This is a genomic window from Actinoplanes subglobosus, from assembly GCF_042650585.1.
In the GTDB taxonomy this organism is placed as follows: domain Bacteria; phylum Actinomycetota; class Actinomycetes; order Mycobacteriales; family Micromonosporaceae; genus Actinoplanes; species Actinoplanes subglobosus.
In genome coordinates, this window is record NZ_JBHSBL010000017.1 from 795,955 (window position 1) to 841,358 (window position 45,404).

The window sequence follows — 45,404 nt, forward strand, 5'->3', positions numbered from 1 at the left end:
ATCACCACGGCGCCGAGGGCCGCGGACAGGTCGGCGGCGGGCAGGGTGATCCGGGTCATCAGGTTCTCCTCCAGGTCGATCAGGGTGTGCAGACGGAGGAGCTCACGCTTGGCATCGGCGAGACCGGACTCCAGCCTGGCCAGGTGGTCGTCCAGCTTCACCCGTACCGCTGAAGGGTTTTGATCTAGGTCTCGCACCGCCGCCGCGATCTCGGCGACCGGCATGCCCACCCGCCGCAGTCCGGCGATGAGCCGGGCCGCCTTGATCTGCTCCGGCGTGTAGCGGCGGTAGCCGGTGGCCGGGTCGACGGCGGCCGGAACCAGCACGCCCGCGCTGTCGTAGAACCGCAACGCGCTGATGCTCAACCCGCTGGCCCGGGCCGCCTCGCCGATGCCTCGCATGTAGCTCTCCACGTCGGTAGACCCTGGTGTCTCGACCTCGTCGAGGGTCAAGCCGGCACCGCCGGCAAGACCGCAAGACGTCAAGCCTGCACTATCAGCATGACTCCGAGAACGGCCATGACCAGCGCTATCGATCCGTCGAGCACCCGCCACGCGGACGGCCGGGCGAGCAGCGGAGCGAGTCGCCGCGCGCCGAGGCCGAGCGAGACGAACCAGGTGAGGCTGGCGGCCGCCGCGCCCAGGCCGAACGCCCAGCGGCTGGCGTGCTGCTGGGCGACCGAGCCGAGCAGCAGCACGGTGTCCAGGTAGACGTGCGGGTTGAGGTAGGTCAGGGCGAGGCAGGTGAGCAGGGTGGCCCGCAGCGTCGCCGGTGCTTGCGCCGCCGGGTCGAGGGCGGCCTGGGGGCGCAGCGCGCGGCGGGCGGCGAGGAACGCGTAGCCGATCAGGAACGCGGCGCCGGCCCACCGGATCGCGGTGATCAGCGTGGGTTGCGCGGTCAGGACCGCGCCCAGCCCGGCGATGCCGGCCGAGATCAGCGCCAGGTCGGAGAAAGCGCAGGTCAACACCACCGGGAGTACGTGTTCCCGGCGCAGCCCTTGGCGGAGGACGAACGCGTTCTGGGCCCCGATGGCGATGATCAGTACAGCGGAAGCGACAAATCCGGCGATAGCGGAGGAGAGCATGCCCCGACGCTACGGCCGGCTTCGATGTGGCTCCAGCTAATCATTCTGACGATGGATTAGTTTTCCTAACGTGGACCAGGTGCAGTTGGCGACCTTCCAGGCCGTCGTCGAACAGGGCAGCTTCGAGGCCGCGGCCCGTGCGTTGCACGTCACACCGTCGGCGGTCAGTCAGCGCATCAAGGCGCTCGAACAGTCCGTCGGCCAGGTGCTCGTCCGGAGGGCGAAACCGTGCACGGCCACCACGGCCGGCCAGGGCCTGCTCCGCTTCGCCAATCAGGTGGCGCTGCTGGAACGGGAGTTCCTGGGTGCCGACAGCGTCCGCCTCTCGGTGGTGGTCAACGCCGACTCCCTGGACAGCTGGTTCCTGCCGGTGCTCACGAGCGTGCCCGGAGTGCTCTTCGAGATCCACACCGACGACCAGGAACACACCACCGAGCTGCTGCGGTCGGGGACCGTGATGGCGGCGGTCACCTCCGAGCACGTGCCGGTGCAGGGCTGCCGGGTGGAGGAACTGGGCGTCATGCGCTACCTCGGGGTGGCCGCACCCGGTCTCGACGAGTCCGCGCCCACGCTTCTCTACAACCGGAAGGACCGGCTCCAGCACCGGTTCCTAGGCCTGACGCAGGACCCGCCGATCCACTACCTGCCGGCCACCGCGGCGTTCAACCGGGCCCTGCTCCTGGGTCTCGGCTGGGGCATGCTCGTCGAGCACGAGGCCCGCCCGCACCTGGAGGCCGGCCGTCTCGTTGAGATCCGCCCCGGTCACCACCTGGACGTCCCGCTCTACTGGCAGTGCTGGCGGCTCTCGTCACCGGCCCTGGACGCGCTGACGGCCGCCGTTCGCACGGCGGCCGCCCAGGTCCTGCGATAGGAGCAGATCAGTCGTTGGCGTGCAGCGCGCTGTTCAGCTCGATGCCGGTGCCCTTGCGCGACCGGGCCTCCAGGGCGCCGGAGACCGAGTTGCGCCAGAACAGGAGATTGTTCACACCGGACAGCTCGATGGCCTTGACCACACGGCCGTCGGGCAGCGTGATCTTCGAAGCCGCGGTGATGTAGGTGCCGGCCTCGATCACGCAGTCGTCACCGAGCGAGATGCCGACACCCGCGTTCGCGCCCAGCAGGCTGCGCTCGCCGATCCGCACCTTCTCCTTACCGCCGCCGGACAGCGTGCCCATGATCGACGAGCCGCCGCCGATGTCGGAGCCGTCACCGACCACCACACCCTGCACGATCCGGCCCTCGACCATCGAGGTGCCGAGCGTGCCGGCGTTGAAGTTGACGAATCCCTCGTGCATCACGGTGGTGCCGGAGGCCAGGTGGGCGCCGAGGCGGACACGGTCGGCGTCGGCGATCCGCACGCCCGACGGCACCACGTAATCGATCATGCGGGGGAACTTGTCCACCCCGTAGACGGCCAGCTGCCGACCCGCCGCACGCTCCAGGAACCGCAGCTCGTCGACCCGCTCCGCCGGACACGGGCCGGCCGAGGTCCACGCCACGTTGGCCAGCTTGCCGAAGATGCCGTCCAGGTTGAGCTCGTTGGGCCGGACCAGCCGGTGCGACAGCAGGTGCAGCCGCAGGTAGGCGTCCGACGCGTCGGCGATCGGGTCGGCCAGCGACTTGACCAGCACCCGCACCTCGACGGTGCTCAGGCCGGGAAGCAGTTTCGGGCCGGTCTGCCCGGCCGGGAGCACCGGCGTGTCGGCGGGCTCCTCGCCCAGGCCCAGATATCCCGCCGGGAACCAGGTGTCGAGAACCTGCCCCTCGGCGGTCACGGTGGCGAGGCCGATGCCCCAGGCGGGCGAAGTCGAGATCGCGGTTTCCACGACCCGAACCCTACCGGACCCTGAACGAGTGATCATCGGGCTCGTCGCGCCCCGGTATGGTGCGCACATGGCCAACCCGCTTACCCCGGACGTGCTGGTCGACCCGGTGGTGCTGACCCGCGCCCTGGTCGACGTCGAGTCCGTCTCCCGCGACGAGAAGGCGATCGCCGACTGCGTCGAGGAGGTCCTCCAGGAGGCCGGCCACCTGAGCGTGCGCCGCCTCGGCAACACGGTGATGGCCCGGACCAAGCTGGGCCGCGACCAGCGGGTGATCCTCGCCGGTCACCTCGACACCGTCCCGGTCAACGGGAACCTGCCGTCCACCGTCGTCGACGACCTGATCTACGGCTGCGGCACCTCGGACATGAAGGGCGGCGTCGCGCTCGCCCTGCACCTGGCCGTCACACTGCCCGACCCGCAGTACGACGTGACCTACCTGTTCTACGAGTCCGAGGAGATCGAGTCCGAGTTCAACGGACTCAACCTGGTCGCGAAGGAACACCCCAAGTGGCTGCGGGCCGACTTCGCGGTACTGCTCGAACCCACGTTCGGCGCGGTCGAGGCCGGTTGCCAGGGCACCATGCAGGCACGGGTGCGGACCCGGGGGCGGCGGGCGCACTCGGCCCGGTCGTGGCGCGGGGTCAACGCCATCCACGCCGCCGGTGAGGTGTTGCGGCGGCTCGAGGCGTACCACCCCCGCACCGTCACGATCGACGGTTGCACGTACCGGGAAGGCCTGAGTGCCGTCGGGATCGCCGGCGGCGTCGCCGGGAACGTGGTGCCCGACGAGTGCGTCGTCGACGTCAACCTGCGGTTCGCTCCGGACCGTTCGGAGAAGCAGGCGGCCGAGCACCTGCGGGAGGTCTTCCAGGGTTTCGACGTCGAGGTCACCGACTCGGCGCCGGGCGCGCTGCCCGGCCTCGACGCGGCACCGGCCCGGGAGTTCCTCGCGGCCGTCGGCATCGAGCCGGCCGGCAAGCTGGGCTGGACCGACGTGGCCCGGTTCGCGGCGCTGGGCATCCCGGCACTCAATTACGGACCCGGCGACCCGTCTCTCGCGCACGCGCCGGACGAGCACGTCGAGATCGGCAAGATCCGCGACGGGGCTGCCACCCTCTATCGCTGGCTGGCGCCCTGACTAGTACTGCACGGTGACCCGGCCGACCGCACGCTGCGGTGGCGGGATCTCCATCGTCGCCTCGGGATCCACGGCGGGATCCGCGTCACGTGCCGCGAAAGCGGCCCGTCGTTCCTCCAGCACCAGGCGGATCCGGCGCTGCATCCTGAGGCGCTCGTGTCGATTCGTCACGGTGGTCGCTCCTTCGCGGGAGCCCGGTGATGCCAGGTCGGTAACTGTACAGACGCGTCAGGGCTACTGTCGGTTGTCCCAATCTGGCAAAAAGGTCTGCGGGTCGCAATCCTCTTGCCAAAACGGAGCCGGTTATTCACCGGGTCCTGACCGTCCGCACTACCTTTGTGGCATGACGGAGAGCACCAACGGGCGACAGTCGGGGCCGGAGCGTCATCGAGGAGCCGTCACGTTGCGCCGTGACGCCATCCCGCCGAGCACGGCCGATCAGAAACTGCTCGATTCCCGTAACCGCGAGGAGTGGAAGACCAAGGACGCCTGGCGGGCGCTGCGGATCCTCTCCGAGTTCGTCGAGGGCTTCGACACGCTCGCCGACCTGCCGCGGGCGGTCAGCGTCTTCGGCTCGGCCCGCAGCGCCCCCGACAGCTTCGAGTGCGAGCTCGCCGAGAACCTGGGTGCCGCGCTCGCCGAGGCCGGGTACGCGGTGATCACCGGCGGCGGCCCCGGTGTGATGGAGGCGGCCAACAAGGGCGCCACCGACGCCGGCGGCATGTCCGTCGGTCTCGGCATCGAGCTCCCCTTCGAGCAGGGCCTCAACGACTGGGTCGACATCGGCATCGACTTCCGCTACTTCTTCGTCCGCAAGACCATGTTCGTGAAGTATGCGCAGGCGTTCGTCGTCCTCCCCGGCGGGTTCGGCACCCTCGACGAGCTGTTCGAGGCGATCACCCTGGTCCAGACGAAGAAGGTCACCCGCTTCCCGGTAATCCTGATGGGCACCGAATATTGGGGCGGCCTTCTCGACTGGATGAAGCGCCGGATGCTCGACGAAGGCAAGATCAGCGCCATGGATCTCGAACTCATCCAGGTCACCGACGACGTCGCCGAGGCCGTCCGCATCATCACCGACGCCGACCCGTCCGGGCAGCACTGACGTGGCCGCGATCTGCGTCTTCTGCGCCAGCTCCACCACCCTCGAACAGCGCTGGCTCGACCTCGCCGCCGAGACCGGCCGCACCCTCGCCGAGCGGGGCCACACCCTGGTCTCCGGCGGCGGCCGCGTCGGCATGATGGGAGCCGTCACCGAGAGCGCCCGCGCGGCCGGCGGCCACACCCTCGGCATCATCCCGCAGTGCCTCGTCGATCTCGAGGTCGCCGACGAGGACTCCGCCGAGCTGGTGGTCACCGACGACATGGCGGCCCGCAAGACCGTCATGATCGACCGGTCCGACGCGTTCATCACCCTGCCCGGCGGCCTCGGCACCCTCGACGAGCTCTTCGAGGTCTGGACGACGGCCACCCTCGACGTCCACCGCAAGCCGATCGTCCTGCTCGACCCCGACGGCTTCTACGACGGCCTGACCCGCTGGCTCGGCACCCTCACCGATCAGAAATTCGTCCGCCCCGCCGCGATGGACATGCTGCTCACGGCGCGTACGGTCGCCGAAGCCATCGACCTCACCGAGGCGACCCTCGCCGCCGGCCCGCGACGCGGCCCGTCCGGCGCCGCCTCCGATACAGCGAGCCCCGCAGCCTGACGTTCCCGGTCCGTCGCCCTTCCCGGTACGCCGCACTCCTCCCGCCTCGACGAAAGAGGCACATCGAGTCCCGTCCCGGGCCGGGCGCCGGAACCGCCGTCCACGCGCGGTTCGGTCGCTGCCCGGTGTCCGGTGTCCGGTGTCCGGTGCCCGGTGCCCGGTGCCCGGTGTCCGGTGTCCGGTCACGGTCGGCGCGGTGCCGGTTCGTGAGCCGTCGCTCAGGCTGGTTGTGGTTGTCGGGTCACCTGCCTGGGCTACGGCTCGTGGGCCTCGGCGACGGCCTCGGATCGGCTGTTCGGCGTCATTCCGGGCCGTCGGCCTTCCTGGCCCGGAATAACGTCATACCGGCGTGCTCTCATAGATGCCGTGAGCACGCCGGTTTCTCTTCCCCCGGTGCGCCGGCCCACCTATCGCCTGGTCCGTCGCCCCCGCCCGGTGGTGCCCGAGCTGCCGACCGACCCGGTCCAGCGCCGGGTCACCGGTCACACCGCCGGCCCACTGCTGGTCATCGGCGGCCCCGGCACCGGCAAGACGTCGGTGCTGGTGGAGTCGGTCGCCGCCCGGATCGCGGAGGGCACCGACCCGGAGCGCATCCTGATCCTCACGTTCGGCCGCCGCAGTGCCGCCGCGCTCCGCGACCGCATCGAGGCACGGATCGCCGACGACCCCGGCCGGATCGTGCACGAGCCCCTGGTGCGGACGTTCCACGCCTACGCGTTCGGCCTGCTCCGCCGGGCCGCTGCCGAGCGCGGCGAGCCGTCCCCCCGGCTGCTCACCGGCCCCGAGCAGGACCTGATCATCCGTGAGCTGCTGGCCGTCGTCGCCGACCCCGAGGCCGCCGACGAGATCGGCTGGCCCGAGTCGCTGCGCCCCGCCCTGCCCACCCGGGCGTTCGCCCAGCAGCTGCGCGACCTGATGCAGCGTGCCGCCGAGCGCGGCGTCGGCCCGATCGAGCTGGCCCGCCTCGGCGAGCGCCTGGGCCGCGACGACTGGCCGGCCGCCGCCCGTTTCCTCCGGGAGTATGTGGCGGTCTTGGCCCTCCGCGACGTCACCACCAGGGGCTCCACCGCCTACGACCCGGCCGAGCTGGTCCGCGCCGCCTCCGGCCTGCTGGCCGACGAGCCCGACCTGCTGGAGGCGGAGCGCCGCCGCCTGGCCCACGTCTACGTCGACGAGCTGGCCGAGACCGACCCGGCCCAGGTCGACCTCCTCGCCCAGGTGGCGGGCGGCGGCAAGCCCCTGGTCGCTTTCGCCGACCCGGATTCCTCGATCTACGGTTTCCGCGGCGCCGACCCGGCCGTGGTCACCGCGTTCCCACCCCGTTTCCGCTCGGTCTCCGGCACCCCCGCCGAGACCGTCGTCCTGCACACCAACTACCGAGCAGCGCCACCCTTGCTGACGGCGACGAGCCGGGTGTCCCGCCGCATGCGGGGACCGATGGGCCACCGGCTCATGTTCCCCCCACCCGCGCCTGCTGCCGGTTCCGTGCCTGCTGCCGGTTCCGTGCCTGCTGCCGGTTCCGCGCCTGCTGCCGGTTCCGCGCCTGCCGTTGGTTCCGTACCTGCCGTTGGTTCCGTACCTGCCGTCGGTTCTGTGCTTTCCGCTGGTTCCGTGCCTTTCACCGGCTCGGCGCCGGAGACCGCCTCGGCGGTTTCGCCGTCCGCTTCGTCTGCTTTCACCGCACAGTCCGCCTCCACAGAAAGCGGCAAATCAGAAATTTCTGACCTGGGTGATCCTCGCGTGCCTAGCGCTTCCACGGTGCCTAGCGCTTCCCCGGTGGCTGGTGGTTCGGCTGCTTCTGGCGGGGCAGAGGGCGTTGCGGCCACCTCTAACGGTGCGGCGGATAGTTCGGATACCGGAGGTGGCTCCGGCGCGGCGGATGGTTCTGATATCGGAGGTGGCTCCGGCGCGGCGGATGGTTCTGATACCGGAGGTGGCTCCGGCGCGGCGGATGCTTCGGGTACCGCAGATGGCTCGGGAGCGGTGCGTGGCTCCGGGGACGAGGTGGGCTTCGGGCCGGCGGCGGGGGCCGTGGTCCGGACGTTCCGGTCGACGGCCGCCGAGACCGCCTATATCGCACACGCCCTCCGGGAGGCCCATCTGCTCCATGGTGTGCCGTGGTCGCGGATGGCGGTGCTGATGCGTTCGACGACGTTGCAGCAGCCGTCGGTGCAGCGGGCGCTGGCCGCGGCCGGGGTGCCGACGATCATCCACGCCGAGGATCTGCCGTTGCACCTGCAGCCGGCTGTCGCGCCGTTCCTGCTGTTGCTGCGCTGCGCCGTCGACCCGGAAGCGCTGAACGAGGAGGCAGCCGTCGCCCTGCTGCATTCGCCGCTCGGCGGGGCTGATCCGCTGACCGAGCGGCGGCTGCGGCAGGGGCTGCGGGCGCTGGCGATCAGCGCCGGCGACCGGCGGGCCTCCGGCGAGCTGCTCGTCGACGCGGTTCGAGATCCGGCCGGGCTCGACCTGGTGGAGCGACGCTGGGCCCGTCCGGCACAGACGGTCGCCCGGCTGCTCACGGTCGCGCGGGAGGCGGCGGCCGAGCCGGGTGCCTCAGCCGAGCAGGTCCTCTGGACGGTCTGGCGGGAGAGCGGCCTCCACGACCGGTGGTATGCGATGAGTACCGGCAACAACCCGATGCCGGATCAGCGCGATTCGGCCCGGGCCCGGGAGTGGCGGTCCGAGGCCGCCGACCGCGACCTGGACGCGATGGTGGTCCTCTTCGACGCGGCGGCCCGGTTCGTGGACCGGCTGCCCGGCGCCGGTGTCTCCGTCTTCCTGGACCATGTGCTGGGTCAGGAGCTTCCGGCCGACTCGATCGCGCCGAGCGCCGACCGCGGCGAAGCGGTCCGGCTGCTGACCGCCCACGCGGCGAAGGGCCTGGAGTGGGACGTGGTGATCATCGCCGGCGTGCAGGAGGGCCTCTGGCCGGACTTGCGGCTCCGCGGCAGCCTGCTCGGTTCGGAGCGCCTGGTGGACGTGCTGGCCGGCCGCCCGGCCACCGGCCCGGAGGCGATCCTCGGTGAGACGTCGGCCCTGCTCGACGAGGAGCGGCGGCTCTTCTACGTGGCCACCACCCGGGCCCGCCACCGTCTGGTGGTCACCGCGGTGGCGTCGGCGAGCGTCGGCGGTTCGGTCGGTGAGGAGCAACCCAGCCGGTTCCTCACCGAACTGGCCACCCCGAGCCGGGGCCCCGGCGGCGAACGCCCACCGGGCCCCCAGCAGCCGGACCCCTGGGACACCGGCCCACCCGGCACACCGTCGTCCGGCCCCGCGGGCGGGGCGGCGCCTCCTGACGACGACCCCACCGGTCCGCACCCGTCGGCCCCGCCCGGCGACGACGACGCGGACCACGAGCCAGCGGTTGCCGAGGGCGGGGACGCCCAGGCGGGCGAGCCGGGGGAGAGCTGGGGGGACGAGCGAAGGGTCGCCCAGGCGGGCGAGCCGGGGGAGAGCTGGGGGGACGAGCGACGGGACGCCCAGGCGGGCGAGCCGGGGGAGAGCTGGGGGGACGAGCGACGGGACGCCCAGGCGGGCGAGCCAGGGGAGAGCTGGGGGGACAAGCGACGGGACGCCCAGGCGGGCGAGCCAGGGGAAAGCTGGGGGGACGAGCGCGAGGAGAGCCTGGGGGAGGAGCGCGGGGACGGCCAGGCGGAAGAGGAGGAGGGCGACCAGGGGGACGGCGAGGAGGAGCTTCCGGTTGGGCGGCCGCCCCGGGCCCTCACCCTGGCCTCGCTGGTGGCCGAGTTGCGTACCGTCGTGGTGGGAAGTGGCGAGACGCCCAGCCGGAGGCGCGCCGCGGCGGCCGAGCTCGCACGTCTCGCGGCCGCCGGGGTGCCGGGTGCCCATCCGGACGAGTGGTGGGGTTTGCGGCCGCTGTCGGACGATCGGCCGCTGGTCGACGAGGGCGAAGCGGTCAAGGTCACGCCGTCGTCGATGGAGAGTGCGCTCCGGTGCAGTCTGCGCTGGCTGCTGGAGCGGCACGGTGGCGCGGCTCCGGCCGGGCCGGCGCAGGGCATCGGTAACCTGGTGCACGCGGCGGCGATGCTGGCCGAGGATGCGAACGCCGACCGGGAGAAGCTGGTCGAGTATGTGTCGGCCCGGTTCGATTCGATCGAGCTGGCCGCGCAGTGGCTGGCCGGCCCGGAGCAGGATCGGGCGCAGGCGATGGTCGACAAGCTGCTGCGCTGGCTGGCGGTGAACCCGCGACGGCTGCTGGCGATCGAGCACGAGTTCACGGTGCGGCTGGAGGACGAGCGGAACCCGATTCAGCTGACCGGCCGGGTGGACCGGCTGGAGGTCGACGAGGCGGGCCGGCTCGTGGTGATCGACCTGAAGACGGGCAAGACGACGGCCGTGTCGGCGTCCGATGTGGCGGAGAATGCGCAGCTCGGCGGCTATCAGGCGGCGATCGACGCGGGTGCGTTCGCGGATTTCGGGACCGACAGCGGCGGGGCGGCGCTGGTCCAGCTGGGCCCGGGCAAGGACGCCCGGGAGCAGATGCAGGTGCCGCTGGCCGAGGCCGCCGACCCGGGCTGGGCCGACGGCATGGTGCGCCGGACCGCGGCGGCGATGGCGGCGTCCACTTTCTCCGCGGTGGCGAACAGCCGGTGCCGGGTGTGCCCGGTCCGGACGAGCTGCCCGATCTCCGGCAAGGGCCGGCAGGTCGTCGAACCGAACGGACCGGATCAGGACTGATGACGCAGCCGACGTTGTTCGCCGAGGGGCCCCAGCGGCGCCCGCAGGCCCGGTCGGGCCCCCGGTTCACGCCGCGCGAGCTGGCCCGGATGCTGCGGCTGCCGGATCCGACGTCCGAGCAGGAGGCGATCATCGCGGCGCCGGTGGAGCCGCTGCTGGTGGTGGCGGGTGCCGGGTCGGGCAAGACGGAGACGATGGCGTCACGGGTGGTGTGGCTGGTCGCGAACGGCTACGCGCACCCGGGCGAGATCCTGGGTCTCACGTTCACCCGGAAGGCGGCGGGGGAGCTGGCGCACCGGGTCCGCACCCGGCTGGGCCAGCTGGGCCGCCGCCTGGGCCGGGACGAGGCGCTGGCCGGCGAGCCGACGATCTCGACCTATCACGCGTACGCCGCCCGGGTGGTGACCGAGCACGGCCTCCGAGCGGGTTACGAGCCGTCGGCCCGTCTGCTGACCGAGGCCGCCCGCTGGCAGATCGTGGATTCGCTGGTCCGCACCTACACGGGTGAGATGACCGGTCTGAACCGGGCACCGGGCACGGTCACCGACGACGTGCTGGCGCTGGCGGCGGAGATGTCCGAGCACCTGGTCGGCCCGGACGATCTGGCCGCGTGGACGGGCCGGTTCTTCGCCGAGATGCAGGAGTACCCGGGCCGCGTCTACAAGGACGTCTCCGAGGTGCTGCGCCGCCAGCAGAACAGGCTCACCCTGCTGCCCCTGGTCCGCCTCTACGAGCAGCGCAAACTCGACCTGGAGGCGATGGACTTCGGTGACCAGATGGCCCGTGCCGCGCTGGTGGCCCGGGACCATCCGGAGGTCGGCGCGATCGAGCGGGGCCGGTTCCGGATCGTGCTGCTCGACGAGTACCAGGACACCAGTCACGCCCAGGTGACGATGCTGAACAACCTGTTCGGCGGCGGGCACCCGGTGACCGCGGTCGGTGACCCGTGCCAGTCGATCTACGGCTGGCGGGGTGCCTCGGCGGGGACGCTGGAGCGCTTCCCGGAGGAGTTCATCGACTCGGCGGGCCATCCGTCCCGGGTGCGCACGCTGACCCGGAGCTGGCGGAACCGCCCGGAGATCCTGCGGGTGGCCAACACCGTCTCGGCACCGCTGCGGGCCCAGGTGCACCGGTTGCAGGCGGCGGATCGGACGGCGGAGGCGGTCGGCGGCCGGACGGTGACGTGCGCGCTGCTGCCGACGTATGCCGACGAGGCGAACTGGATCGCCGATTCGATGCTCACCGCGTGGCGGCTGGTCGCCGGGATGCCGTCGGCGCCGCCGGGGGAGATCCCGCTGGAACTCCGCCCGACGAGCGCGGTGCTGGTGCGGGTGCGCAGTCAGATCCCGGTGATCGAGGAGGCGCTGCGGGCCCGGGGCCTGCCGGTCGAGGTGGTCGGGCTGGGCGGGTTGCTGGACACTCCCGAGGTCCGGGACGTGGTGTGCACGCTGCGGGTGCTGGCCGACCCCACCGACGGCGCGTCACTGTTGCGGCTGCTCACCGGGGCCCGCTGGCGGATCGGCCCGCGTGACCTGGTGGCCCTGCACCGGCGGTCCCGGGTGATCGCCAACGCCCGGGTGGCGTCGTCGGGGCGGGCGGCGTCGGACCCGGAGCAGATCACCACGGATCGGCTGGACGACGCGACCCTGGTCGAGGCGATGGCCGACCTGGGTTCGCCCCGGAACTACTCGGCGGAGGGGCATCGGCGGCTCCAGGAGTTCGGCCGTGAGCTGGCCGCCCTGCGCCGCCGGCTGGACCAGCCGCTGCCCGACCTGCTCGCCGACATCGAGCGCACGATCGGCCTGGACGTCGAGGTGGCGGTGCGTGGCTGGGCGGCCGGGGACGCCGGTCTGGCCCGCGGTCACCTGGACGCGCTGGGGGAGGCGGCGACCCGGTACGGCACCGAGAACGAGTCGGGCACGCTCGCCGGTTTCCTGGCGTTCCTGGCCGCGGCCGAGGAGGAGGAGCGCGGGCTGGAACCGGGTCAGGTCGACGTGGTGGAGGGCGCGGTGCAGATCCTGACCGCGCACGCCGCGAAGGGCCTGGAGTGGGATGTGGTGTCGGCGGCCGGCCTGTGCCGGGGTGTCTGGCCGGGGCTGGCCCGCGCGTCGGACCACTACATGGGCGGGATCGGCGTGTTGCCGTTCCCGCTGCGGGGCGACGCGTCGGGCCTGCCGCTGCTGGACCTGACCGACGCCATGGACCAGAAGGACGTGGCCGGCGCGGTGACCGCTTTCGGTCGTTCGTGGCGGGAGCACGACGAGCGGGAGGAGCGCCGCCTCGCCTATGTCGCGGTGACCCGCCCGCGGCGGCTGCTGCTCTGTTCCGGCTACTGGTGGGGCGACGGCGTGAAGCGCCCGCGTGGCCCGTCGGTCTTCCTCGACGAGATCCGGGAGACGTGCGCGGCCGGCGCCGGGGTGGTCGACGTCTGGACGCCGGAGCCGGCGCCCGGCGACAGCAATCCGAGCGATCAGGTGGTGGCGACGGCCGAGTGGCCGGCCGACCCGCTGGGCCTGCGCCGTCCGGCGATGGCGGCCGCGGCCGACCTGATCCGCCGCATGATCGAGAATCCGGATGCGTCCGCGGCCGAGGCGTTCGCCGATCTGGCCGCCGCGGATCCGGGGGTCGCGGCGCGGGCCGGCCTGGCGGCCGATCTGGTCGGCCTGGCCGGTCCGGGCGAGGTCCCGGACGGTGCCGGTTGGTCCGAACCCATTGCGGGGGTACGGGTGACCGACCCGTCCCCTGACTCCCCGCCGGCACCGGTCCCACTCCCACGTCAGCCGGGCCCGCAAACGGCTCCGGGCGAGACCGATCTCGGCCAGCAGCCGCCCGCCGCGATCACTTCCGGGCAGCTCGCGCCGTCCTCAGCCCCCGCTTCGTCGGCTGGGGGCGAAGAGTCGGCCGTGGCGCCGGACCGGGACGTGTTGCTGGCCGCGGCTGAGTCGGCGGATCGGGCGGCGGCGGAGGATCCGGATATCGCCCGCTGGCGGCGGGAGGCGAGACTGCTGCTGGCCGAGCGGGAGGAACGCGCCCGCAAGGACGGCCCGATCGAGGTGGCCGTCCCCGCGTATCTGTCGGTCTCACAGCTGGTGGTGCTGCGCCGCGACCCACAGGCCCTGGCCCGTTCGCTGCGCCGCCCGCTGCCGCACCGCCCGGCTCCGCAGGCCCGGCGTGGCACGGCCTTCCACGCCTGGCTGGAGCAGCGGTTCGGTGCGGTGCGGCTGCTGGACATCGACGATCTGCCGGGTGCGGCGGACGACGGTGCGGCCGAGGACGACGAGCTGGCCGCCCTGCAGGAGGCGTTCCTGACCGGCGAGTGGGCGGACCGGACGCCGTTCGAGGTGGAGGTGCCGTTCGCGACGACGGTGGCCGGGGTGGTGGTGCGCGGGCGGATGGACGCGGTCTACGCCGACCCGGACGGCCGCTTCGACGTGATCGACTGGAAGACCGGCCGCCGTCCGTCCGGCGCGGAGGCGGAGGCCGCGGCGGTTCAGCTGTCGGCGTACCGGATCGCCTGGGCGTCGCTGGCCGGGGTGCCGGTGCGGAAGGTGCGGGCCGGCTTCCACTACGTCCGTGAGCAGGTCACGGTCCGCCCGGCCGACCTGATGGACGCCGCCGGCCTGGCCGCCCTGATCGAGGAGATCCCGGCCACCGGGCACTGAAGATCACCCCCGGCCGGCGGCGAGCAGGTGGAGCAGTGCGGTGGCGTACGCCTCCTCGGCGGTGGCCGCGGTGAAGTCCTGGTCACGGCCGAGCAGCTCGGTCCGTACCGTATGGGTGTCGTGATCTTTGTGCAGTGACCGGAAGGTCCCGCCGAGCAGTTCGCGCAGCTGGTCCTCGCGCGGCAGCCACAGTGCCTCGTCGAGATCGACGTCGTCGAGCGCCCATTCGGTGGTGCCGTTGAAGCCGATGATTAGCCCCTCCGGGCGATCGTGGACCTGGATCGTCATGTTGCTCAGGACGAAGACCTCGTCGTCCAGGTCCCGGTCGGGAACGGTGAAACGGTCGCCGAGCTGCGGCTTCCACGCGAGCCCGGCGGTCTTGAGCTGCCAGGCCAGTTCTACGCCGAGCACTTCCCGGCCTCCCTCTCCGTGCTAGGCTCCTCAGCGTTGTCAGTTTGGTTCCCAAGTACTCAGGAGCGCCTGTGGGGAAGTCTGCCCCAGGCGCTCTTTGTCGTAACCCGGGTTTCTCCGGTCGGGCGATCAGTACGGCGACACGAGACCCACAGAATGCGGGTCTTATTACCTCGCCCCCGTCCATAATGGTCGGGAGCGATCGATCGTCGAGGAGACGAGCATGGTTACCGGTGTTGTGAAGTGGTTCAACGCGGACAAGGGTTTCGGGTTCATCACCCCGGACGACGGCGGCGCTGACGTTTTCGCCCACTTCTCCGCTATCCAGATGTCCGGCTACCGGGCCCTGGAGGAGAACCAGCGGGTCGAGTTCGAGGTGACCCAGGGCCAGAAGGGCCCGCAGGCCGCCAACATCCGCGCCCTCTGATTCACTTCTGAGTTTCGGCCGCCTCGTGTGGCCGGGCAGCTGTGAACCGAGCGTGAGGGGTCCGGGCGTGTAGAGCGTCCGGACCCCGCACACTCACATCGGTGCCGTACCCGTCAGGGTGCGGCACTTTTGCATGGCGCACGAGAAAGGCTCCCGGCACGCCGGGAGCCTTAGCTGATCGGTATCGGTCAGACGGAAGCGGCGGGGCTGGGCAGTGGCGCCGTGCCGCCGAGGTGTGCCGGCAGCCACCAGCGGTCGTCCGGCCCGGCCGGCTGGTCGGGGTAGGCCCGCTGCACCGAGTCGAGCAGGACGGTCAGCCGCTCCTTCAGCGTCGCGGTGATCGACTCGGGCGTCGCGCCCTCGGTCACCGGGATCGGCTCGCCGATCTTGATGAGGACCGGCACGTGGCGCTTGGTCAGCTCCTTCTTACGGCCCTTGGTCCAGAGCCGGTGCGGACCCCAGACGGCCATCGGGATCAGCGGGACCGCGGCCTCCTGGGCCATCCGGGCGGCGCCCGATTTCAGCGTCTTGATGGTGAACGACTCGCTGATCGTGGCCTCGGGGAAGACGCCGACGATCTCGCCGCTCCGCAGCGAGTCGATGGCGTGCTTGAAGGCGGCGGTGCCGGCCTTGCGGTCGACGGGGATGTGCCGCATCCCCCGCATCAGCGGACCACTGATCCTGTGGTCGAAGACCTGCTTCTTGGCCATGAACCGGACCAGCCGCTTGGCCGGCTGGGTCCCGAAGCCGCAGTAGATGAAGTCCAGGTAGCTGGAGTGGTTACTGGCGAGCACCGCCCCGCCGCTCGTGGGGATGTGCTCGGCGCCCTCGACGGTGATCTTGTTGTCGAGCACGCGGAACATCGTCTTGGCCAGGCCGACGACGGGGGGATACACCAGTTCCATGGCAGCACGGTAACCGAAGTTTCTGGGAACGGCGCGGGTCGGATGCACAATTCCGGCAGGCTTACCGGCTCGTGGGAACACGTGGGCGTCCCGGCGATCGCGGCTCCGGTGGTGTTCACTGGTGTGCATGTCCGAGCCGCAGCCACCGACGTCCGCCTGGGAACGGCCGGGCGGGCCGTGGTCGTCGGGGATGGTGACGGCTTACCACGTACCCGAGCAGCGCCCGCAACCGCCGGATCTGCCGGAACCGCCCCGCCCGGATGGACCGGAGCGGCGCAGGCGGCAGTTGTTGATCTTCGGTGGGGTGGCCGGGGTGATCCTCGCGGCCGGGCTGGCCGTGCTGCTCGTGGTGCTTCTCGGCGGTGACGGGGACCCGTTCGGGGAGAAAGCGGCGCCGGCGGCCGATCTGCGGCCCCCGCTGGCGCAGGCCTGCCCGGCGCCGAGCGTCTCACCGGGCGCCGGGGGTCCCAGCGCGCCGAGCGCGCCGGTCCCCGCGCCGGCCGAGGGCGAGCGCACCGTCGATCCGGACGCCGGGATCAGCTACAAGAAGTACGGCGCACCCTGGGTCACCTGGACCGAGGTGTGGAAGGCCGGCACTCTGGAGGTGCCCTACCGGGTCGGGCAGCATTTCGTGACCGAGGTCTACCAGGGCGGGCAGTACCACGCGTCGATCCTGTCGGCGGCGGTCCCGGCGGCCGACAACGACGCCTTCACCCTCGATCTGGAGTGCGTGGGCCGGCAGGTTGCGGCGGACGTGCGGGCCGAGTACTACCCGCAGCCCAACAGCCTGGAGCCGCTGCGTGACGAGGTGACGACGCTCGGCGGGCGGCCGGCGTGGGTGAGCGAGTTCCGGCTCAGCTTCAAGGAACCGGGACTGACCGCCACCTCGGAACTCTCCGCGGTGGCGGTCATCGATGTCGGCAAACCGACGGCGGCGATCCTGTACGTCTCGATCCCGGACACCCACCGGCAGTTCGACCACGTGGTCGATGAGGTGCTGGCCTCGGTCCGCCCGATTTAGATCAGTTACTGATCAGACCCCAGCGCCGGCGCAGGGCGCCGTCGGCCGCGTTGAAGAACTGGTCGACCAGGATGCCGATGATCAAAACCACGATGATGTACGCGAGGACGCCCACCGCGTCGTTCAGGTCACGGGCGGCCTGCATCCGGACGCCGATGGACACCGTGCCCGGAACGATGACCAGCAGCTCACCGGCCATCAGGCTGCGCCAGGAGAACGCCCAGCCCTGCTTGAGCCCGGAGACGAAGGACGGCAACGACGCCGGCAGGATCAGGTGGCGGTACTTCGCGATGCCGCTCATGCCCATCACCTGGCCGACCCGCAGCCACGTCCGCGGCACGTAGTCGATGCCGCTGATCAGGCCGTTCGCCACCGACGGCGCGGCGCCGATGACGACCACGAAGAGGATCGCCTCCTCGCCGAGCTGGAACAGCAGGATGGCGAGCGGGAACCACATGATCGACGGCATGGTCTGCAGGCCGGTGATCAGCGAGCCGATCGCGGCGCGCAGCGGCCGGAACTGGGAGACCAGCGCGCCGATCACCGTGCCGATCGCCACGGCCAGGGCGAAACCGGTGAGCGCCCGGGTCATCGTCAGCTGTACGCCGTCCCAGAACTTCGGCTCGGTGATCAGCTCGCCGAGCTGGGCGAACACATCGGCCGGCGGCGGGAAGACGTAGGCCGGCCGCCACTCGGACAGGTAGACGATCTGCCACGCGCCGACGACGATCGCGATGGCCAGCGCCTTGGGCCACAAGCTGCTCCAGACGCGCTTGCCGAGCGCGCCCTTCTCCTTCTTCGGGCCGAGTTCGAGCGCGTCGAGGCCGCTGACCTCGTCCGCCTGTTTCTGCTGTTCGACGACTTCAGTTGGCATGACGGGCGACCTCCGCGCGGAGCCGGTCGGTGATCTCGGCGGCCTGGCCGGAGACCTCGGGGGAGTCGATGCGCCGCGGGCGCGCGTGATCGATCTTGAAGTCTTCGATGACGCGACCGGGGCGGCTGCTCAGCAGGACCACCCGGTCGCCGAGACGGACCGCCTCGCGCACGTTGTGGGTGACGAAGAGGACCGTGAGTTCCTGCTCGCGCCAGATCCGCTCCAGCTCGTCGTGCAGGATGTCGCGGGTCATCGCGTCGAGCGCGCCGAACGGCTCGTCCATCAGCAGGACGTCGGCGTTCTGGGCGAGGGCCCGGGCCAGCGCGACCCGCTGCCGCATGCCGCCGGAGAGCTCGTGCGGCCGCTTGTCGCCGAAGCCGCTCAGCCGGACGATCTCCAGCAGTTCCTGTGCCCGCTTGCGGCGCTCGGCGCGGCCGATGCCCTGGAGCTTGAGCGGCAGCTCGACGTTGCCGGCCACCGAGAGCCAGGGGAAGAGAGCGGCCTCCTGGAACATCAGCGCGACGTGGCGCCCGCCGATGTCCAGGGTGCCGGTGGTGATCTTGTCGAGCCCGGCCACCAGCGAGAGCAGGGTGCTCTTGCCGCAGCCGGAGGCGCCGAGGAGGCAGACGAACTCCCCTTGAGCGACATCGAGGGAGACGTGGTCGAGGGCGAGCAGAGCGTTGCTCCCCGAACCGTACTGCTTGGTCACATCGTCGATCCGGACAACCGTGCTCATACTCGCCCTCCTATCAATCCGTGGGATCAGGCCGCGGAGTCGCTGACCTCAGCCTGACCGTCCGCCTTCAGCAGCTCGTTCAGCAGCGTCAGGTCGTAGATGCCCTTCAGGTCCACCGGGTCGAGCAGGCCGACCTCCTCCGCGTGCTTCGCGCTGGTGAAGAGCGAGGGCGCGATCGGGTCGTAGGTGAACTTGAGGTTCGCGAACGCGGCGGTGAGGATCTCGTCCTTCAGCGGCTTGCTGGTGAGCGCCTCGATCTGGGCGTTCGCGGCCTTCTGCGCGTCGGCGTTGTTGTCCTTGATGTACTTGACCGACGCGATGTGACCCTGGAGCAGCTTCTTGACCGTTCCCGGGTACTCCTTCAGGAACTTCTGGCTGACGATCAGGTGGGTGGTCACGAAATCCTGGTTCGGCCACAGCGTCTTCTCGTCGACCAGGACCTTGGCCTTGGACTCGAGGATCAGCTTGCTGTAGTTGGGCTCCGGCACCCAGGCGCCGTCGATGGTGCCCTGCGCGAAGGCCTGGACCGCCGTCGCGTTGTCCTGCGGCAGGATCGAGACGTCGCCGCCGCCGCTGGTGTCGGCGTTGAGGCCGTTCGACTTCAGCCAGGCGCGCAGCGCGACGTCCTGGGTGTTGCCGAGCTGCGGGGTGGCGATCTTCTTGCCCTTGAGGTCGGCCGGGGTGTTGATGCCTTCCTTGACGACCAGGCCGGCACCGCCCGAGGTGCTACCGGCGATGATCTTCAGCGCCTCGCCCTTGGACTTGGACCAGCCGTTGATCGCCGGGTTCGGGCCGATGTAGGTGGCGTCGATGGCGCCGGAGAGCAGCGCCTCGATCGCGGCCGGGCCCGCGTTGAAGGTGGTCGCCTCGAGCTTGGTGCTGCCCAGCTTCTCTTCGAAGATCTTCTTGTTCACGCCGACCAGGGCGGGAGCGTGGGTGATGTTCGGGAAGTAGCCCAGCTTGATGGCCGGTGCCTCGGCGGCGTTTCCGGCCGCGGCCTCGGCGGCGGTCTTCTCTTCCTCTTTGGAACCGCAGGCGGCCAGAGCGGTCGTGGCCACCAGAGCAGCCGAGGCAAGGGCGAGCGCACGTATGGTGCGGGAGCTCATGCTCACTCCTAATTTCGTTTCACTGAGGTACTGGAGAGTTCGGCAAGGGTCTTGTGGTCGACCACACCCTCGATGGCCGCCTCGACGGCCACCCACACGTCGTGCAGCGCCGTCGCTGCTCCGTGATAGGTCGCCGTGGACGTGGGCAGCCCCCGGACCGTGGTGAGGGCACCCCCGACGGCGCGGACCACGTCGCCGACGGTGATCTCCTCGGCCGGGCGGGCCAGGGCGTATCCGCCATCCACGCCACGATGGCTGTGCAGCAGCCCGGCGCGGCGCAGATCCAGCAGGATTCCCTGCAAGAAACTGAGCGGGATGTCCTGGACGGCGGCCAGTCCGGCCGCCTTGACCAGGCGTGGGTGCTCGACGGTGACCGCCAGCATCGCGCGTACGGCGTAGTCCGTGCGAGCTGAGACGTACACCCCGTGCTCCCCTCCCGTGAATACTTCGGTTTCCCTATCTGATGGATGGGAATACTGGACCATATGGGTTTGGTGCGTCAAGCCTCGTCCGGAGTGCGGGAAACCGGCATCCAGGGCATTTTCGGGTTGTATCGTGCTCGACTTCCGCCGTTCGGGTGACGGGGATGACATCGACGCGTCACGCCTGGTCCGATTCGCGGCGGAAGATCGGGAGCGGATATTGATGTATTTACTCGCCGTCGCCACTCGACTACGGAGATGTGTCCGCTAGATTCGTACCGTGGCGCCCAAAATCAAGATCCCCGCGACGAAATACCCGGTCGAGCGGTTCACGCTCGGCAACGGTCTGCGCGTGGTCCTCTCCCCGGATCGCAGCGCCCCGGTGGTCGGCGTGGCCGTCGTCTACGACGTCGGCATCCGCAGTGAGCCGGAGGGCCGAACCGGTTTCGCCCACCTCTTCGAGCACCTGATGTTCCAGGGCTCGGAGAACCTGGAGAAACTGGCACATTTCCGCCACGTGCAGGGTGCGGGCGGCAGCTTCAACGGCTCCACCCACCTCGACTACACCGACTACTTCGAGGTGTTGCCGACCGGCGGCCTGGAGCGCGCGCTCTTCCTCGAGGCGGACCGGATGCGTGGTCCCCGGCTCACCGAGGAGAACCTGCGTAACCAGGTCGACGTGGTCAAGGAGGAGATCCGGGTCAACGTGCTGAACCGGCCGTACGGCGGGTTCCCCTGGCTGAAACTGCCACCGGTGATGTTCGGGACGTTCGCCAACGCGCACGACGGCTACGGCTCGTTCGAGGACCTGGAGAGCGCCACCGTCGAGGACGCGCAGGGCTTCTTCGACCGCTACTACGCCTGCGGCAACGCGGTGCTCTCGGTCGCCGGCGACTTCGACGTGGCCGAGGCGACCGCGATGATCGAGCGGCACTTCGGTGACGTCCAGGCCCGGCCCGCCCCGCAGCTGCCGGACTTCGACGAGCCCGACCTGACCGAGGAGCGGCGCTCGTCGTACACGGATCGCATCGCCCCGCTGCCGGCCGTGGCCGCCGGATGGCGCGTGCCCGACCCGATCGGCACCTTCGAGGACTACCTGCCCTACCTCGTGCTCGCCGAGGTGCTCACCGACGGCGACGCGTCCCGCCTGGTCGAGCGTCTGGTCCAGCGTGACCGCACAGCCACCACCCTGGGCGGCTACATCGGCTTCATGGGCGACGAATATCTCGTGCGCAACCCGACCGCACTGCTGCTCCAGGCGCACCTTCCCCCGGGTGGCGACGCCGACAAGGTGCTGCGCACGATCGACGAGGAGCTGGACCGGCTGGCCGCCGACGGCCTCAAGCCCGGCGAACTGGACCGGACCCAGGCGCGGATGGCGACGCGCTCGCTGCACGGCACCGACGACGTGCTCGGCCGGGCCCAGCCGATGGCCGTCCTGGAGCTCCAGCGCGGTTGTCCCGGCCTGCTCAACGACCTGCCCAAGTTGATCAGCGAGGTGCGCGAGGAGCAGATCGTCGCCGCCGCGGCCACCCTGCGGCCCGAGCGCCGCGCCTCCGTCGAAGTGATTCCGGGAGCCTCTTCGTGACCAAGACTCTGCCCGACCTGGTGCCGGACGCCGCGCTGAACCTGCCGCGCGAGCGCGAGCGCACCCTGCCCAACGGCCTCACCGTGATCGCGATCAAGCGGTCCGCGGTGCCGCTGGTCGAGGTGCGGCTGCGGATCCCGTTCGGCCGGGCCCCGCTGGCTCCGGCCACCCTGCTCTCGCAGGCCCTGTTCACCGGCACCAGCGGGATGAACAGCATCGACATCGCCGCCCAGCTCCAGGCCGTCGGCGGCAGCCTGGCCGCCGGGCTCGACCCGGACCGGCTGCTGATCAGCGGCAACGCGCTCGCCGACGGACTGGACCGGACGCTCGAACTGCTCGCCTCGGTGCTCACCGACGCGACCTACCCGGTCGAGGAGGTGTCCACCGAGCGGGACCGGCTCGTCGACCACATCCAGGTCGCGCTCAGCCAGCCGGCGCACCTGGCCCGGGTGGCCCTGCTCAAGAGGATGTACGGCAGCCATCCGTACGCGGTGCAGACCCCGGAGCCCGACGAGATCCGGGCGCTGTCCTCGGAGCCGCTGCGCGAGCTGCACGCCGCCCGGGTCCGCCCGGAGGGCGCGGTGCTCGTGCTGGTCGGCGACATCGACCCGGACCAGGCCATCGACACCGCGGAGAAGGTCCTCGGCGGCTGGGCCGGCAGCGCGCCGGACGGCAGCCTGCCGGCCACCCCGGCGCTGGAGACCGGCCCGCTGCTGCTCGTCGACCGGCCCGGCTCGGTGCAGTCGTCACTGCGGATCGCGCTGCCCGCGCTGACCCGTACCGATCCCGACTACGCCGCGCTCAACCTGGCGAACCTGGTGTTCGGCGGCTACTTCTCGTCCCGCTGGACCGAGAACATCCGTGAGGACAAGGGCTACACCTACGGGTCGTACTCGTCGATCGACCATTACGTGGCCGGCTCGGCCCTGGTCGCCGCGGCCGAGGTGGCCACCGAGGTGACCGGCCCGTCGCTGCTGGAGACAGTCTACGAGCTGGGCCGGATCGCCAGCCTCCCGCCCGGCGAGGAGGAACTGGAGCAGGCCCGGCGCTACGCCCTCGGCACACTGCGCCTGGGCATGTCGACGCAGGCCGGTCTGGCCGCGCTGGCCAGTATGTACGCTGGTTTCGGGCTCCGCCTCGACCATCTCCGGGAGCACTCCGCGGCACTGTCCGCGGTCACCCGCGAGGAGGTGGCCGCCGCGGCCTCGAAGTACCTGGCCCCGTCCCGGGCGGTGACCGTGATCCTCGGTGACGCCGAGCGGATCGAGTCGCAGCTGTCCACCCTGACCGTCGTGGAGCGCAGCGCAGCGTGATCAGTTCCGACCTGCCGAGTGGTCCGCCACTCGCCCGTACCACCCTCGACCGTGCGGCCGAGCACCGCCGGGACGAGGCATGGCTCGCCGCCGCCTGGGATCGCGGCCAGGTCCTCGTCGTGGACCTGGCCAAGGGCGGCCGGGCCCTGGTCACCGACCGCCCCGACGGCGGCGCCGCACTGATTCTGGTGCCGCCGTCGGAGGCGCCGGAGGCCGAGCGCTGGTTCCTCGGCGTCGGCCCGGACGGTACGCCGTACTGGGCCGTCGACGCGCCGCTCACCGCCGGGGGCGACACCCGCGCGACCGGTCTCCGGGAGATCGGGCACCTGCTCGACGACCGTGACACCGGGCTGCTCACCACGGCCGTCGCCCTCGGCAACTGGCACCGTAGCCACCTCTACTCGCCGCGGACCGGGAAACCGACCGAGGTGGTGGAGGCCGGCTGGGCACGGGTCGACCCGGACGGCGCCATGATGTGGCCGCGGACCGACCCGGCGATGATCATCCTGGTGCACGACGGGGTGGCCGGCCCGGCCGGTCGCTGCCTGCTCGGGCACAACGCGAGCTGGCCGGCCAGGCCCGACGGCGCGCTGCGCTTCTCCTGCCTGGCCGGGTTCGTCGAGGCCGGCGAGTCGGCGGAGGCGGCGGTCGCCCGCGAGGTGCACGAGGAGGTGGGCGTCGACCTCTCCGAGATCCGGTACGAGGGGAGTCAGTCGTGGCCGTACCCCGGCTCGCTGATGCTCGGTTTCCACGGCATCGCCGATCCGGGGCAGCCGCTGACCCTGGATCCGGAGGAGATCGACGAGGCGCACTGGTTCACCAGGGAGGAGATCGCGAAGATGATCTCCGGTGAGGGTTCCCGGACGGTGCCGATGAGTTCCTCGATCGCCTTCTATCTGATCGAGAAATGGCTCCTCGAAGATCCAGAAACTTTTTCCGGTTAGAGGCAACCCCGGCGAGGGGCCATCGCGTCTTCCCTTCAAAGACGAGAGGGGAACCGATGACTCAGGTGGAGGCGCCGGCGTGGACGCCGATGACCGCGGAGGAGCGGACGGCGTTCGACCGCGACGGCTACATCGTCGTGCCGTCGGTGCTCAGTGAGAGCGAGATCGAGGCCGGTCGCGCCGCGATCCTGGGGTATTACGAGCGGCAGAAGTCCGAGGGCAAGCTGAGCGCCACCGGTGCCCTGCACCAGTTGTCGCCGATCGCGCACGTGCCCGAGCTGGCCTTCCTGATCGACCACCCCAAGGCTTTCAAGTACATCTGGTCGCTGCTGGGGTGGAACCTGCACATCTACCACTCGCACATCGACGTGCACCCGCAGCTGCACGACAAGCAGAAGGACTGGTGGCACTGGCACCAGGACGGCGGCCGGCAGAACCGGGAGATCGAGACCGACCCGCGGCCGATGCTGTCGGTCAAGCTGGCCTACTGGTTCTCGGACGTGAGCGAGACCGGGCGCGGCAACTTCACCGTGCTGCCCGGCAGCCACAAGACCAACTGGCTCCCCGGCCCGAAGAGCCGTGGTCTGCCCTTCCCGCAGCCCGAGGGCGCGACCCAGATCACCGCCAACGCCGGTGACCTGGTCGTCTTCGACCGCCGCATCTGGCACGCCCGGTCGGACAACTACTCCGACATCACCCGTGTCGGCGCGTTCTTCGGTTACACGCCGCGCTGGATCGCCATGCGCGACGAAAATGCCGAGCTGCCGGGCACCCCGGCCTGGAACGGCCTCAACGACGTGCAGAAGCAGCTGCTCGGCGGCTTCGGCAACGGTGACGGTGACCACCAGTGGGGCCACTACCCGGAGACCACGCCGCTCTACGGCGCACTCAAGGAGCGGGGCCTGCTCGACTCGAGCATCCCGGCGCTGATCCCGTGATGCCTTCCCAGGGAGGGGCCGTGCCCCTCCCTGGGCGGATCAGGCGGCGATGGTGGCGAGGTGCTGCTTGACCTGGACGATCGACGGGTTCGTCAGAGCCGAGCCGTCGGCGAACTTCAGGGTCGGCACCGTCTGGTTTCCGCCGTTGACGCTGCGCACGAACGCGGCCGACGCCTCGTCCTGCTCGATGTCGACGACGTCGTAGGCGATGCCCTCCCGGTCGAGTTGCGACTTGAGGCGGTGGCAGTACCCACACCAGGACGTCGAGTACATGGTCAGCATCGGTCAGGGCTCCTTCGATACAGGTCACACCGCGGTGCGGCTGACAAGCACAACACCCCGCCGGGGTGTCATGATTCCCTACCGTGCGGACTGAAGGAGTGCTGGCCGGGCTCGATCCGGAACAGCGGACGGCGGTGACCGCGCCCGCCGGTCCGGTCTGCATCCTGGCCGGCGCGGGCACCGGCAAGACGAGGGCGGTCACCCACCGGATCGCCTACCGGACGATGTCCGGCGAGATCAGCCCTCGGCACGTGCTCGCGGTCACCTTCACGGCTCGCGCCGCCGCCGAGATGCGGGCCCGGCTCGGCGCGCTCGGCGCCACCGGGGTCCAGGCCCGGACCTTCCACGCCGCAGCGATGCGCCAGGTCCGATACTTCGCGCCACGTCTGCTCGAGGGCCGGCAGATGCCCGAGCTGATGGAGAGCAAGGCACGGTTGGTGGGCCTTGCGGCGGCCAAGGCGGGGGTACGAGCGGACCGTACCGTCGCACGAGACCTCGCCGGTGAGATCGAATGGGCCAAGTCGTCCCTGGTCGAGCCGGGCGAGTACGTGGTGGCCGCGGCCAAGGCGCTGCGCGAGCCGCCACACGAACCGGCCCGGGTGGCCGAGGTGTTTGCCGCCTACGAGCAGCTCAAACGCCGGCAGGGCGTGATCGACTTCGAGGACCTGCTGCGTGCCGCGGTCTGGGGGATCGAGGAGCACCCGGACGTCGCCGACCAGATCCGCGCGCAGTACCGGCATTTCGTCGTCGACGAGTACCAGGACGTCAACCCGTTGCAGCAGCGGCTGCTGGACGCGTGGCTGGGCGGCCGTGACGACGTGACAGTGGTCGGCGACGCGAGTCAGACGATCTATTCGTTCACCGGGGCCACCTCGGCGTACCTCATCGACTTCCCGCGGCAGCGTCGCGGCGCCGTGGTGATCCGGCTGGTCCGTGACTACCGCTCCACGCCGCAGGTGGTCGGGCTGGCCAATGCGGTGATCCGGCAGGCGCGTGGCACCGAGGCGAAGCTGCGGCTCGAACTGGTCGGTCAGCGGCCGCCCGGGCCCGAGCCGGAACTCAAGATCTTCCCGGACGAGCACGGCGAGGCGGTCGCGGTGGCCCGGCGCTGCCGGGACCTGATCGCCGCGGGCACGCCGGCCAGCGAGATCGCGGTCCTCTTCCGCACCAACGCGCAGTCCGAGACGTACGAGGAGGCGCTCGCCGACGCCGAGGTGCCCTACGTGGTGCGCGGCGCCGAACGGTTCTTCGAGCGGTCCGAGGTGCGGCAGGCGATGGTCGCGCTGCGTGCCGCCGTGCGGTCCACCCCGGGGGAGACGCCGCTGGTCGAGGCGGTCGTGGAGGCGCTGGCCGCGACCGGGTGGAACCGGCATCAGCCGCCGTCCGGCGGCGCCGCACGCGAGCAGTGGGAGGCGCTGGCGGCCCTGGTCGCGCTGGCCGAGGAGTACGCGGCGTCCCCGGAGATCCTGCCGATCGGGGAGGCCGGCCGGGTCCAGCGGGAGGTCTCGCTCTCCGCCTTCAACGACGAGCTCGCCCGCCGCGCCGAACAGCAGCACGCGCCGACTGTGGCAGGAGTCACTCTGGCTTCGCTGCACTCGGCCAAAGGCCTCGAATGGGACGCGGTCTTCCTCGTCGGGCTCGCCGACGGCACCCTTCCGACGACGTACGCGAAAACGGCCGAGCAACTCGAGGAGGAGCGTCGTCTGCTCTACGTCGGGGTGACCCGCGCGCGGCAGACGCTGTGGTTGTCGTACGGCCAGTCGCGCTCCCCGGGCGGGCGGACCCGTCGCCCGTGCCGGTTCCTTCCGCAGCTCACACGTGGTGGTGGCGAGGAAACCCGTACCACTGAGCCGGGTCGGAAACCCGACCGTCGCCGCCCTCAGGTGTCCCTGTGCCGGATCTGCGGGGCCACCCTGCTGGCCGGCGCCGATCGTAAACTGGGCCGCTGCCCGAGCTGTCCGTCCGACCTCGACGAGGACCTCTACGAGCGCCTCCAGGTGTGGCGTGCGAGCACCGCCGCGGAACTCAAAGTCCCTGCATACGTGGTGTTCACGGACGCGACGCTGGTGGCCGTGGCGGAGCGCCGCCCGGAGGGTCCGGCCCAGTTGCTCGCGATCGCCGGAATCGGTCCCCGCAAGCTGGGTCAGTACGGCGACGCGGTCTTCGCTCTGGTGGCCGGAGCGAGCCCTGATGATCTTGCGACGAAAAACTTTGAAAACTAGTCCGTTAATTCGTTTGCCCTCCCGTGTAGGGCAGGCATAGCCTCAGGACACGCCTTGGCGAGCAGTGGGTTCGCCTGGGTTTCGACTACGAGTGCAACGCAATGGAGGAGGTGGCAGAGATGAAGCTCGACATCACGATGACAGTTCCGTCAATGCTGCTGAACCCTGCCTGCGCTCTGCCCGTTCCGCTGCCCGCCACCGCCGCTCCGGCGTGGATGGCCGCTGAGCGGACCCAGGTTGAGCTCGTCCGGATTCTGCCGACCGCGGCAGCGTTCGCTCAGGCTCCGCGGGTGCACCAGGTCCCGGCCCAGGCCGAATTGGGCAAATCGGCCCTGGTGCGCGTCGAAGGCAACAACGGGACCACTGGCTTCAAGGGCAGCAACAGCACCATCTCCAGCAAGCGCTACACGGATGGTGATGGCGGCGCCCCGCCTCGAGGAAGGCCGGTCTGACAACCAGACCACCGGCTCACCTCGAGGCCGCGGAACCCTTAACCGGGATCCGCGGCCTCGAATTATTTTCCGGCCGAACCGGCCGGATGTAAGACGTGAAACGCGATCCAGAAGATCGAGAAGAAGAGAGAGGTGACCGGGCTTTATGAGTCTGGCGCTGGCCCCGATCGACATGACCGTCGACATCGAGGCAAACCTGCCCTGTCGGAAGTTCGACCCGGACATGTGGTTCTCCGACTCCCCGGCCCAGCTTGAGCTGGCCAAGTCGCTCTGCGGGGACTGCCCGCTGCGCGCCGAGTGCCTGGCCGGTGCGGTCGACCGTGCGGAGCCCTGGGGTGTCTGGGGTGGCGAGATCTTCGAGCGTGGCGCTGTCGTCCCGCGCAAGCGGCCCCGTGGCCGTCCGCGTAAGGCCGACGTCGCTCGCGACGCCGAGCTGGCCGTCGAGGTGGAGGAACGCCTCGCCGCCAACGGTCTCGACACCCGCAGCTCGGTTCGACTGGCTGCATGAGATGACCACCGTTCCCCTGACCGCGATCGACACCCGAAAGCCGAGTTCCGAAATGACTTCGAACGGAGACATGAAGATGAGACTCATCCACGAAGCGTTGTCCAGGGCCCGAATGCCTCGGCCTCAGCGTGACCGTGCACCTGAGGCTTACCGCTCCGCCCGCCGTATCACCATGGAGGCCCGCACCCGGGCGTCCCGTGAACTCGGCGCCGGACTCTGACGACCACCAGCGATGAGTAACGGCCCATCCGCCGATGCGGACGGGCCGTTCACTTCTTCCCGCCCACAGCACCGAATTCGTCCCGGCTGTGCATGACTTCGGCCCGGCCGGAGTGGACGGCTGTCGCGGTCATGTCCAATGCCGACAGTTCGTCCGCGTTCGCGCCCGGCGGTGGCACCGTGTTTGCGACCTACCGACAGTGACAGTTGTCACAGTCCGGACTGACGGTGTCGGTCGCGGCCGGCCACCGCGACGGGAGCTGCATTTCATCCTCGCCATGGCGACGACAGGAGCACACGAGCCGTGATGGTGACCGCTGACCGCGCAGCCCGTCGCGCGGTGGTCAGAGATCGCCGACTCGTTCCGGATCCGAAGGCAGGGGCCGCAGCGCACCGCGTTGAGGATGCGGGCAACGAGGATTTCTGGCCGTGGACCGAAAGGGATCTGACGAGACTGAGGTTCGCCGATCACGGTTGCAAGAGTCCCGTGGGGCCGATCGTATGTGCGGCCATGGGAGACGGTGGCCGGGATTGCACAAGGGACCCCGGGTGGCGAGGCCCCGCATGCACTGGATCAGGTGACCGGAGCGAAGCCAGGCAACCACTTCTGGAGGATCTCGCGGTAGCCGGCTTCCGCCTCCAGTTGACTGAGGACCCCGATCGAACCGAGCGTCACCCGATGGATCAGCAGGTAGGACGGTGGCAGGTTGAGTTTGCGGCTCAACGCGTACGCCGGGCCCCGCGGATTGGCCAGCCGGGCCGCCTCGTTGCGGATCCAGCTCCGGGTGAAGCGGAAACGGTCGACCGCGACCGGCTCGATCATCGGCAGCAGGAAGTCGAGCAGCGCCTCGGCGTCGATGTCGTCGGTGGCCTTGACGAAGCCCTCCTCGCGCAGCCCGTCGACCACCGCCTTGGCCTCGCCGTCCAGGGCGAGCCGGACCAGGCGGCCGATCGGCTCGGGATGGCCCTCGGGGAGCCGGGCGACGGCGCCGAAGTCGATGACGCCGAGACGCCCGTCGGGGAGGATCCGGAAGTTGCCGGGGTGCGGGTCGGCGTGCAGCAGCCCGGCCCGGCTGGGTGCGGAGAAATGCAGGATCGCCATCAGCCGGCCGGCCTCGTCCCGGTCGGCCTGGCTGCCGTCGGCGATGACCGCGGCCAGCGGGGTGCCGTCGACCCACTCGGTGACGAGGACCTGCGGCGCGGACGCGACCACCCGGGGCACGAAGATCTCCGGGTCGTCGGCGTAGGCGGCGGCGAACGCCCGCTGGGTCTCCGCCTCCATCTCGTAGTCGAGCTCCTCGACGACCCGGTCACGGAGCTCGGCGATCAGCGGTTTCACGTCGATGCCGGGCTGGATGATCTTGAACATGCCGGCCAGCCGGGAAAGCTGTTTCAGGTCGGCGACCAGGGCGTCGCCGGCTCCCGGATACTGCACCTTGACCGCCACGGGCAGCAGCTTCGGTTTCGCGTTACGCCGGGCGGCAGGCAGTTTCCACACCGCGCGGTGCACCTGGCCGATGCTGGCGGCGGCGGCCGGGCTGTCGTCGAACTCGGCGAACCTGTCCCGCCAATCCGGCCCGAGCTGCTCGGCGAGCGCCCTGTGCACGTTCGCCACCGGCATCGGCGGCGCCGCCTCCTGGAGCTTCGTCAGCGCCTGGCGGTAGGGCCCGGCCATCTCGTCCGGCAGGGCCGCCTCGAAGACCGACAGGGCCTGACCGAATTTCATCGCCCCGCCCTTGAGCTGCCCCAGCACGCTGAAGAGCTGCTCGGCGGTCCGCTGCTGGATGTCGGCGGAGATGACGTCGGAGGCGATGCCGACAGCCCGTTTACCGAGGCCGAGCGCGGCGCGCCCGGCGAAGCCGAGCGGCAGGGCGGCGAGCTTTGCGGTCCGGGACGCGGCGCGGCGCGGTATGTCCGTCACCAGATCATTGTGACCGACGGCCCCCGCTCACCCGGCCCGTCGCAAGGTGGTTTGGTGGTTATGCGGTGAAGGTCCCGTGAAGGTTGGCCTCCGGCGGCGCTGCTGGCACGCACAGGCCGGGTGCGGGACCCAGGTCCGGCGGCGGAACCGGCCGGGCGCGGCGATCTCCACGGCGGCGCCCACCGTCTCCGGGGTGCCGCCGTCCAGGAAGGCAAGGACCTCGCCGGTCGCGTAGGCGGTGGCGGCGAGCAGCGTGGCCACCGCGCACGGCTCGGCGCCGCCCGGCGCGGCCGCCGGCGCACCCGTCCAGCCGCCGTCTCGCTCGCGTCGGTGCAGGTCGAGGCAGTGCAGGCAGGGTCCGCCGGTGGCGGGCACGAGAGGGCCGATCACGGCCACACCGTCGCGGATCGCGACGGCCAGGTGCGGCTGTCGCCGCGCGGTGAAGCCGGCGGCGAGGAGGGCGGCCGGCTCGTCGTGGGCGAGTTGGACGACCAGGGACGCGGGGGTACGCCGCACCGGATGCACCCCGGTGCCCGGCGCGGTCCGCAGGATCGCCGCCTCGACGGCGAGCCGCCGCGGGTCGCCGACGTCCTCCGGCCGCAGCGGTGACCCGGTGATCTCGGCCGCCCCGACGACTCCGGACAGGTCGGGGTGCACGTGACCGATGCCGGCCTCGGCCAGGGCGACCGCGATGGTGGCGCCGAGCCGCCCGCGGCCGCTGACGACGACCCGGGCGGACCGGCGGTGCCGCAGGACGCGTGCTGGTGACGGCCCGTCCCGCGGCCCGGACCGCCGGCCCGCTGAGCCGAGGGCGAGAGCGGCCGCCTCGCAGGTGAGCCGGTGCCTGGTGCCGGCCGGCAGGGCCGGTGGCAGCAGCGCCGGAGACGGGAGGACCAGGCCCGCGGAGTGGAGCAGGTCCAGCAGGGCCAGCGTCTCCGAGGTGGGCACGCCCCACTCGGCGGCCCGGGTCAGGACGAGCCGCTCGGAGTGTCTGCCGTCGAGCAGGTCGAGCACCCCGGCGGTGCGTGGATCGGGCAGCTGGAGGAGCACGGCGTGCTCCGGGTCGACGCCGAGCTGGAGCTCGCCGGGGGTGCGCCAGAAACGCGGCAGCCCCGGGATCAGTGTCGGCCTGGGCAGGGGTGTCCGGTTCATGAGTGACAGGGTGTCACTGCGAAGCTGCGGAGTGATGATGTTATCCACAGGCCCCCACTGCCCTGGCGAGGGTTGTCCACAGCTTTACGGAAGTTATCCACAGGTGCTCTAGTGGCTCACTTGACACAACGTGTCTGAGTGAACACGGTTACGGGTGGAGCGTGCCGGGGAGGACAGCCGTCTCCGGCTGCCCTCCCCGGATCTCGTTCACGCCTTGGCCTTGCCCAGGATGCGGTTCATCGTGGTGCCGCAGACCGGGCACTTGCCCTTGGCCATGTTCATGCCGGTCTTGGAGACTGCCACCTCACCCTGGAAGTCGCGCTTCTCCTTGCACTTCACGCAGTAGCCGTTGTACGTGTTGTCGGCCACGGTTCCTCCTCGTCGTTTCGTCGGCCGCCCGGCCCGGGCCCCTGTTGCGGCGCGGGCGCGAACATGCCACGCGGATGTGGCCACCCGTCCGGGGCGGTCACTTACCCAGGTCAGGCCGGTTCCATGTCAGCGCAGCGTCGGCGCTGTCGCCGACGACGTGAGTGTGCCGGTCCTGCGTACCCTTTTTGGCCAGTTTTGCCGGGACACGCCGACGATTCCCATCGTAAAGGCATAAAACGGACAGAAATGCCGGTTGGGCGTGTGAGTTGATGATGGTCTAGGTTGACGGATGTCACCGATGTTGCCGGTGAGCAAAATTTTTTCGGGTATATGCGGGCGAAGTGCTCATATACCGCGACCGTCATTGTCCGTACTCTTGCGGTAACAGGGGTGCGGCGGATTAGCGTCTCAATGTGAACCCGAATCTGGGCCACGCGAGCCGGTAATGGCCCGCGTGCGCAAGCCTGTCGTGGAAGTGCGGCGCAGCCAGCGCCGGCGACGGACGGTGTCCGCTTATCGCGACGGCGAGCGAGTCGTGGTGCTCATCCCGGACCGCTTCTCCCGCGCGGAGGAGACGGAGTGGGTCGAGCGCATGCTCGCCCGCCTGGAAGCTCGCGAGGAACGGTTGCGGTGCACCGACGCCGAGCTGCTGGCCCGCGCCCGCCGTCTGATCACCCGCTATCTGGCCGATCACGCCGACCGGGTGGTTCCGGCGAGTGTGCGCTGGGTGACGAACCAGAACGGGCGCTGGGGCTCCTGCACCCCCGACGACGCGACGATCCGCATCTCGCACCGGATTCAGGAGATGCCCGACTGGGTCATCGACTACGTGCTCCTGCACGAGCTGGCCCACCTGCTGGTGCCCAGCCACAACGCCCGCTTCTGGGACCTGGTGAACCGCTTCCCCAAGGCCGAGCGGGCCCGCGGTTACCTCGAGGGCGTCTCGGCGGCCGGCAGCCTGGTGATGGCCGAGTGAGGCCCGTCGTGGGCACGGTCCGGCGGTCCGGTCACCGATGATCCGGCGCCTCCGGCGATGTCGGGGGTACGCCGGAAGCACCCGCCCGCGTGCACGCTGAGTAGGGTGACGCTGTGACGCGGCGTGTAGTGGTGACGATGCTGGTCCCGGTGCCGTGGAGCCCACCCGGCGTCGACGTGGCCGCCTGGCGTGCCGCGATGGCCGAGGACGTGGTCGACCTGCTCGCCCGCCTGGCCCAGGCCGAGGCCGCGATCGCCGCGACGCCGGCCGACCGGGCACTGGCCGAGGAGATCGCCTGGCCGGGCATGCGGATCTACGAGGTGCCGGCCCCGACCGTGCTGCCGGTGCTGGCGGCGGCCACCGCGGACGGGTTCGACCAGGCCGCCGTGATAGCGGGGGACGCTCCCGACGTACCGGGAATGACTCTGGGCAAGCTCCTCCGGCCCCTGGACGGCAAAGCGGTGGCTGTCGCCCCCGCGGGCCCCGGCGGGGGCCTCTTCGGTGTCGCCACCGGGCTGCCCGCGCCGGACTGGCTGGCCGACCACGACCTGGACACCGCGTCGGCCCAGCTCCTGCGCAAGGGCGCGCCCGCGCCCGGCGAGGTCACCTCGACCCCGCCCTGGCGGCGGCTGCGCGGACCGGCCGACCTGGCCGGTCTCGACCCCGCCCTGGAGGGCTGGGAGAACACCCGGGCCCTCCTCGGCGGATAGGTCAGTCCTCTTTCGGGCCCTCGCCCAGGTTGTCGAGCTCACTGATGTCCCAGTCGGAACGGCCGCGGGCGAACGCCTCCGGGTCGGCGAAGTCCTCGTCGGTCGGGAGCAGGTCGGGGTGGTCCCAGAGCGCGTCGCGACCCGGGATGCCCCGCTGCTCGGTGACCGCCGTCCACAGCACGCCGGCCTCGCGCAGGCGGCGTGGCCGCAGCTCCAGACCGACCAGAGCGGCGAACGTCTGCTCGGCCGGGCCACCGGCGGCCCGGCGGCGGCGGAACGCCTCACCCAGTGGCACCACCGACGGCAGCCGGTCGCCGGCGGCGGCGTCCACCACCTGACCGACCCAGCCCTCGACCAGCGCGAGCGCCGTCTCCAGGCGGGCCAGACCGGCTTTCTGCTGCGGGGTGTCCTCGGGCGTGAAGATGCCCTCGAGGGCCATCGCCTGCATCGACTCCGGGTCGGTCGGGTCGACGCGGCTCATCGCCTCCTCGATCGCCTCCCGGTTCACCGTGATGCCGTTGGCGTAGGTCTCGACGGCACTCAGCACATGGGCCCGCAGCCACGGGACGTGCCCGAAGAGCCGCTGGTGGGCCGCCTCGCGCAACGCCACGTACAGCCGGACCTGGTCCTCGGGGAGCTCGAGCCCGGACCCGTACGCCTTGATGTTGGAAGGGACCAGGGCCGCGGTGCCGGCCGGGCCGAGCGGAAGCCCGATGTCGCCCGCCGAGAGCACCTCGGCCGCGAGCTGGCCGAAGGCCTGGCCGAGCTGACCACCGAAGAGCGCGCCGCCGAGCGTGGCGACCATCGACTGCATCGGGCCGAGCTGGAGGCGGGCCTCCTCGGGAACCAGGTCGCCCATCGCGCCCACCATGCGGCCGGCGATCGGCTCGCACAGCTTCTTCCAGACGTCGAGGGTGTTGTAGATCCACTCATTGCGGTTCCACGCGACGGATTTCCGGATGCCGCTCGGGAGCGCGCACACCGGATCCAGCCACAGGTCGGCGAGGCGCAGGGCCTCCTCGACCTGGTGGCGCTCCAGCATGTTCACCGCGGGGTCACCGGTCGCCGAGAGCTGGCTGGCGGCGACCTGGCGGGCCAGGTCCCAGTTGACCGGGCCACTGCCGGGCGCAGCGAACATCTGCTGCAACTGCGCCATGAACTGCTGCATCTGCTGCGGGTCGGAGGGGTCGGGCGGCTGCGCGCCCGGCAGGGAGAAGCCGAACGGGATATCAGGCACGACCCCAACGGTACGCGCGAAAAGCCCGTAGCGGACGGAGGGAGGTATCAGCTCAGAGAGAACTCAGACAGGGTGGGTACGCTCACGCGCATGAGACGTCGCGGTGTCACCGTCATCCTCGGCGCCCTGATCACCGCTCTGCTGGCTGCCGGTGTCATGGTCGCACCGATGCCCTACGTGGTGCTCAAGCCCGGACCCACGGTCGACACCCTCGGTGTGGAGAACGGCACCGAGGTCATTCAGGTCACGAAGGGTGAGACCTCGAAATCCGCCGGCCAGCTGCGTCTCACCACGGTCAACGTGCAGTCGCAGGTCGAGCTGGTGTGGGCGATCCGCGGCTGGCTGAGCGACTCCGACGCCGTGGTGCCGCGTGAGCTGATCTACCCACCGGACCGCAGTGAGCAGCAGGTCCAGGAGCAGAACGCCCAGGAGTGGAAAGAGTCGCAGACCAGCGCCGAGACGGTCGCGCTGCGCGAGCTGGGCTATCCGGTCCAGGTCTACGTGGGCAAGGTCACGGCCGGCGGCGCCTCCGAGGGCGTGCTCCAGGCCGACGACGTCATCACCGCTGTCGACGGCACCGCGATCACCCGGGACAGCCAGATCGCCGAGCTGGTCCGGGCCAAACCGGCCGGTACCGCGCTGACCGTGTCCTACGAGCGGGGCGGCAAGGCCGCGACCGCGCGGATCACCTCGCGGCCGGACGCGTCCGACGGCACGCCGCGGATCGGCATCGAGATCGCCACCCGGCAGCCACACCCGTTCGAGATCGAGATCGACCTCGACAAGATCGGCGGCCCGAGCGCGGGCCTGATGTTCACCCTCGGGATCATCGACAAGATGCGCCCCGAGGACCTCACCGGCGGCAAGATCATCGCGGGTACGGGCACGATCGACGACGACGGCAACGTCGGCCCGATCGGTGGCATCCCGCAGAAACTGGTCGGCGCCGAGAGGGCCGGGGCCGTGCTCTTCATGGTCCCCAAGGACAACTGTGCGGAGGCGTTGCGCAACGCCCGGCCCGGCCTGACCATGGCCGAGGTGGCCACGGTGGACGACGCGCTCACCGCACTCAAGACCTTCACCGCCGGCGGCGACCCGAAGCCGTGCACGGCATCGTGAAAGCACACGCCGGTAGTGACGGGACAGTTCTGCCGCGTATAGAAGCTGGATGCGACATCGTTAAGGTGAAACACCGGCCAGACGAAGTGTGGAGCCAACGTTGGTCATGCGTAACAGTCCTCTACCGAGGATGAGCCGGCGCGGTCGCGTGACCGTCGGCGTCCTGGTCGGGGTCTTCATTCTTTTCACGCTGCTCGGTTGGGGTATCGACGCGTACACCGACTATCTGTGGTTCGACGAGGTGCAGAAGACCGCGGTCTTCTCCGGGGTGCTCACCACCCGGCTCGTCCTGTTCCTCGTGGTCGGTGCGGTGATGACATTGATCGTCGCCGGCAACCTCTACCTGGCATACCGTCTGCGCCCGCTGCTGCGCCCACATTCAGCGGAACAGGCCACCCTGGAGCGCTACCGGATGATCCTGGCGCCCCGTCTGGGCACCTGGATCACCGTCACCGGTCTCGTCATCGGCTTCTTCGCGGGACTCTCCGCGCAGGCCCGCTGGGGCGACTGGATGCTGTTCCGTAACGGTGGGACGTTCGGGGAGGTCGATCCCCAGTTCGGCGTGGACATCTCCTTCTACATCTTCGAGTACCCGCTCTGGCGTTACCTGCTCGGTCTCGGCTTCACCGCGGTGGTGCTGTCCGTGATCGGCTCGCTCGCCGTGCACTACATCTTCGGCGGTGTGCGCCTGCAGGGCGTCGGTGACCGGATGACCACTGCGGCGCGTGCCCACCTGACCTCGCTGGTCGCGGTGTTCGTGCTGCTCAAGGCTGTGGCCTATGTGCTGGACCGGCGTGCGCTGCTGCTGGAGCAGCACGTGTCGCCCGGTCTCTACGGTGCCGGCTACACCGATGTGAACGCGCTGCTCCCGGCCAAGGAGATCCTCGCCTACATCTCCGTGGTGGTGGCGATCGCGATCATCGTGTTCTCCAACGCGGTGATGCGCAATCTGGTCTGGCCCGGTGTCTCGCTGGCCCTGCTGGCGATCTCGGCCGTCGCGATCGGCGGGATCTACCCGTTGGCCGTGCAGAACTTCCAGGTCAAGCCGAGCCTCTACGACAAGGAGGCGGAGTACATAACGCGATCCATCGAGTCGACCCGGGCGGCGTTCGGCCTGGAGAACACCGAGGTCTCGGAGTACCCCACAGGTGACGGCCGGCCACCGGAGGACCTGGCCGCCGACCCCAGCGCGCAGAACGTCCGGGTGATCGACCCGCAGCTCGTCTCGCAGGCGTTCACCGTGTCGCAGCAGTCCCGGGGCTTCTACGACTTCGGCGAGAAACTCGACGTGGACCGCTACACGATCGCCGGCAAGACCCAGGACTACGTGGTCGGCGCCCGTGAGATCGACGACGAGAAACTGACCGCGCAGCAGAGCAACTGGCTCAACCGGCACACCGTCTACACCCACGGCTACGGCCTGGTGGCGGCGCCGGCCAACCAGAAGTGCGACACCGGTCTGCCGCTGTTCGCCTCCGGCCTGCTCGGCAGCGAGGGCGGCGCGGAGAACGTCAACAAGTGCATCACGCCGACCCAGGAGCTGGAAGCCCAGCAGCCGCGGATCTACTACGGCGAGAAATCCACCGAGTACGCGATCGTCGGCCAGGCCCCGGGTGGCAAGAACGTCGAGTTCGACCGGCCGCGGGGTCAGAGCACCAACTCCGGCGAGGAGTACTACACGTACTCCGGCAAGGGCGGCGTCGAGATCGGCTCGTTCTTCCGCCGGATGATCTTCGCGATCAAGAACACCGAGAGCAACTTCGTGCTCTCCGGCGCGGTCAACGACAACTCCAAGCTGATGTACATCCGTCAGCCCCGGGAGCGCGTCGAGAAGGTGGCCCCGTTCCTCACCATCGACGGCGACCCGTACCCGGCCGTCGTCGACGGGCGCATCGTGTGGATCCTCGACGGTTACACGACCGCGAAGACCTACCCCTACGCTCAGAAGATCAACCTGGCCACCGAGACCGAGGACCGCCTCACCGGTACGGGGTCGTTCGCGCTCGCCCGTGACGACGTCAACTACATGCGCAACTCGGTCAAGGCGACCGTCGACGCGTACGACGGCACCGTGACCCTCTACGAGTTCGACGACAAGGACCCGATCCTCAAGGCGTGGAACAAGGCGTTCGGCGGCGACCTGATCGTGCCGAAGGCGCAGATCCCGCAAACGCTCGCCGACCACTTCCGCTACCCGGCCGACCTGTTCAAGGTGCAGCGCAACCTGCTCACCAAGTTCCACGTCGAGGACTCGCGGGTGTTCTTCTCCGGCGAGGACTTCTGGCAGGTGCCGAACGCGCCTGACGCGCCGCAGAGCGGGTTCCAGCCGCCGTTCTACCTCAACGTCAAGCTCCCCGAGCAGACCGAGAGCCGATTCCAGCTGACCGCCGGCGTCACCCCGCTCAAACGGGAGAACATGGCGGCCCTGGTCTCCGGGTCGTACATCAACGGCGAACCGAGGCTGGAGATACTCCAGCTACGCGACAACACCATCGCACCCGGCCCGGTCCAGGTGCACCAGCTGATGGTCAACAAGGAGAACATCGCCAACCAGCTGACCCTGCTCAACCGGGGCGGCCAGGCGTCGGTTCTCTACGGCAACCTGATCTCACTGCCGCTGGGCAACGACATCCTGTACGTCGAGCCCGTCTACGTGAAGAGCAGCCAGGCCAATGCGGCGCCGCTGCTGCAGAAGGTGCTGATGTCCTACGGTGACGGCGGTTCCTACGTCGTCCTCGAGGACAACCTCACCAAGGGTCTCGAGGCGCTGGCCGCTCTCGGCAAGAACGGCGCACCGCCGACCTCGCCGACGAACCCGACCACGCCAACACCCGGGGCCACGCCGACCCCCAGCACCAGCGTCTCGCCGTCCGCCGCGCCGCCCACCGAGGTACCCGGCGACCTGGCCGCGGCCGCCGCAGCCGTCGACAAGGCGATCGAGGACCTCAAGGCCGCGAAGCGGTCCGGTGACCTCACCAAGGAGGGCCAGGCTCTGATCGCCCTCGACGAGGCCATCAAGCGGTTCCAGGACCTCGACAAGACGCAGTCCGGCGCCAGCGCCAGTCCCTCGCCCACGCCAGGCGGGTGACGACCGTCTCCGGGGGCCGTTTTGCGGTCCCCGGAGACGGTGCGCTAGGGTTGAGAAACCGACGCGGGGTGGAGCAGCTCGGTAGCTCGCTGGGCTCATAACCCAGAGGTCGCAGGTTCAAATCCTGTCCCCGCTACGAGTGCAGGGGGCCCTTGTCCGCGGAAAGCGCGGACCTGGGCCCTCTTCGCGTTTCCCGGGGGGCCGAGCCCCCCGGACCCCCGCGTTACGGCTGGTGGCGGGTTGGTCTGTGGCTCGGGTTACACCGTTGCGGTGGCTTCGCCTGCCCGCCCGGTCGGCTCTCTCGCTTGCTCGGTTCACTCGGCCTCTCGGTTCACTCGGACGCTCGGTTCACTCGGCCTCTCGGTTCACTCGGCCTCTCGGTTCACTTGGTCGCGCGGTTCTCTCGGCCTATCGGCCTATCGCCCTCTCGCTTTCCCGCGCTTTCGCCCTTTGCTTCCTTGTTCTCGCTCTCCCGCCCCCTGCCCTCTCGCTTCTTCTCCGCCTCGCCGCCTCTCCGCCTTGCCGCCCTGCGGTCTTGCCGCCCTGCGGTCTTGCCGCCCTGCGTCGCGGGCTCTCTCTGCCCTGCCTTTTCGTTGATGGTGGGGGTGGTTGTGGGGTGGAATAGTCGCTGATCGATGGGGTCGGGCGGCGGAGGGCGTACATCGTGGTGCAGGAGTTTCGTTTTGTCATCGTTGGTGGCGGTCCAGCCGGGTTGCAGCTGAGCTACTACCTCCAGCGGACCGGGGCGGACTATGTGGCGCTGGAGCGGGAACCGGAGCCGGGTTCCTTCTTCCGGGTGTACCCGCGGCACCGGAAACTGATCTCGTTGAACAAGGTGCACACCGAGAGCCCGGTGCCGGAGATCCGCCTGCGATGGGACTGGAACTCGCTGCTCAACGACGATCCGGAACTGCTGTTCCCGAAGTTCAGCGACGAGTACTTCCCGGCCGCCGACGACCTCGTGCGGTATCTGGGCGAGTTCCAGCGGGTGCACGGCCTGAACGTCCGCTACGAGACCCCGGTGACCCGGATCAGCAAGCCGGACGACCGGTTCGAGGTCACCACCGCTGACGGGACCGTCTACCGGGCCGAGTGCCTCGTGGTCGCGACCGGGTGGGGCATCCCGTACGTGCCGGCGATCGAGGGCATCGAGTTGGCGACCGGGTACGAGGCGATGGACGTCGACCCGGCGGGCTACGCGGGGCAGCGCGTCCTGATCATCGGCAAGGGAAACTCGGCGTTCGAGACCGCCGCGACGCTGCTGCCGAAGGCATCGATGATCCACCTGGCCAGCCGTCAGCCTCTGAAGCTCGCCTGGAACACCAAGCACCCGGGGCACGTGCGCGCGCACTACGGCGCGATCCTGGACAGCTACCAGTTCAAGACGCTGCACTCGGTGCTGGACTGCACGATCGACCGGATCGAGAGGGCGGACGGCCGATTCCGGGTGCACATCACGTACACCCACGCCGAGGGGGAGACCGCGGTCCTGGACTACGACCGGGTGCTGCGGTGCACCGGATTCCGGATGGACACCTCGCTGTTCGACGACGACATCCGGCCGGAGATGGTCCGCGACGGCCGGATGCCCGGTCTGCGGCCGGACTGGCAGTCCACGAACGTCGAGAACCTGTACTTCGCCGGCACCATCGCGCAGGCCCGCGACGTGCAGCACGCGTCGTCGCCGTTCATCGACGGATTCCGCTACAACCTGCGGACGTTCACCAGGATGCTGCGCGAGCGGTACGACGGGGTGCCGCTACCGGCCACCGAGGCCCCGGGCGACCCGGACGGGCTGACCGCGCGCATGCTCGACCGGATCAACTGGAGCTCGGCGCTGTGGACCCAGTTCGAATACCTGTGCGACGTCTACGTCCGGGCCGGTGACGGCTTCACCCACTACGAGGACCTGCCGGAGGACTACGCCACCGAGCGGTTCGCGGCCGAGCCGCACTGGTACACCGTCGCGCTGCGCTGGGGCCGCGAGGACTACGGCGACGTCTTCGCCATCGAACGCCGGCCCCGCCCCGAGGTGGCCGCCGAGAGTGCCTTCATCCACCCGGTGATCCGCCGGTACCGCGGCGCCGAACTCGTCGAGGAGCTGCACCTGCTGGAGGACCTGCTGGCCGAGTGGCGCCGGCCGGACCGCCACATCGACCCGCTGGCCGCGTTCCTGACCCGGCAGCTCGTCACCGGCGGATCATGACCTCCTCCAGCGGTTTCCGGCGCAGATCCGGCACGCGGGCGTCGCGTGCCGGAAAGCCGACCGGCATCACCACGTAGGGCCGTTCCTCCGGCGGCCGCCCGCACACCTCGTTGAGGAACCGCATCGGGCTGGGCGTGTGCGTCAGGGTGACCAGGCCGGCGTGGTGCAGCGCCGCGATGAGCAGCCCGACGGCGATGCCCACGGACTCCTTCGGGTAGTACGGCTTCGGGCTGTTCGGCCCCTGGTGCACCTCGAAGACCACGATGACCACCGGCGCCTCGGTGAGGAACGGCTTGTGCCAGTCGGTGCCGATCGGTGCGAGCGCGTCCAGCCACTGCTGGGACGCGCGGCGGGCGTAGAACTCGCGCTCCTCGGCCTCGGCGGCCTCCCGCAGCCGGCGTTTGTGCTCGGGATCGGTGAGGACGACGAAGCGCCACGGCTGGACGTTCGCCCCGCTCGGTGCGGTCGAGGCGGCCCGGACAGCCGCCTCGACCACCTCCGCGGGCACCGGGTCGGTGGCGAAGTCGCGGACCGACCGGCGGCGGGCCATCCGGTCGGCGAACGCGCGCGCGTCGGCGGTCATGTCGGCGGCCGACCGCCGCTCGACACCGATCGGGATCGTCCCCAGCACTGCCTCGGTCATCGGTGGCCTCCCAGCGAAACGGCTGGTTCCAGCATCACCCGGGGCGGCGGCGGTGTCGTTACGCGTACGTGCTCTACAGTCCGACCGCGTCCACGACGTCGCGGAGCTCACCGCGCCGGGCGGCCGCGGCGCGCTGCCGGGTGGCGCCGTCACCGTCGCGGGCCAGCCCGGCCAGCCAGCCGTCCACCCGGACGTCGTCACCGGCGGCCTTCAGCGCGGGGCGGGCCGACTCCACGAGACGTTCGGCCAGGTCCGCGGCCGGGTGCAACCGTCCGGTCAGCACGTCGACGCCGTGCCCGGCCATCCCGTCGCGGGCGGCCCGCCAGTACGCCAGGCGCATCAGGTCGGGACTGGTCACCGGTCCGGGGTCGCCACGGTCGACGGCCTCGCCCGCGACGGTCACCAGCGCCCGCACGAGAGCGGCGAGCGCCGCCGACTCGGCCGCCGTCACCGGCACGTCCGACACCCGGACCTCGACGGTCGGCCGGGAGGCGGAGAGCCGCACGTCCCAGAAGACGGTGCCGTGGTCGACCAGGGCACCGGCCGCCAGCATCAGGTCCACGTTCGCGTCGTAGTCGGCGGCGGAGGTCACGTACGGCGGCGGGCCCGCGACCGGCCACCGCTGCCAGGTGACGCTCCGCCAGCTGGCGAAGCCGGTGTCACGCCGCGCCCAGAACGGCGAGTTCGCGGTGAGCGCGAGCAGCACCGGCAGAACGGGGCGCAGGTGGTTGCCGATGCGGGCGCCTCGGTCCCGGTCGGGTTCCTCCACGTGGACGTGCACCGCGCAGATCGCCAGGTCGTCGTGCAGACCACGGAACATGGCGTTGCCCCGGTCCTGCCGCGGGCCGGTGGTGATCGGCGGCGGGACATATTCCCCGAGCAGTGGTGAGCCGCTGGCGATCAGCCGCAGCCCGGAGCCGGCCGCCGCGTCCCGGACAGCGGTCCGTCCACCGGACAACTGGGTGTGCAGGTCCTCGATCGTGTGACACGGATCGGTCCGGGTCTCCACCTGCAGCTCGGTGATCTCGCCACCGACCCGGTCGCCCAGCACCGGCCGGGCCCGCTCGACGACGGTCGCCGCCGCCGGTGTCACCTCGCCACCGGCGCCGACGACCAGGAACTCCTCCTCCACGCCCACCCTGTGCACCACAGAAACGCCCTCCGCGACTGTCCACTACCGACAGCCGGGACCCTACCGAAGGAGCGCCGCACCGGTGAGTCGTTCGGCGAGACCCGCCAGCAGGGCCGTGCGCTCCGGCATCCGGCGCAGGTCGACGTACTCGTCGCGGGCGTGCGAGCCGCCACCCACCGCACCGAGGCCGTCGATCGTCGGCACACCGAGCGCGGCCGTGAAGTTGCCGTCCGAGGCGCCGGCCGCGTGCGCACCGTCCGGTGGCGGCACACCCAGGTCCCGGGCCACCTGCCGGACCAGGTCCAGCAGCGGACGGGCCAGCGCCGCCTCCATCGGGTACCGGTTGATGCCACCCTCGACCCGCAGTGCCGCCTCCGGCAGCCGTGGGGTGAGCCCGCGGATCGCCTCGTCGACCCGCTCCAGCTCGGCACCGGTCCAGGCCCGCACGTCGATCGCGACACTGGCCTGCTCCGGGACGGTGTTCGTGGTCGTACCCCCGGAAAGAAGTGTCGGGGTCACCGACGTGCCGCCGATGTCCGGTGCGCCGAGCCCGAGCAGGGTCAGCACCTGATGGGCCACCTCGACCGTCGCGTTGACGCCGCGATGCGGTTCGGCGCCGGCGTGGGCGGCCCGGCCGCCGGCGACGAGCCGATACACCGAGCCCCCCTTGCGGGCCACCTTGACGTGGCCCTCGGCGGTCGCCGGCTCGCACACCAGGACCGCTCCGGAACGCCGCGCCTGCCGTTCGATGAGTTCGCGGGAGGTCACCGAGCCGGACTCCTCGTCGCCGGTGAGCAGCACACCGACGTGTGAGGCGTCCGGCAGCAGGCTCAGCGCCGACAGCATCTGCACGATGCCGGCCTTCATGTCACAGACGCCCGGCCCGGTCGCCAGGTCACCGGCCACGGCGAACGGGCGGTCCTGTGTGGTGCCGGCCGGCCAGACGGTGTCGTAATGTCCGAGCATCAACACCCGCTGCTGGTCGGCGGCCCAGAGCAGATGCGGGACGCCGTCCACGACGACACGCCGGCCGGGCCGGCCGAGCGCCCGGTCGAACCAGCCGGTCAGCAGGTCGGCGCAGGCGTGCAGGTGCGGGGATGAGCCCGGCGGGGACTCGTACGACACGAGCGTCTCCAGGCGGTCCAGCATGCCCTGGTTCATGTCGTGCGCGGTGGCGAGCAGGGTTTCCGAGGTCATACCCTCACGATCGCCCGAGGCGCACCGGGCCGTCACCCGCTCGATTGCTAGATGCCGTAGCCCTGCTCGACGATGCGCTGAGCCATCGGGGCGTACTCCTCGGCAGCCTCCGGCGCGAAGGTGCCGAGACCGTCCACATAGCGGTTGTACATGCAGAACGCGGCCGCGATGAGAACCGTGTCGTGCAGCTCGATGTCGGTGGCACCCTCGTCACGCGCGGCCGCGATCAACTCAGGCGTCACCGCGCGCCCCGACTGCTGTACCGCACCGGCGATACGCAGAAGAGCCTTCGTCTTGGCCGGGACAGGAGCGCTGTCCAGATCGGCACGCACCCGTGCCACGATCGAGGTGCCATCGGCGACATCCGCGGCGGCATACTGGGCGACTGCGAACGCCGAGTGCGACGAGCAGCAGAAATGGCACTCGTTCAGCCCCGACACATACGCCGCGATGAGCTCCCGCTCCGCGGCCGGCAGTGAGTTGGGTGCCCGCAGCAGCACCTCGGCCAACTCGTTGAGCGGCTTGGCCGTCTCCGGCCGATACCGCATCGGCCCGGTGATCCCCGGAAAGTTCTTCTCATCCACGCCAAGATCGATGTAAGCCATCCCTCCACCCTGGCGAACAACCTCCATAGTGCTCATCTCCCAACGTGCTCAACCCAAAGCCCACCCAAACCCCCACCTGCAACCCTCCCCGAACCCACAGAAGGACATCCCACACGAGGAGGCAACAGTGCGAAGGACACCCCTGATCGTCGCGTTCACCATGCTCGCTGCCATGCTCGCCAGCGGCTCGAACACCGTCTTCCTCGACACCGGCGGAGTAGGCGGAGGCAGCGGCATCGAAGCCACCGAAACAGCAAACCGAGGCGGAGAAACCGGAACCCTCCTAGCGGGAGGCACAGGCGGCGGAACCAGCACACCCCCCAACCCCTCGACTTCCGCGCCCCTGTAAGTCCACCACCCAAAAATTGCCCCAGAAATCTCATAAAGGGCAAGACGGCGAGAGGGCAAGACGGCGGGAGGGCGAGGCGGCGAGAGGGCAAGACGGCGGGAGGGCGAGGCGGCGAGACGGCGAGACGGCGAGGCGGCGAGATGGCGGGAGGGCGAGGCGGTGAGGGGGCGGGAGGGCGAGGCGGTGAGGGGGCGGGAGGGCGAGGCGGCGAGAGG

At 70.4% G+C, this 45,404-nt stretch carries 38 protein-coding genes, 1 tRNA gene and 1 pseudogene (1 of these 40 running past the window's edge); 21 read left to right on the forward strand and 19 right to left on the reverse strand.

Going from position 1 to position 45,404, the window contains the following annotated elements; translation table 11 throughout:
* A pseudogene (locus ACFO0C_RS21685) lies at positions 1-401 on the reverse strand (DNA polymerase III subunit beta family protein); it reaches 632 nt to the left of the window's first position.
* A gap of 80 nt (positions 402-481) precedes the next feature.
* Positions 482-1,084: a LysE/ArgO family amino acid transporter gene (locus ACFO0C_RS21690; RefSeq protein WP_378068465.1), complete on the reverse strand. Its 603-nt coding sequence runs from the start codon at positions 1,082-1,084 to the stop codon at positions 482-484.
* Between the two features lie 70 nt (positions 1,085-1,154).
* Here ACFO0C_RS21690 and ACFO0C_RS21695 point away from each other — a divergent pair, with 70 nt between their 5' ends.
* Complete coding sequence (locus ACFO0C_RS21695; RefSeq protein WP_378068466.1) at positions 1,155-1,955, forward strand: LysR family transcriptional regulator ArgP; 801 nt, start codon at positions 1,155-1,157, stop codon at positions 1,953-1,955.
* Positions 1,956-1,962: 7 nt separating this feature from the next.
* On the opposite strand, the gene dapD is transcribed toward ACFO0C_RS21695, so the two are convergent.
* The gene (dapD, locus tag ACFO0C_RS21700) at positions 1,963-2,910 is read right to left on the reverse strand and encodes a 2,3,4,5-tetrahydropyridine-2,6-dicarboxylate N-succinyltransferase (protein ID WP_378068467.1); all 948 of its coding nucleotides are present in this window, start codon (positions 2,908-2,910) and stop codon (positions 1,963-1,965) included.
* Between the two features lie 67 nt (positions 2,911-2,977).
* Between dapD and dapE the strand changes: the two genes are divergently transcribed.
* On the forward strand, positions 2,978-4,048 hold the full coding sequence (gene dapE / locus ACFO0C_RS21705) for a succinyl-diaminopimelate desuccinylase (RefSeq protein WP_378068468.1): 1,071 nt from the start codon (positions 2,978-2,980) through the stop codon (positions 4,046-4,048).
* On the opposite strand, the gene ACFO0C_RS21710 is transcribed toward dapE, so the two are convergent.
* Positions 4,049-4,219, reverse strand: a complete 171-nt coding sequence (locus tag ACFO0C_RS21710) for a hypothetical protein (protein WP_378068469.1) — start codon at positions 4,217-4,219, stop codon at positions 4,049-4,051.
* A 172-nt stretch (positions 4,220-4,391) separates the two neighbouring features.
* Here ACFO0C_RS21710 and ACFO0C_RS21715 point away from each other — a divergent pair, with 172 nt between their 5' ends.
* From ACFO0C_RS21715 to ACFO0C_RS21730, 4 genes are all read left to right on the forward strand, one after another.
* Complete coding sequence (locus ACFO0C_RS21715) at positions 4,392-5,153, forward strand: LOG family protein (RefSeq protein ID WP_378068470.1); 762 nt, start codon at positions 4,392-4,394, stop codon at positions 5,151-5,153.
* 1 nt (position 5,154) lies between these two features.
* Positions 5,155-5,757: an LOG family protein gene (locus ACFO0C_RS21720; protein ID WP_378068471.1), complete on the forward strand. Its 603-nt coding sequence runs from the start codon at positions 5,155-5,157 to the stop codon at positions 5,755-5,757.
* A 414-nt stretch (positions 5,758-6,171) separates the two neighbouring features.
* Positions 6,172-10,455, forward strand: coding sequence for a UvrD-helicase domain-containing protein (locus tag ACFO0C_RS21725; RefSeq protein ID WP_378068529.1), 4,284 nt, complete (start codon positions 6,172-6,174; stop codon positions 10,453-10,455).
* On the forward strand, positions 10,455-14,117 hold the full coding sequence (locus ACFO0C_RS21730; protein WP_378068472.1) for an ATP-dependent helicase: 3,663 nt from the start codon (positions 10,455-10,457) through the stop codon (positions 14,115-14,117). The genes ACFO0C_RS21725 and ACFO0C_RS21730 overlap by 1 nt, the downstream gene beginning before the upstream one ends.
* A 3-nt stretch (positions 14,118-14,120) precedes the next feature.
* Here ACFO0C_RS21730 and ACFO0C_RS21735 read toward each other — a convergent pair whose 3' ends face one another.
* Positions 14,121-14,528 (reverse strand): pilus assembly protein CpaE, encoded by a 408-nt coding sequence (locus ACFO0C_RS21735; RefSeq protein ID WP_378068473.1) that lies wholly within the window; start codon positions 14,526-14,528, stop codon positions 14,121-14,123.
* Positions 14,529-14,751: 223 nt separating this feature from the next.
* Here ACFO0C_RS21735 and cspE point away from each other — a divergent pair, with 223 nt between their 5' ends.
* Positions 14,752-14,955, forward strand: coding sequence for a transcription antiterminator/RNA stability regulator CspE (gene cspE, locus ACFO0C_RS21740; protein ID WP_093619181.1), 204 nt, complete (start codon positions 14,752-14,754; stop codon positions 14,953-14,955).
* A 188-nt stretch (positions 14,956-15,143) separates the two neighbouring features.
* On the opposite strand, the gene ACFO0C_RS21745 is transcribed toward cspE, so the two are convergent.
* The gene (locus tag ACFO0C_RS21745) at positions 15,144-15,860 is read right to left on the reverse strand and encodes a lysophospholipid acyltransferase family protein (RefSeq protein WP_378068474.1); all 717 of its coding nucleotides are present in this window, start codon (positions 15,858-15,860) and stop codon (positions 15,144-15,146) included.
* 127 nt (positions 15,861-15,987) lie between these two features.
* Between ACFO0C_RS21745 and ACFO0C_RS21750 the strand changes: the two genes are divergently transcribed.
* On the forward strand, positions 15,988-16,881 hold the full coding sequence (locus ACFO0C_RS21750; RefSeq protein ID WP_378068475.1) for a hypothetical protein: 894 nt from the start codon (positions 15,988-15,990) through the stop codon (positions 16,879-16,881).
* A 1-nt stretch (position 16,882) separates the two neighbouring features.
* Here the strand turns inward: ACFO0C_RS21750 and ACFO0C_RS21755 are convergent, their stop codons facing one another.
* From ACFO0C_RS21755 to ACFO0C_RS21770, 4 genes are read right to left on the reverse strand one after another with little or no spacing between them, the layout of a single operon-like run.
* Entirely contained in the window at positions 16,883-17,755 is an 873-nt protein-coding gene (locus tag ACFO0C_RS21755) for an ABC transporter permease (protein ID WP_378068476.1), read from the reverse strand.
* Positions 17,745-18,491 carry an ABC transporter ATP-binding protein gene (locus ACFO0C_RS21760; protein WP_378068477.1) on the reverse strand — a complete coding sequence of 249 codons (747 nt, stop codon included), beginning with the start codon at positions 18,489-18,491 and terminating at the stop codon, positions 17,745-17,747. Before ACFO0C_RS21760 ends, ACFO0C_RS21755 begins: the two co-directional genes overlap by 11 nt.
* 26 nt (positions 18,492-18,517) lie before the next feature.
* Positions 18,518-19,597: an ABC transporter substrate-binding protein gene (locus tag ACFO0C_RS21765; RefSeq protein WP_378068478.1), complete on the reverse strand. Its 1,080-nt coding sequence runs from the start codon at positions 19,595-19,597 to the stop codon at positions 18,518-18,520.
* Positions 19,598-19,605: 8 nt separating this feature from the next.
* Positions 19,606-20,019 carry an RrF2 family transcriptional regulator gene (locus tag ACFO0C_RS21770; protein WP_378068479.1) on the reverse strand — a complete coding sequence of 138 codons (414 nt, stop codon included), beginning with the start codon at positions 20,017-20,019 and terminating at the stop codon, positions 19,606-19,608.
* Positions 20,020-20,299: 280 nt separating this feature from the next.
* On the opposite strand from ACFO0C_RS21770, the gene ACFO0C_RS21775 reads away from it, so the two are divergent.
* From ACFO0C_RS21775 to ACFO0C_RS21790, 4 genes are read left to right on the forward strand one after another with little or no spacing between them, the layout of a single operon-like run.
* Positions 20,300-21,607: a M16 family metallopeptidase gene (locus ACFO0C_RS21775; RefSeq protein ID WP_378068480.1), complete on the forward strand. Its 1,308-nt coding sequence runs from the start codon at positions 20,300-20,302 to the stop codon at positions 21,605-21,607.
* On the forward strand, positions 21,604-22,920 hold the full coding sequence (locus ACFO0C_RS21780) for a M16 family metallopeptidase (protein ID WP_378068481.1): 1,317 nt from the start codon (positions 21,604-21,606) through the stop codon (positions 22,918-22,920). Before ACFO0C_RS21775 ends, ACFO0C_RS21780 begins: the two co-directional genes overlap by 4 nt.
* Positions 22,917-23,864, forward strand: coding sequence for an NAD(+) diphosphatase (nudC, locus tag ACFO0C_RS21785; protein WP_378068482.1), 948 nt, complete (start codon positions 22,917-22,919; stop codon positions 23,862-23,864). Before ACFO0C_RS21780 ends, nudC begins: the two co-directional genes overlap by 4 nt.
* Positions 23,865-23,920: 56 nt before the next feature.
* Complete coding sequence (locus ACFO0C_RS21790) at positions 23,921-24,802, forward strand: phytanoyl-CoA dioxygenase family protein (protein ID WP_378068483.1); 882 nt, start codon at positions 23,921-23,923, stop codon at positions 24,800-24,802.
* Positions 24,803-24,841: 39 nt separating this feature from the next.
* On the opposite strand, the gene ACFO0C_RS21795 is transcribed toward ACFO0C_RS21790, so the two are convergent.
* Positions 24,842-25,084, reverse strand: a complete 243-nt coding sequence (locus ACFO0C_RS21795; RefSeq protein ID WP_109591300.1) for a mycoredoxin — start codon at positions 25,082-25,084, stop codon at positions 24,842-24,844.
* Positions 25,085-25,167: 83 nt separating this feature from the next.
* Here ACFO0C_RS21795 and ACFO0C_RS21800 point away from each other — a divergent pair, with 83 nt between their 5' ends.
* The 3 genes from ACFO0C_RS21800 (at position 25,168) to ACFO0C_RS21810 (ending at position 28,266) form a co-directional block, all read left to right on the forward strand.
* Positions 25,168-27,306, forward strand: coding sequence for an ATP-dependent DNA helicase UvrD2 (locus ACFO0C_RS21800; RefSeq protein ID WP_378068484.1), 2,139 nt, complete (start codon positions 25,168-25,170; stop codon positions 27,304-27,306).
* 119 nt (positions 27,307-27,425) lie between these two features.
* Positions 27,426-27,758: a hypothetical protein gene (locus tag ACFO0C_RS21805; protein ID WP_378068485.1), complete on the forward strand. Its 333-nt coding sequence runs from the start codon at positions 27,426-27,428 to the stop codon at positions 27,756-27,758.
* 145 nt (positions 27,759-27,903) lie between these two features.
* Entirely contained in the window at positions 27,904-28,266 is a 363-nt protein-coding gene (locus tag ACFO0C_RS21810; RefSeq protein WP_317790250.1) for a WhiB family transcriptional regulator, read from the forward strand.
* A gap of 793 nt (positions 28,267-29,059) precedes the next feature.
* Here ACFO0C_RS21810 and ACFO0C_RS21815 read toward each other — a convergent pair.
* The 3 genes from ACFO0C_RS21815 to ACFO0C_RS21825 form a co-directional block, all read right to left on the reverse strand.
* Positions 29,060-30,406, reverse strand: coding sequence for an ABC1 kinase family protein (locus ACFO0C_RS21815; protein WP_378068486.1), 1,347 nt, complete (start codon positions 30,404-30,406; stop codon positions 29,060-29,062).
* A 27-nt stretch (positions 30,407-30,433) separates the two neighbouring features.
* Entirely contained in the window at positions 30,434-31,558 is a 1,125-nt protein-coding gene (locus ACFO0C_RS21820; RefSeq protein WP_378068487.1) for a hypothetical protein, read from the reverse strand.
* Positions 31,559-31,765: 207 nt separating this feature from the next.
* Positions 31,766-31,927, reverse strand: a complete 162-nt coding sequence (locus tag ACFO0C_RS21825) for a DUF5679 domain-containing protein (RefSeq protein WP_170153756.1) — start codon at positions 31,925-31,927, stop codon at positions 31,766-31,768.
* 445 nt (positions 31,928-32,372) lie between these two features.
* Between ACFO0C_RS21825 and ACFO0C_RS21830 the strand changes: the two genes are divergently transcribed.
* Positions 32,373-32,903 carry a M48 metallopeptidase family protein gene (locus ACFO0C_RS21830; RefSeq protein ID WP_378068488.1) on the forward strand — a complete coding sequence of 177 codons (531 nt, stop codon included), beginning with the start codon at positions 32,373-32,375 and terminating at the stop codon, positions 32,901-32,903.
* A 113-nt stretch (positions 32,904-33,016) separates the two neighbouring features.
* Complete coding sequence (locus tag ACFO0C_RS21835) at positions 33,017-33,613, forward strand: hypothetical protein (RefSeq protein ID WP_378068489.1); 597 nt, start codon at positions 33,017-33,019, stop codon at positions 33,611-33,613.
* Position 33,614: 1 nt separating this feature from the next.
* Here ACFO0C_RS21835 and ACFO0C_RS21840 read toward each other — a convergent pair whose 3' ends face one another.
* Positions 33,615-34,850, reverse strand: coding sequence for a zinc-dependent metalloprotease (locus ACFO0C_RS21840; RefSeq protein WP_378068490.1), 1,236 nt, complete (start codon positions 34,848-34,850; stop codon positions 33,615-33,617).
* Between the two features lie 90 nt (positions 34,851-34,940).
* Between ACFO0C_RS21840 and ACFO0C_RS21845 the strand changes: the two genes are divergently transcribed.
* From ACFO0C_RS21845 to ACFO0C_RS21860, 4 genes are all read left to right on the forward strand, one after another.
* Complete coding sequence (locus tag ACFO0C_RS21845; RefSeq protein ID WP_378068491.1) at positions 34,941-35,969, forward strand: YlbL family protein; 1,029 nt, start codon at positions 34,941-34,943, stop codon at positions 35,967-35,969.
* Positions 35,970-36,075: 106 nt separating this feature from the next.
* The gene (locus ACFO0C_RS21850) at positions 36,076-39,057 is read left to right on the forward strand and encodes a UPF0182 family membrane protein (RefSeq protein WP_378068492.1); all 2,982 of its coding nucleotides are present in this window, start codon (positions 36,076-36,078) and stop codon (positions 39,055-39,057) included.
* A 62-nt stretch (positions 39,058-39,119) separates the two neighbouring features.
* Positions 39,120-39,193, forward strand: a tRNA-Met gene (locus ACFO0C_RS21855).
* Positions 39,194-39,721: 528 nt separating this feature from the next.
* Positions 39,722-41,263 carry an NAD(P)-binding domain-containing protein gene (locus ACFO0C_RS21860; RefSeq protein WP_378068493.1) on the forward strand — a complete coding sequence of 514 codons (1,542 nt, stop codon included), beginning with the start codon at positions 39,722-39,724 and terminating at the stop codon, positions 41,261-41,263.
* Here the strand turns inward: ACFO0C_RS21860 and ACFO0C_RS21865 are convergent.
* From ACFO0C_RS21865 to ACFO0C_RS21880, 4 genes are all read right to left on the reverse strand, one after another.
* Complete coding sequence (locus ACFO0C_RS21865) at positions 41,247-41,846, reverse strand: nitroreductase family protein (protein ID WP_378068530.1); 600 nt, start codon at positions 41,844-41,846, stop codon at positions 41,247-41,249. The two genes, ACFO0C_RS21860 and ACFO0C_RS21865, sit on opposite strands and share 17 nt — an antisense overlap.
* Positions 41,847-41,979: 133 nt before the next feature.
* Positions 41,980-43,044, reverse strand: coding sequence for a carboxylate-amine ligase (locus ACFO0C_RS21870; protein ID WP_378068494.1), 1,065 nt, complete (start codon positions 43,042-43,044; stop codon positions 41,980-41,982).
* A gap of 54 nt (positions 43,045-43,098) precedes the next feature.
* Positions 43,099-44,235: a M20/M25/M40 family metallo-hydrolase gene (locus tag ACFO0C_RS21875; RefSeq protein WP_378068495.1), complete on the reverse strand. Its 1,137-nt coding sequence runs from the start codon at positions 44,233-44,235 to the stop codon at positions 43,099-43,101.
* Positions 44,236-44,282: 47 nt separating this feature from the next.
* Positions 44,283-44,840, reverse strand: coding sequence for a carboxymuconolactone decarboxylase family protein (locus ACFO0C_RS21880; protein WP_378068496.1), 558 nt, complete (start codon positions 44,838-44,840; stop codon positions 44,283-44,285).
* Between the last annotated feature and the right edge of the window lie 564 nt (positions 44,841-45,404).

What these genes read in the sequence shown, in the direction of transcription:
- ACFO0C_RS21690 (WP_378068465.1), bottom strand. Translation starts at nt 1,084, where the DNA reads ATGCTCTCCTCCGCTATCGCCGGATTTGTCGCTTCCGCTGTACTGATC.
- dapE (WP_378068468.1), top strand. Translation starts at nt 2,978, where the DNA reads ATGGCCAACCCGCTTACCCCGGACGTGCTGGTCGACCCGGTGGTGCTG.
- ACFO0C_RS21715 (WP_378068470.1), top strand. Translation starts at nt 4,392, where the DNA reads ATGACGGAGAGCACCAACGGGCGACAGTCGGGGCCGGAGCGTCATCGA.
- ACFO0C_RS21730 (WP_378068472.1), top strand. Translation starts at nt 10,455, where the DNA reads ATGACGCAGCCGACGTTGTTCGCCGAGGGGCCCCAGCGGCGCCCGCAG.
- cspE (WP_093619181.1), top strand. Translation starts at nt 14,752, where the DNA reads ATGGTTACCGGTGTTGTGAAGTGGTTCAACGCGGACAAGGGTTTCGGG.
- ACFO0C_RS21745 (WP_378068474.1), bottom strand. Translation starts at nt 15,860, where the DNA reads ATGGAACTGGTGTATCCCCCCGTCGTCGGCCTGGCCAAGACGATGTTC.
- ACFO0C_RS21750 (WP_378068475.1), top strand. Translation starts at nt 15,988, where the DNA reads ATGTCCGAGCCGCAGCCACCGACGTCCGCCTGGGAACGGCCGGGCGGG.
- ACFO0C_RS21755 (WP_378068476.1), bottom strand. Translation starts at nt 17,755, where the DNA reads ATGCCAACTGAAGTCGTCGAACAGCAGAAACAGGCGGACGAGGTCAGC.
- ACFO0C_RS21760 (WP_378068477.1), bottom strand. Translation starts at nt 18,491, where the DNA reads ATGAGCACGGTTGTCCGGATCGACGATGTGACCAAGCAGTACGGTTCG.
- ACFO0C_RS21765 (WP_378068478.1), bottom strand. Translation starts at nt 19,597, where the DNA reads ATGAGCTCCCGCACCATACGTGCGCTCGCCCTTGCCTCGGCTGCTCTG.
- ACFO0C_RS21790 (WP_378068483.1), top strand. Translation starts at nt 23,921, where the DNA reads ATGACTCAGGTGGAGGCGCCGGCGTGGACGCCGATGACCGCGGAGGAG.
- ACFO0C_RS21795 (WP_109591300.1), bottom strand. Translation starts at nt 25,084, where the DNA reads ATGCTGACCATGTACTCGACGTCCTGGTGTGGGTACTGCCACCGCCTC.
- ACFO0C_RS21805 (WP_378068485.1), top strand. Translation starts at nt 27,426, where the DNA reads ATGAAGCTCGACATCACGATGACAGTTCCGTCAATGCTGCTGAACCCT.
- ACFO0C_RS21810 (WP_317790250.1), top strand. Translation starts at nt 27,904, where the DNA reads ATGAGTCTGGCGCTGGCCCCGATCGACATGACCGTCGACATCGAGGCA.
- ACFO0C_RS21820 (WP_378068487.1), bottom strand. Translation starts at nt 31,558, where the DNA reads ATGAACCGGACACCCCTGCCCAGGCCGACACTGATCCCGGGGCTGCCG.
- ACFO0C_RS21830 (WP_378068488.1), top strand. Translation starts at nt 32,373, where the DNA reads ATGGCCCGCGTGCGCAAGCCTGTCGTGGAAGTGCGGCGCAGCCAGCGC.
- ACFO0C_RS21845 (WP_378068491.1), top strand. Translation starts at nt 34,941, where the DNA reads ATGAGACGTCGCGGTGTCACCGTCATCCTCGGCGCCCTGATCACCGCT.
- ACFO0C_RS21850 (WP_378068492.1), top strand. Translation starts at nt 36,076, where the DNA reads ATGCGTAACAGTCCTCTACCGAGGATGAGCCGGCGCGGTCGCGTGACC.
- ACFO0C_RS21865 (WP_378068530.1), bottom strand. Translation starts at nt 41,846, where the DNA reads ATGACCGCCGACGCGCGCGCGTTCGCCGACCGGATGGCCCGCCGCCGG.
- ACFO0C_RS21875 (WP_378068495.1), bottom strand. Translation starts at nt 44,235, where the DNA reads ATGACCTCGGAAACCCTGCTCGCCACCGCGCACGACATGAACCAGGGC.
- ACFO0C_RS21880 (WP_378068496.1), bottom strand. Translation starts at nt 44,840, where the DNA reads ATGGCTTACATCGATCTTGGCGTGGATGAGAAGAACTTTCCGGGGATC.